Annotated in this window: 47 protein-coding genes and 2 riboswitches (1 of these 49 running past the window's edge); of the genes, 21 read left to right on the top strand and 26 right to left on the bottom strand. The window is 64.6% G+C overall.

Going from position 1 to position 57,671, the window contains the following annotated elements:
- Positions 1-112: the 3' portion of a GNAT family N-acetyltransferase gene (locus FYB76_RS17360; protein WP_154134425.1), read on the top strand. It extends 908 nt beyond the left edge of the window; only the last 112 of its 1,020 coding nucleotides appear in the window; its start codon lies off the left edge, out of view; it ends in the stop codon at positions 110-112.
- Between the two features lie 30 nt (positions 113-142).
- Here the strand turns inward: FYB76_RS17360 and FYB76_RS17355 are convergent, their stop codons facing one another.
- From FYB76_RS17355 to FYB76_RS17335, 5 genes are all read right to left on the bottom strand, one after another.
- Positions 143-550 (bottom strand): DUF2000 family protein, encoded by a 408-nt coding sequence (locus tag FYB76_RS17355; RefSeq protein WP_154134424.1) that lies wholly within the window; start codon positions 548-550, stop codon positions 143-145.
- A 48-nt stretch (positions 551-598) separates the two neighbouring features.
- Positions 599-1,474, bottom strand: a complete 876-nt coding sequence (locus tag FYB76_RS17350; protein ID WP_154134423.1) for an AraC family transcriptional regulator — start codon at positions 1,472-1,474, stop codon at positions 599-601.
- Between the two features lie 57 nt (positions 1,475-1,531).
- Positions 1,532-1,954, bottom strand: coding sequence for a response regulator transcription factor (locus tag FYB76_RS17345; protein ID WP_088756557.1), 423 nt, complete (start codon positions 1,952-1,954; stop codon positions 1,532-1,534).
- Between the two features lie 73 nt (positions 1,955-2,027).
- Positions 2,028-7,163 carry an ATP-binding sensor histidine kinase gene (locus FYB76_RS17340; protein ID WP_154134422.1) on the bottom strand — a complete coding sequence of 1,712 codons (5,136 nt, stop codon included), beginning with the start codon at positions 7,161-7,163 and terminating at the stop codon, positions 2,028-2,030.
- A 126-nt stretch (positions 7,164-7,289) separates the two neighbouring features.
- Positions 7,290-7,910 (bottom strand): response regulator transcription factor, encoded by a 621-nt coding sequence (locus FYB76_RS17335; protein WP_154134421.1) that lies wholly within the window; start codon positions 7,908-7,910, stop codon positions 7,290-7,292.
- Positions 7,911-8,274: 364 nt separating this feature from the next.
- On the opposite strand from FYB76_RS17335, the gene FYB76_RS17330 reads away from it, so the two are divergent.
- Both FYB76_RS17330 and FYB76_RS17325 read left to right on the top strand, forming a co-directional pair.
- Complete coding sequence (locus FYB76_RS17330; protein ID WP_229297010.1) at positions 8,275-8,946, top strand: YitT family protein; 672 nt, start codon at positions 8,275-8,277, stop codon at positions 8,944-8,946.
- Between the two features lie 109 nt (positions 8,947-9,055).
- Positions 9,056-10,303, top strand: coding sequence for a nitrate regulatory protein (locus tag FYB76_RS17325; RefSeq protein WP_088756561.1), 1,248 nt, complete (start codon positions 9,056-9,058; stop codon positions 10,301-10,303).
- Positions 10,304-10,327: 24 nt separating this feature from the next.
- Here the strand turns inward: FYB76_RS17325 and atzF are convergent, their stop codons facing one another.
- From atzF to FYB76_RS26675, 7 genes are all read right to left on the bottom strand, one after another.
- Positions 10,328-11,743, bottom strand: a complete 1,416-nt coding sequence (gene atzF, locus FYB76_RS17320) for an allophanate hydrolase (RefSeq protein WP_154134419.1) — start codon at positions 11,741-11,743, stop codon at positions 10,328-10,330.
- A complete protein-coding gene (uca, locus tag FYB76_RS17315; protein ID WP_154134418.1) occupies positions 11,740-15,363 on the bottom strand; it encodes an urea carboxylase in 3,624 nt (1,207 codons plus the stop codon). Before uca ends, atzF begins: the two co-directional genes overlap by 4 nt.
- Positions 15,364-15,461: 98 nt before the next feature.
- Positions 15,462-16,097, bottom strand: coding sequence for an urea amidolyase associated protein UAAP2 (locus FYB76_RS17310; protein ID WP_039783239.1), 636 nt, complete (start codon positions 16,095-16,097; stop codon positions 15,462-15,464).
- Between the two features lie 15 nt (positions 16,098-16,112).
- On the bottom strand, positions 16,113-16,844 hold the full coding sequence (locus tag FYB76_RS17305; RefSeq protein WP_154134417.1) for an urea amidolyase associated protein UAAP1: 732 nt from the start codon (positions 16,842-16,844) through the stop codon (positions 16,113-16,115).
- Between the two features lies 1 nt (position 16,845).
- Positions 16,846-17,622, bottom strand: coding sequence for an ABC transporter ATP-binding protein (locus FYB76_RS17300; protein WP_154134416.1), 777 nt, complete (start codon positions 17,620-17,622; stop codon positions 16,846-16,848).
- The gene (locus tag FYB76_RS17295) at positions 17,619-18,434 is read right to left on the bottom strand and encodes an ABC transporter permease (RefSeq protein WP_088756566.1); all 816 of its coding nucleotides are present in this window, start codon (positions 18,432-18,434) and stop codon (positions 17,619-17,621) included. The genes FYB76_RS17300 and FYB76_RS17295 overlap by 4 nt, the downstream gene beginning before the upstream one ends.
- A 148-nt stretch (positions 18,435-18,582) precedes the next feature.
- Positions 18,583-18,683: riboswitch (guanidine-I (ykkC/yxkD leader) on the bottom strand.
- 93 nt (positions 18,684-18,776) lie between these two features.
- The gene (locus tag FYB76_RS26675) at positions 18,777-18,932 is read right to left on the bottom strand and encodes a hypothetical protein (protein WP_167386316.1); all 156 of its coding nucleotides are present in this window, start codon (positions 18,930-18,932) and stop codon (positions 18,777-18,779) included.
- A gap of 441 nt (positions 18,933-19,373) precedes the next feature.
- A riboswitch (guanidine-I (ykkC/yxkD leader) is annotated at positions 19,374-19,473 on the top strand.
- Between the two features lie 67 nt (positions 19,474-19,540).
- Between FYB76_RS26675 and FYB76_RS17290 the strand changes: the two genes are divergently transcribed.
- The 5 genes from FYB76_RS17290 to FYB76_RS17270 all read left to right on the top strand — a co-directional run bounded on the left by FYB76_RS17290 (position 19,541) and on the right by FYB76_RS17270 (position 25,889).
- The gene (locus FYB76_RS17290; protein WP_220407221.1) at positions 19,541-20,617 is read left to right on the top strand and encodes a putative urea ABC transporter substrate-binding protein; all 1,077 of its coding nucleotides are present in this window, start codon (positions 19,541-19,543) and stop codon (positions 20,615-20,617) included.
- Between the two features lie 150 nt (positions 20,618-20,767).
- Positions 20,768-21,700, top strand: a complete 933-nt coding sequence (locus tag FYB76_RS17285; protein ID WP_154134415.1) for a TorF family putative porin — start codon at positions 20,768-20,770, stop codon at positions 21,698-21,700.
- A gap of 192 nt (positions 21,701-21,892) precedes the next feature.
- Positions 21,893-22,600: a gluconate 2-dehydrogenase subunit 3 family protein gene (locus tag FYB76_RS17280; protein ID WP_154134414.1), complete on the top strand. Its 708-nt coding sequence runs from the start codon at positions 21,893-21,895 to the stop codon at positions 22,598-22,600.
- A 44-nt stretch (positions 22,601-22,644) separates the two neighbouring features.
- On the top strand, positions 22,645-24,426 hold the full coding sequence (locus FYB76_RS17275) for a GMC family oxidoreductase (protein WP_154134413.1): 1,782 nt from the start codon (positions 22,645-22,647) through the stop codon (positions 24,424-24,426).
- An 11-nt stretch (positions 24,427-24,437) separates the two neighbouring features.
- Positions 24,438-25,889, top strand: a complete 1,452-nt coding sequence (locus FYB76_RS17270) for a cytochrome c (protein WP_154134412.1) — start codon at positions 24,438-24,440, stop codon at positions 25,887-25,889.
- Positions 25,890-25,902: 13 nt separating this feature from the next.
- Here FYB76_RS17270 and FYB76_RS17265 read toward each other — a convergent pair whose 3' ends face one another.
- Complete coding sequence (locus FYB76_RS17265; protein ID WP_229297009.1) at positions 25,903-27,978, bottom strand: TonB-dependent receptor; 2,076 nt, start codon at positions 27,976-27,978, stop codon at positions 25,903-25,905.
- Positions 27,979-28,166: 188 nt separating this feature from the next.
- Here FYB76_RS17265 and FYB76_RS17260 point away from each other — a divergent pair, with 188 nt between their 5' ends.
- The gene (locus FYB76_RS17260) at positions 28,167-29,084 is read left to right on the top strand and encodes a LysR family transcriptional regulator (RefSeq protein ID WP_154134411.1); all 918 of its coding nucleotides are present in this window, start codon (positions 28,167-28,169) and stop codon (positions 29,082-29,084) included.
- A gap of 3 nt (positions 29,085-29,087) precedes the next feature.
- Here the strand turns inward: FYB76_RS17260 and FYB76_RS17255 are convergent, their stop codons facing one another.
- Positions 29,088-29,624: an SRPBCC domain-containing protein gene (locus FYB76_RS17255; RefSeq protein ID WP_154134410.1), complete on the bottom strand. Its 537-nt coding sequence runs from the start codon at positions 29,622-29,624 to the stop codon at positions 29,088-29,090.
- A gap of 126 nt (positions 29,625-29,750) precedes the next feature.
- Complete coding sequence (locus tag FYB76_RS17250) at positions 29,751-30,308, bottom strand: flavodoxin family protein (RefSeq protein ID WP_154134409.1); 558 nt, start codon at positions 30,306-30,308, stop codon at positions 29,751-29,753.
- A gap of 151 nt (positions 30,309-30,459) precedes the next feature.
- Between FYB76_RS17250 and FYB76_RS17245 the strand changes: the two genes are divergently transcribed.
- Entirely contained in the window at positions 30,460-31,413 is a 954-nt protein-coding gene (locus FYB76_RS17245) for a LysR family transcriptional regulator (protein ID WP_088756574.1), read from the top strand.
- Between the two features lie 13 nt (positions 31,414-31,426).
- On the opposite strand, the gene FYB76_RS17240 is transcribed toward FYB76_RS17245, so the two are convergent.
- Together FYB76_RS17240 and FYB76_RS17235 are read right to left on the bottom strand one after the other, a co-directional pair.
- The gene (locus FYB76_RS17240) at positions 31,427-31,891 is read right to left on the bottom strand and encodes a cyclophilin-like fold protein (protein WP_154134408.1); all 465 of its coding nucleotides are present in this window, start codon (positions 31,889-31,891) and stop codon (positions 31,427-31,429) included.
- A gap of 115 nt (positions 31,892-32,006) precedes the next feature.
- Positions 32,007-32,918: a LysR family transcriptional regulator gene (locus tag FYB76_RS17235; RefSeq protein WP_154134407.1), complete on the bottom strand. Its 912-nt coding sequence runs from the start codon at positions 32,916-32,918 to the stop codon at positions 32,007-32,009.
- A gap of 258 nt (positions 32,919-33,176) precedes the next feature.
- Here FYB76_RS17235 and FYB76_RS17230 point away from each other — a divergent pair, with 258 nt between their 5' ends.
- Both FYB76_RS17230 and FYB76_RS17225 read left to right on the top strand, forming a co-directional pair.
- On the top strand, positions 33,177-34,406 hold the full coding sequence (locus FYB76_RS17230; protein WP_154134406.1) for an MFS transporter: 1,230 nt from the start codon (positions 33,177-33,179) through the stop codon (positions 34,404-34,406).
- Positions 34,403-34,816, top strand: coding sequence for a cupin domain-containing protein (locus FYB76_RS17225; protein ID WP_154134405.1), 414 nt, complete (start codon positions 34,403-34,405; stop codon positions 34,814-34,816). The genes FYB76_RS17230 and FYB76_RS17225 overlap by 4 nt, the downstream gene beginning before the upstream one ends.
- Before the next feature lie 100 nt (positions 34,817-34,916).
- On the opposite strand, the gene FYB76_RS17220 is transcribed toward FYB76_RS17225, so the two are convergent.
- Positions 34,917-35,966, bottom strand: coding sequence for an NAD(P)-dependent alcohol dehydrogenase (locus tag FYB76_RS17220; protein ID WP_154134404.1), 1,050 nt, complete (start codon positions 35,964-35,966; stop codon positions 34,917-34,919).
- Between the two features lie 370 nt (positions 35,967-36,336).
- On the opposite strand from FYB76_RS17220, the gene FYB76_RS17215 reads away from it, so the two are divergent.
- Entirely contained in the window at positions 36,337-37,350 is a 1,014-nt protein-coding gene (locus FYB76_RS17215; RefSeq protein WP_154134403.1) for an XdhC family protein, read from the top strand.
- Between the two features lie 104 nt (positions 37,351-37,454).
- On the opposite strand, the gene FYB76_RS17210 is transcribed toward FYB76_RS17215, so the two are convergent.
- The 7 genes from FYB76_RS17210 to FYB76_RS17180 form a co-directional block, all read right to left on the bottom strand.
- Positions 37,455-38,813 carry a cytochrome c gene (locus FYB76_RS17210; RefSeq protein WP_154134402.1) on the bottom strand — a complete coding sequence of 453 codons (1,359 nt, stop codon included), beginning with the start codon at positions 38,811-38,813 and terminating at the stop codon, positions 37,455-37,457.
- An 18-nt stretch (positions 38,814-38,831) separates the two neighbouring features.
- Complete coding sequence (locus FYB76_RS17205; protein ID WP_154134401.1) at positions 38,832-41,084, bottom strand: molybdopterin cofactor-binding domain-containing protein; 2,253 nt, start codon at positions 41,082-41,084, stop codon at positions 38,832-38,834.
- Positions 41,081-41,695, bottom strand: coding sequence for a (2Fe-2S)-binding protein (locus tag FYB76_RS17200; protein WP_088756581.1), 615 nt, complete (start codon positions 41,693-41,695; stop codon positions 41,081-41,083). Before FYB76_RS17200 ends, FYB76_RS17205 begins: the two co-directional genes overlap by 4 nt.
- A 245-nt stretch (positions 41,696-41,940) precedes the next feature.
- Positions 41,941-42,390: a DUF2442 domain-containing protein gene (locus FYB76_RS17195; RefSeq protein ID WP_154134400.1), complete on the bottom strand. Its 450-nt coding sequence runs from the start codon at positions 42,388-42,390 to the stop codon at positions 41,941-41,943.
- Positions 42,387-42,815: a DUF4160 domain-containing protein gene (locus FYB76_RS17190; RefSeq protein ID WP_154134399.1), complete on the bottom strand. Its 429-nt coding sequence runs from the start codon at positions 42,813-42,815 to the stop codon at positions 42,387-42,389. Before FYB76_RS17190 ends, FYB76_RS17195 begins: the two co-directional genes overlap by 4 nt.
- Positions 42,816-43,062: 247 nt before the next feature.
- Positions 43,063-44,127, bottom strand: coding sequence for an aldose epimerase family protein (locus FYB76_RS17185; protein WP_154134398.1), 1,065 nt, complete (start codon positions 44,125-44,127; stop codon positions 43,063-43,065).
- Positions 44,124-45,389 carry a DNA-binding transcriptional regulator gene (locus FYB76_RS17180; RefSeq protein WP_088756585.1) on the bottom strand — a complete coding sequence of 422 codons (1,266 nt, stop codon included), beginning with the start codon at positions 45,387-45,389 and terminating at the stop codon, positions 44,124-44,126. Before FYB76_RS17180 ends, FYB76_RS17185 begins: the two co-directional genes overlap by 4 nt.
- 324 nt (positions 45,390-45,713) lie before the next feature.
- On the opposite strand from FYB76_RS17180, the gene xylF reads away from it, so the two are divergent.
- The 7 genes from xylF to FYB76_RS17145 all read left to right on the top strand — a co-directional run bounded on the left by xylF (position 45,714) and on the right by FYB76_RS17145 (position 54,849).
- On the top strand, positions 45,714-46,730 hold the full coding sequence (gene xylF / locus FYB76_RS17175; RefSeq protein WP_006464779.1) for a D-xylose ABC transporter substrate-binding protein: 1,017 nt from the start codon (positions 45,714-45,716) through the stop codon (positions 46,728-46,730).
- A 108-nt stretch (positions 46,731-46,838) separates the two neighbouring features.
- Complete coding sequence (gene xylG, locus FYB76_RS17170) at positions 46,839-48,395, top strand: D-xylose ABC transporter ATP-binding protein (RefSeq protein ID WP_154134397.1); 1,557 nt, start codon at positions 46,839-46,841, stop codon at positions 48,393-48,395.
- An 82-nt stretch (positions 48,396-48,477) separates the two neighbouring features.
- Positions 48,478-49,611, top strand: coding sequence for a sugar ABC transporter permease (locus FYB76_RS17165; RefSeq protein ID WP_088756630.1), 1,134 nt, complete (start codon positions 48,478-48,480; stop codon positions 49,609-49,611).
- A gap of 76 nt (positions 49,612-49,687) precedes the next feature.
- Complete coding sequence (locus tag FYB76_RS17160; RefSeq protein ID WP_154134396.1) at positions 49,688-50,479, top strand: SDR family NAD(P)-dependent oxidoreductase; 792 nt, start codon at positions 49,688-49,690, stop codon at positions 50,477-50,479.
- Between the two features lie 33 nt (positions 50,480-50,512).
- Positions 50,513-52,297 carry an IlvD/Edd family dehydratase gene (locus FYB76_RS17155; protein WP_154134395.1) on the top strand — a complete coding sequence of 595 codons (1,785 nt, stop codon included), beginning with the start codon at positions 50,513-50,515 and terminating at the stop codon, positions 52,295-52,297.
- Between the two features lies 1 nt (position 52,298).
- Positions 52,299-53,225, top strand: coding sequence for an amidohydrolase (locus FYB76_RS17150; protein ID WP_154134394.1), 927 nt, complete (start codon positions 52,299-52,301; stop codon positions 53,223-53,225).
- A 118-nt stretch (positions 53,226-53,343) separates the two neighbouring features.
- On the top strand, positions 53,344-54,849 hold the full coding sequence (locus tag FYB76_RS17145) for a GGDEF domain-containing protein (RefSeq protein WP_154134393.1): 1,506 nt from the start codon (positions 53,344-53,346) through the stop codon (positions 54,847-54,849).
- On the opposite strand, the gene FYB76_RS17140 is transcribed toward FYB76_RS17145, so the two are convergent.
- Entirely contained in the window at positions 54,830-55,996 is a 1,167-nt protein-coding gene (locus FYB76_RS17140) for a serine hydrolase (protein ID WP_154134392.1), read from the bottom strand. The two genes, FYB76_RS17145 and FYB76_RS17140, sit on opposite strands and share 20 nt — an antisense overlap.
- Positions 55,997-56,248: 252 nt before the next feature.
- Between FYB76_RS17140 and FYB76_RS17135 the strand changes: the two genes are divergently transcribed.
- Positions 56,249-57,550, top strand: a complete 1,302-nt coding sequence (locus FYB76_RS17135) for a UDP-N-acetylglucosamine 1-carboxyvinyltransferase (protein ID WP_088756592.1) — start codon at positions 56,249-56,251, stop codon at positions 57,548-57,550.
- The last annotated feature ends 121 nt before the right edge of the window (positions 57,551-57,671 follow it).

Below are 57,671 nucleotides of genomic sequence, written 5' to 3'. Positions count from 1 at the left end.
CTATCGCGCCAGCTGGGGCTTCTACGACCATCTTTTCGATGACGGCCACGGGATGATGATGGATTACTACGGAGCGGGCCGACATGCCAAGGTGTGGAGCATGGCGCTCTGATGGCCTGATGGCCTCAGTGCTGCGGGCGTGTTAGGAGTGCAGCATCAATCCCTTGGTCGCCTTTTCCACACCCTTCCTCGGGCCGCGCAAGGCGATGCCTACCAGGTCCATGTTGTCCGCATCTTCTGCCAGGAAGACCTGTCGATTGGCTTCGTCGTGCCCGGTGGCAAACATGGGAAACACATAGGCGGCCATCGTCAGTTCGCGCGCCAGCCCGGTGCGATGGGCTGCCTGCAGTCCGGCGAGGTCGGCCTCGAAGATCAGGATGGGCTGGCCGCACAGGCTGGCATAACGCTGGCCGCTGGCGTCCACGTAGGGCGCGCCCAGCGACTCCGGCGCAGCGGCGGCGATGCCGGTGGCGAGGAAAGCGGTGACGTTCAGGCGCTGCCACATGGGCAGGTCATTGCGCACCAGGATGGCAATTTTGGTATCGAACATGCGGATTTCCTTGAGGACTCTTGATCCGCCTCATCTTAGGAAACCGCCTCAGCCCCCGGCTAGAACGTTTGTGCAGGCACGGCGATAGGCCGCCGGCGTGATGCGGTAGGCGCGCCGGAACCAGCGACCCAGGTGGCTCTGGTCGGCAAACCCGGTATCGGCCGCAGCCTGCGCCGGATCCGCACCACTGGCCAGCAGGCGGCGCGCGACGCGCAGGCGCAGTTGCACCAGGTAGGCATGGGGCGAACTGCCGAAGGCCGCACTGAACTGGCGCGTCAGGCGAAAACGATCCAGACCGGAACAAGCCACCAGGTCCTCCAGGCTGAGGTCCTCGGCCAGCTTCGCGTGCATCAGTTCGCGCGCCCGTTGGAGCGCGGGAGAAGCGGTGGCACTGCGCTGCCTGCCGGGTTCGCGGATCCTGCCCGCCAGCAAGACCAGCATGCGGTCCAGCGACTCGTCCCGCGCCAGCCGCCCTTCACGCTGGTGCAAGGCCAGGAAGGCGCGGTGGATGGCCTGGGCCAGGGGGGCGTCATCATGCAGGGTCTGGTCAAAGGCGGCAAAGCCCGACACGGCGGGCAACTGCAGGTGCTCGGCCATGGCGGCCAGCCAGGGCTGCGGGAGGTAGAGCATGGCGTAGGTGAAACCGCTCTCGTGGGGCGCATGGCCGTCATGGATGGCGCCCGGTTCGATGAGGATGGACTTGCCAGGCGTGCTCACATGCAAGGCGCGTCCACAGCGAAAGCGCTGCACGCCCTGCAAGGTGACGCCGACCAGCATCTCGTCGTGCGCATGCGGATCGTAGGCATGGCCGGAAAAGTGCGCGCTGATGCTCTCGATGCCACTCTCATCATCACGGCGCAGGTCGACCCATTCCCGCCGTGGGAGGGCAAACGAGCTGGCAGGGTCTGGGGACGGGTTCTCCATCCGGCGATTCTAGCCTCAGCACCCGCCTGTTGCTGGCTGGTACACGAATCGCCGACTTCAGCGCCCCCCCGCGCCGCGCGCTGCCAGTACCTTCTCCACCAGTTCGAGCAGGGCTTCGTCGCTGAAAGGCTTGTCCAGCAAGGCTTGCGCACCGAGGGCGATGGCACTGCTGCGCATGGCCTCGTCGGCATGCCCGGAAATGAAGATCACCGGGACACTCTTGCCGGACTCGGTCAGGGCTTCGTAGAGCTGGAAACCGGACATGCGTTTCATCTTGACATCACTGATGAGGCAGACGCAGGTGTCAACGAACTCCGACTCCAGGAATTCTTTCCCTCCGGAAAAACTGTGCGCGTCAAAGTCCATCGAATGCAGCAACGTGGTCACCGACCAGCGCACTGATTCATCATCATCGACGACACACAGCGGGCCGCGGCAATCGATGATCTTGACGTCGGCCCATTCAGATTTCACGTTCATGCCTCATGATAAAGCCCTCGCCCGCACTCGCCATTCACCTTAGGTATAACTTGCCGCACATGGCCCTGCTGGCCTATACCGGTGGGCGGGAACGCGCCAACGGCAGGGCCATCACGAACAGCGCCCCGCCGCCAGGACGATTTCCCGCAGCAAGACTTCCGCCATGCGCCTCGCTGATGCTGCGGCAGATCGCCAGGCCCATGCCCAGTCCGCTCTCCTTGGTGGTGTAGAAAGGTTCGAAGATCCTTTCCGCCTGCTCGCCGCCGAGCCCTGGGCCACTGTCGGCAATCTGCAGTTGCACCTGCTGCCCGGTCCCATGGGTGCTGATCTCCAGCTTGCGCGGATGGCCGGGCGGCTGTTCGCTCATGGCTTCGCTGGCATTCTTGAGCAAATTCAGGATCACCTGCTGCAATTGCACCTTGTCTCCCTCGACCGCCAGGCGCGGCTCCAATGCCAGCGTGATATCGATCTCGCGGGCGCTGATGTCCTCCGCCAGCAAACCGGCCACTTCCGAGACCAGCTCGGTCATGTCGATGGTGTCCAGCTCTGCCGGCGCTTGCCGCGCCAGGCCACGCAAGGCGCGGATGATCCCGGCCGCGCGCAGCCCCTCCTTGCGCACCCGCTGCAAGCCATCCTGCGCGCGCTCGATATCGGGTGTGGCGCGGTTGAGCCAACGCAGCGTGGCTTCGGCCGAGGTCACGATGGCACCCAATGGCTGGTTGATCTCATGGGCGATGGACGCTGCCAGGTTGGCCAGCACGGTCAGGTGCGCATTCTCGACCAGTTCGGTACGGGCCGCATGCAGGCTGCGTTCGGCTGCGCCACGGGCATCGCTCTCGGCAATGAGTTGCTCATAGAGCCGGGCCGATTCCAGGGCGACCGCCATCTGCGGCGCCATCAATTCCAGGCGCGTAAGGCGCGCGGCATGAAATACGCCGGGCGCCAGGTTGTTTTCGAGATAAAGCACCCCCAGCAGTTCGCCCCCGCGCAGCAGCGGCAGGCACAGCACCGAACGCAAGGCAGCCGCGTCCTCCCGCTGCAGGCGCATGGAAACCGCATCAGACTGGGCATCATGCAGGCTGACCGCCTGCCGGGTACGGATCACCCGGTTCAGCAAGGGTAAGGGAATCACGCCCTGGGTGGGCTCCACCAGGGCCACCGAAGTCTGGATGCGCTGCTCGACCAGTCGCGAGGAGGCCTCGATCATCGGCCCGGCCTGGGTCATGCGCACCAGCACGCCATATTGGGCAGCAGCATGTTGCAGGAACTCGCCCATCATGGTCTCCACCAGCTTTTCCCTGACGGATTCACGCGAGAGCGCCTGGGCCGCGCGCAACTCCAGCTGCCAGGCAGTGCCCGGCTGTGCTTGCGCCTGCGCGCCGGTATCGCCTTGCAGCCACGCCTCGTCGACTACCACCTCCTGAGCACGGATGGCAGCGGCCTTGCTGGCGGCGCCCCAGCGCTGGTAGGCGGCACGGGCCAGGCGTTCGTGCTGGACCGCGGCGACGTCCAGCGACTGGCGGCGACACAGCTCGGCCGCCAGTTCGTGCGCCAGCGCCTGCTCGTGCGGGAAACCTGCCGCATGGGCGGTGCGCGCAGACTGCTCGAAATGCATCAGCGCCTGCAGGGGCTGTCCCTCCAGGCGCGCCAGCTCTCCCTGCAGCAACAGGAGCTTGTTGTGGAAGGTATGGCGATTGGTGCCGGCCCACACCGCGAAACGCTCGCATTGCGTGCGCAGCAGCGTCATGACCGCCTGTTGCGCCTGGGCACCGGATGCGTGACTGCGCGCCACTGCCAGGGCGTGGAAGAGATGACAGTCCGCAATATTGATGTGCGCAGGAATGGCCCGGATAAAGGTGAGCGAACGTTCCAGCAGCGTATGCGCCAGCGCCCATTGCTGCCGGTAACCGGCCAGCATGCCGGCATACAGCCAGATCCAGAAACGCGTGGCCAGTGAGCCGGCACGCGCGGCGCGGTCTTCGCAGCGGGCCAGCCATGCCTGTGCATCTTGCGGCTCAGCCGGCGGCGGCCCCTTCATCAGTTGCACGGCAAATTCCTGCTGCGACAGGATCAGCAATTCGATATCGAGATAGCCGATGGAACGCGTCAGCGCCAGTCCCTGCTCGGCAGCTTCGTCCACCAGCGGCAAGGCTTCGCCCATGGCCAGCATGTCGGAAACGATGTGGTTGCAGGCATAGCAGGCCATGCCGATATCACCGCAGGAGATGCCGCGCTGCCGCGCCTGCTGGGCGTATTCCAGCGCCACTTCCAGCGGCTGGGTCCAGGCCGCGATCTGATCCAGAGCCACCAGGGTAGCGATGCGGCCGGATTCGTAACCATGCTGATCCACCAGGGCCAGGGCCGCCAGCCCGAAGGCATGACCGTCCTCGAACAGGCCGTAGTGGTGCGCGCTGAAGACGCCGAACCAGGCCAATCCATAGGGCGAATCGACGGTCACACCATGGCGCAAGCTCAGTTCCACCAGCTTGGCCAGGTGGGTGAAGCTGAGGTCATCGGCAAAGAACACCGAAGACATCAAGGTCGACAGCAAGGACATGGCTGCGCAGACCTCCTCATCCTGGCACAACGGCAAGTCAGCCAGCGAGGCAATCGGACGACCTCCCAATGCCTGCATGGCATCCTCAAAGGCCTGCCGGACCTGGTGACGGTCAGGATCGCGCTGGAGCACGATGCCGAGGATGCGCAATCCGGTCAGCGAAGCCTCGATGGCCTGTCCATAATCGGAGCGCAGGGTGTGCAGCACCGCCTCAAGCCGATACGCCGACGCGCGCGCAATCGGGGACACGGCGCGCGGCAACATCGCCTGGATGCGCTCGGCAGCCTGTGCCAGGGATACCTTGGCCACCAGCAGCTCGCATTCGATGAGCGCGGCCTCGTAGGCCAGCGCATGGTGATCCTGCCACCAGGTCTGGTCCATCAGTGCCTGTGCGGCGCGTACGTAGTCGGCCGCGCGCTCCACCGCTGAGGCCTGCTGGGCCAGGCGCGCCGCCAGCAACAGGATTCGGGCGAAGGCGGGCCTTTCGATGGCCAGCAGATCGTCCAAGGCGATCTTCTCGATCTGGTTGCCGATCTCGTAGGCATGTGCTTGCCCGTCATCATCCCAGCAAGCGAGCATGCTGCGCGCCACGCGCGCATGCGCTGCGGATTTTTCCTCGGGCGGGGTCAGCGCATAAGCTGCCTCCAGCACACGGTCATGCTGGAATACGCAGGCCGCACCGTGGCGTGCGATCATGCCGCTGCTGCAAAGCTGGTCGATGGCTGCCAGGAATACGGCAGCCTCCAGGCCGCAGGCGCGTTCCAGCAAGACCATCTCGCTGCGGATACCGATGCAGCCGAATTGCTGAAGTACCAGGCGCGCAGGACCGGGCAGGCGGCTGATGCGCTGGATCATCAGGTCCACCACATGCTCGGCATGGCCCGCCAGCAGGCCCTTCTCTTCCAACCATCGCCAGCCTTCGCCGCCACCGACCAGCTCCAGCGCGCCATCGTCGATCCAGCTTTGGAGCAACTGGCGGGCGAAATAAGGATTGCCGCCCGATTTTTCATGCAGCACCTGTACCAGGCTGCCCAGTTGCTCACCGGACTGCGTCAGGGCGTCGTTGACAATATCGCCGAAGGCGCTGGACGACAACGGTTCCACCGTCAGTTCGAGCAGGCGCAAGCGGCTATGGCGCCGGGCATGCAGGGCCTGCTGGCAGCGCTGCGAGAAACTTCCTTCATGATCGCGGTAGGCGCCGACCAGCAAGACGTTGGCAGGCGGATCGGCGAAGAACTCATCGAGGAAGGACAGCGTGGCCTCATCGGCCCAATGCAGATCATCCAGCAACACCACCACGGGCTGGCCGCTTCGGGCGAAGGCCTCGACGCTGCGTACCAGGGCGCGCTCGGTACGGATCCGGCCCTGTGGGGTGAGGATGCTCAAGGCCGGAGCAGACGAACCCAGCAGGTGGCGCGCCTGCGGCACCAGCCCGGTGACCAGGCCGGCATTGCCGCTGACCAGGCCCTGCCAGCGCGCCGCCAGGTCGTCCACTGCGGACTGCTGCTGGCCAAGTGCGTCGACCACCAGCATGTGCACGGCCTGCGCGATCACCGCATAGGGAATGGCGCTGCCGAGCTGATCGCATTTTCCGGCACCGACGGCGGCGCCGCACTCGTGCGCGCGCTTGAGCAGCCAGCGGGCCAGCGCCGATTTGCCGATGCCGCCGCGCCCGCCGATCATCACAACTTCCGTGCCCCCCGTCTCGCATACCCGGTCCAGTGCCTGCTGCAACTTGTCCAGCTCCGGTTCGCGGCCATGCAGGCGCTCTGACCGGAGGTGCGCGGCCAAGGTAGCGGCGGCGTCGAGCTCGAAGGGGGTGATGAAGCCGCTGCCCAGGTATTCGCGCTGGCAACGCAGCAAATCCGTCAGCAGGGCCGTCGCGGAGGAATAGCAGGCAGCAGCCGTCTTGGCCAGCAAACGTGCGACCAGTTGCTCCAGCGGTGCCGGAACATCGCTGCGCAGCGATGACAGCGGGCGCGGCTCGATGGCGCTGTGAACGTACTGCCAGTCGCTGACCTGCTCCTCCGGCCACGGCGCGGCAGCGGCCAGCAGGCGGAAAAACACCTGACCCAGGGCGTACAGGTCGTGATAGACACCGGCCTGGCCCTGCTGTGCGGGCTGATAAGGCAGGGCACGGGAAGACGCGATGAGCGATCCGTCTTCACCGCCCGCGCTGGCGCCGACCAATAGCATCTCGCCTGCCGCCGCATGATAGATGTGTTCCGTGCGCAGGTCCCCATGGAGCAATCCGGCCGCATGCCATTGCCCCAGCTTGCGGGCACAGGCAATGGCAATGACCAGGAAGTCCGCCAGCGGCAGGGGGGCAAGTCCGGCTTGCAGACAGGGATTCGTCTCCGAGGCCGGAAACAGCAGAATCAGCGCATCGCCCTCCCACACCGCTCGCGGGGCCTGGTCCGGGCAGGCCGATGCGATCCTGCGTCCGAACCGCATCTCGCGTTGCAGCCGTGCGTGCGCCTGGACATGCGACAGCGCAGCGCGACGGGCGATCCAGGAATCACCCCCGACGGGGTCCTTCAGCCATAGTGTGTCGATGCCTTCATCGCTGTCCAGCAGTTGCGCTGCGCAGGATGAGATCCGGCAGGTTTCCGGAGAGGTGACGAAAGGGGCGCTGCGGGCGGCATCGGGCATCGGCGTGATCGGGTCGGAAATCGGGTAGCGAAGCAGAGGTAACGGCGGCAATGACTTGCCCCGACATTCTAAGCAAGCCGCACCGGTTCCGGCACACGCGGCCGATGTTTATCTCGCAGAAGGTCGCTAGCGCTGCGGCAACTCGATGCCCAGCTGGGAGGCAATGCGCACCAGGTCGGCCAGGGTGCGGATGCCGAATTTGTCCATCACGCGCCGGCGATGCACCTTGATGGTGACCTCGCTGACATTGAGCACACCCGCAATGACCTTGTTCATGCGACCGGTGGCGACATGGGCGAACACTTCCTTTTCGCGCGGGGTCAATTTGTCGTAGAGGGCCTGCAGCGCAGCGCTGTCCTGCAGCTCGCTCATGCGTGCCGTCTCGCGGTGCATGGCCATCTCGACGGCGCGCATGAGCTGTTCTTCGGTAAAGGGCTTGGTCAGGAATTCCACCGCGCCTTCGCGCATGGCCTTGACGGTCAGCGGGATGGTGCCGTGGCCGGTGAGGAAAATGATGGAGTGCTCCTGGCCCAGGCGTTTGAGCTCCGCCTGCAGATCCAGCCCGTCGGCACCGGGCATCTGGATGTCGAGGATCAGGCAGCAGGGGCCTTCGGGCCGCCGTGCGCGCAGGAACTCATCGGCGCTGGCGTAAGCCGCTACGGTCCAATCGTAGGATTCAAGCAGGGACACGAGGGACGCACGCAGACCTTCATCGTCGTCCACGACGTGGATCATGGGGGTGGGCATCTTTGTATTGTTTCTGGAATGAGCCGAATGATGGCACACAGTACCAACAAGCGTCTCGGGCGGCTGTTATCTCTAAGGATAATAGGCGGCCCGCAGGTCTCGCGCTGATCCCGCGCCACCTTGACGGACCAGCCCCCTGCCGCCCAAGGCTCTGGCACATTTCCTGCTTGCCGAGAAGTGTTGCAGCAACGCCGCGCCGCTTCATCCGGCTATCGCCGCACTGCAACAAATCCTTTACCATGCGCCCCTGCGGCGGCTGCCGACGACACAAGTCAGCCGCACACCGATGGCCGATCCGGCTTACCCGCCGGCCTGGCCATTGACGTGACGCGTTCGTTATCCACGATTGATGATTGGTATTGCCATGACGACTTCCACTGCGGATTCCTCGCCTTCCACCCCCATTGCGTCCACCCCGGCCGCGCGTGCCCCGGCCGTGCCAGCGGTGCGCCACAGCTGGATCGACAATCTCCAGGGCCAGCTCTTCGGGGTGGTGATGATCGCCTTCGGCATGTCCATGCTGCATAGCCTGGGCCTGATCATCGGCCAGATCGCCGGCGTGGCCTTCCTGGTGACCTATGCCACCGGGATCAGCTTCGGCATGGCCTTCACGATCATCAACCTGCCCTTCTACCTGCTGGCCGCCCTGCGCATGGGTGCCGCCTTCACCTGGCGCACGCTGGCAGCCGTCACGGCGGTATCGGTACTGACCAACGTGGCCGGCAACTACATCAGCTACAGCCACCTCGATCCCGCCGTCGGCGCCGTACTGGCCGGGCTGTGCGTGGGCATCGGCCTGATCGGCCTGTTCCGCCACCAGGCCAGCTGCGGCGGCATGAGCATCCTGGCCACCTACGTGCAGGAACGCACCGGCTTCAAGGCCGGCTGGCTGCTCATGGGTTTCGACCTGGCGCTGTTTGCCACGGCGGCGCTGTTCCTGCCGATGGATCGCGTGTTCTATTCGCTGGTCGGTGCCATCACCATGAACCTGTTCGTGGCGTGGAATCACCGCTATGAGTGGTATATCGCGCGCTAGGGAAAACGCGCCGGACAGGGCGATTCCATTACAATCCGGGGCGTCCATGCATCGCACGAATCTTGCTCGCGATGCGGCCAGTCCCCCGTGATTCTCTGCCCTGCCCGCCATGAGCCAAGTCCTGAACTACCTGATCACCGCCCGCCGCTGCGAAGTGGAGGAACTGCAACGCCTGGCGCGCACCTGCCAGCTGGTGCTGACCGTCGGCAAGCTGATCCATTGCCTGCAGCAGGAACGCGGCATCTCCAACATCTACCTCGGCTCGCACGGTGAGCGCGATGCCCAGGTGTGGCAGGAGCGCGTGGCGGCCAGCCAGGCCGCACAAGGCGAATGCGAGACCTGGCTGGAATCGGTCGAACACGACAACGCCCTCTCCAACGGCGCCCGTCTCTATACCCGCATCGCCTTCGCCCTGCACGCGCTGGACGGACTGCCCAAGCTGCGTGCCGATGTAGCCGCACTGGCCTGCACGCCGGCGGCGAGCTACGAGCGTTTCAAGACGGTCGTGGGCGCCCTGCTGGCACTGGTGTTCGAAGCCGCCGACGTGGCGGTGGATCCGCAGATTTCGCGGCTGCTGGTGGCGTTGTTCAACCTGATGCAAGGCAAGGAATTTGCCGGCCGCGAACGGGCCGCCGGCGCCGCCGCGTTTGTCACGGGCAAGATCACGCGCGAGCAGGAACAGACCATCGAAACCCAGATCGAGATGCAGGAACAGGCCTTGCGCCGTTTCGAATCCTTCGCTGAAGGTTTCCGCAACGAATGGACGGCCATGCAGGCCACCCTGCCCCTGGCCGACCTGGAAAGGCTGCGCCGCAAGCTGCTGACCGCCCACGGGCGGCCGCTGGATCCCGAGCTGGCCGATATCTGGTACCAGTGCTGCTCGACCCGCATGGATGGCCTGCACCAGGTGGAGATCCACCTGGCGCAATACGTGCAGTCGCAGTGCCAGGACAAGATCGTCGAATTGCAGAAGGCCCTGGACGACCAGGCCCAGCTGTTCAGCCAGGAGGAGGCGCGCGACCCGCTGGCGGCCTTCTCCAGCCTGGATGGCGAGCCGCTGCCGGAGGACTCCTTGCGCGCGGGCGTCGGGCCGCACCTGACGCACTCCATCGTCGATATTTTGCGCAGCCAGTCCGAGCGCCTGCAGAACCTGACCCAGGAACTGGCCACCGTGCGCGAGAGCCTGGAAGAACGCAAGCTCATCGAACGCGCCAAGGGCGTGCTGATGATGAAGCAGGGCCTCAACGAAGAGGCCGCCTATCGCCTGCTGCGCAAGCATGCGATGAACCAGAACCGGCGCATCGCCGAAGTGGCGCAGGCGATCCTGTCGTTGACCGAAATCCTCCCGGACACCTGAGCCGGCGCCCCCTCCCCTGCTGGCTCAAGCAGCCAGCAGGCGGCTTTCGATGTGACGCTGCCCGGCCAGCGGCCGCCCGTGCGCGCGCTGCAAGGCATCGGCTACGCCCAGCAGCATCTGGTCGCTGAAGGCCGGACCGAATACCGTGATGCCCCAGGGCAGGCCGTTCTTCATGAAATTCATGGGCGTGGCCACGGCGGCGTAATCCAGCATGTTCATGAAGTTGGTGTACCAGCCCAGGTCCGAATTGCGTTGCACCGGCTGCTCGCGCAGTTCCTCCAGCGTCACCGGACGCGGGAAGGCGGGCGTCACCACGCAATCGACCGTGGCCAGGATGCGGTCGCATTCGGCCTTCAACTGCTGCAGGCGATACTGCGCGCGGAAGGTGTCGACGGCGCTGAACTGGGGTGCCTTGCGCAATACGTCACGAATCACCGGCAGGATCTCCTCAGGCCGTTCCTGCAGCAGCGCCTCGATGGTGCTGTAGCGCTCGGCCACCCACGGACCTTCATACAGCAGGCGCGCTGCCTCGAGGAAGGGGCCGAAATCGATGGAGACCGGCACGCCGCCGATGGCTTCCATCTGTCCCAGCGCTTCCACGAACAAAGCCGGGCTCTCGCTGCAGCCGAGGAATTCCAGCTGGCGCGGCACCCCTACGCGCAAGCCTTTGCGCGGTGGCTGGAAGGCCGCAGCATCGTTGTGTGGCAGGTTGGCACGGCTGTATTCATCGCGTTCATCGGGCTGCATGGCCTGCGTGCACAGGGCCAGCAGGTGGCTGGCCTCGGCCGCCGTGGCAGTGAAGAAAGTCACGCAATCCAGCGTGCGGCAGGCCGGCACCACGCCAGCGGTAGAGAGCAATCCCTTGCTTGCCTTCAAGCCGACCAGGTTGTTCAGGGCGGCTGGAACACGGCCACTGCCGGCGGTATCGGTCCCCAGTGCAAAACTGCTCAAACCCAGTGCCACCGCCAGCGACGAGCCCGACGACGAACCGCCCGAAGGATAATCCGGATGCACGCTGTTGCGGCAAGCGCCATAGGGCGATCGCGTACCGTTGAGGCCGGTGGCGAACTGGTCCAGATTGCATTTGCCCATGGGGATCGCACCCAGTGTGATCAGCTGCGCCACCAGCGTGGCGCTCTCGCGCGGCACATAGCTGAAGGCCGGACAGGCGGCCGTGGTCGGGATGCCGGCCAGGTCGATGTTGTCCTTGATCGAGAACGGCACCCCGTACAACGGCAGGCTGTGCGGGGATTGCCCTTCCAATGCCTGCAGGTAGGGCTCGATCTCCTCCTCACTCAAGAGGTGGATGTAGAGCCGGTATTGCGGATTGAGCGCCATGGCACTCTCACGCAGGCGGCCGATCACGGTACGCGGCGACAGGCGGCCATCGCGATAGGCCGTGGTGAGGGCATCGATACGCAGGTCGAAGGAATGGATCATGCGGCCTCCTCTTCCGTGTTTTCCATGACCAGCACGCATTGTCCTGCGCGTACCGGACTGCCCGGCTGCACCCGCACTTCGGCGACGATGCCCGCCTCAGGCGCGGTAATGTTGATTTCCATCTTCATCGACTCCAGGATCATCAGCAGCTCTCCCTGCGCCACACGCTGGCCGGGGCTGACCTTGACCTGCCACAGGTTGCCGGCAATCGGTGCATCCACCGCCAGCTGGCCCGCCTGCAGCGGCTGGTGCTCCTGCACGATGGCGCTGCTCTCCTCGCTCTCGTAATTGGCCTGGCCGCTGGCGATCCAGCGCTGGCGTTCGGCATCGAAGGCCGCCTGCTGGTGCTGGCGGAAGGCGGCAATGCCCTCGGCTTCGCGCTGCAGGAAATCCTGGTAGTCCGCCAGGTTCAGCTGTGTCTCCTCGATGCCGACCTCGAAGCGCCCCAGCGGAAAGTCGCGGCGGATGGTCTGCAATTCCTCGGCCGTGACCGGATAGAAACGAATCTGGTCGAAGAAGCGCAGCAGCCACGGCTTGCCCCGGAAGGCCGCCACCTCGCGATAGCGGTTCCACATCTGCAGCGTGCGGCCCACGAACTGGTAGCCGCCCGGCCCTTCCATACCGTAGATGCACAGGTAGGCGCCGCCGATGCCCACCGAATTCTCTGCAGTCCAGGTACGTGCCGGGTTGTACTTGGTGGTAACGAGGCGGTGACGCGGATCCAGCGGTGTGGCCACCGGTGCGCCCAGATAGACGTCACCCAGTCCCATGACCAGGTAGCTGGCATCGAAGACCGTCTCGCGCACCGCGCCGATATCCTTGAGATCGTTGATGCGGCGGATGAATTCCAGGTTGCTGGGACACCAGGGCGCATCCTTGCGCACCGTGGTCATGTATTTCTCGATGGCGAGCTGGCAGGCCGGATCGTCCCAGGACAAAGGCAGGTGCACGATACGCGACGAAACCGTCAGGTTTTGGCGGGCACAGACGGCGTCCCATAATCCGGTGATGGTCTCCAGCAGCCTTGGCAAGGGCAGCGCTTCCGGCTGGTAATGCACCTGCAGCGAACGGATGCCGGGGGTCAGGTCGATCACGCCGGGCAAGGCCTGTTCTTCCAGCGCCGCGATCAGGGCATGCACGCGGAAGCGCAGCACCAGGTCCAGTTGCGGGCTGCCCACTTCCAGCAGCAGGTTGGCATCGCCCGAGAGGCGCGCCACCAGGCGCTGTTCATCCTGGCCCAGGTCCAGCACGATGGGCGAGGCCAGCGGTGCTGGTGACCAGTCCACCGGCTGCGGTTGCAGGCGGGCGATACCGCCGTGTGCGGCCAGGGCGATGCGGCGTGCCGTGCTCACGTCCACCGGAACGAAGCGCACCTTGTCGCCCGCCTTGAGCTGGCCGATCTGCCAGAGATCGGCCTCGATCACCGTGACCGGACAGACGAAGCCGCCCAGGCTGGGGCCATCCGGCCCGAGGATCACCGGCATGTCGCCGGTGAAATCGACGGCCCCCACGGCATAGGGATTGTCATGGATGTTGGAAGGATGCAGCCCGGCTTCGCCGCCGCTGTCGCGCACCCATTCCGGTTTGGGACCGATCAGGCGCACGCCGGTACGGCTGGAATTGAAATGGACTTCCCAATCGGTGGCGAAGAAGGTCTCCATGTAGGCCGATGTGAAATACTCCGGCGCGCCATGCGGACCATAGATCACGCGGACCTGCCGCACCGTCTCCAGCGCAGGATACAGGTCAGTCGGCAAGACCTGGCCGGCCTCGGGCATCTCATCGCTGGCCAGCGGCAGCAGATGCAGGATGTCGCCGCTGGCCAGCGCGCGGCCCGCGTGGCCACCGAACTGGCCCAGCGTGAAGGTGCTGCGGCTACCGAGATAGGCCGGGACCTGCACGCCACCGCGCACGGCCAGGTAGCTGCGCGCACCGGCCCCGCTGATGGTGCCCAGCTTCAAGGTACTGCCCGCGGCAATGTGCAGTACGGTCGCCATGGGCTGGGCCACGCCATCGAGCAGCACCGGGATCACGGCACCGGTCACCACCACGCAGGCAGCGGTATTGAAGCGCAATACCGGACCCATCATCGTCACTTCCAGTCCGGCCGCATCCTCCGCATTGCCCAGCAGACGATTGCCCAATCGCAGGGCGCGCTCATCCATCGGGCCCGAGGGCGGCACACCGACCGCCCAGTAACCGATGCGGCCGGGATGGTCCTGCACCGTGGTCTGGGTGCCCGGGGAGAGGACCTCCACGGTATCGGCGCGATAGACCAGCTGTTCCAGGCAGCGCGTCCATGGCTGGCCGCTGGCGAACGGAACATCGTCGAGGATCTGGCGCAGGTAGTGCTGGTTGGTCTCCACGCCGTACAGCGCGGTCTCGCGCAGCGCCGTATTGAGCGCCACACGGGCTGCTTCGCGGGTGGGCTGCCAGCTGATGAGCTTGGCGATCATGGGATCGAAATACGGCGGGATCTCGCATCCGGCTTCGACCCAGGTATCGATGCGCAACGCCTGTCCATCGGCGGCCGGGAAATCGACGGCGGTCAGCAGGCCCGGGCAAGGCTGGAACTGGCGGCCCGGGTCTTCCGCATAGAGACGCGCCTGGATCGCATGGCCACGCGGCTGCAAACTGGCCACCAGTTGCGCCAGCGGCGGCAGGTCGCCGGCAGCCAGCTCGATCATCCAGCGCACCAGGTCCACGCCCCAGACCTGTTCGGTCACGCCATGTTCCACCTGCAGGCGCGTATTGACTTCAAGGAAGTAGAACTGCCCGGCCAGGCTGTCATAGACGAACTCCACCGTACCGGCACTGCGGTAATTCACCGCCTTGGCCAGCTTGATGGCCGCCGCGCACAGGGCGTCGGCCATGCCCTCGGGCAGGTTGGGAGCCGGAGTTTCCTCCAGCACCTTCTGGTTGCGTCGTTGCACGGAGCAGTCACGTACACCCAATGCGATCACCTCGCCCCTGCCATCCCCGAAGACCTGCACTTCCAGATGCCGGGCGCGTTCGATGTACTTTTCGATGAAGACGCCGGCATCACTGAAATTGTTCTGGCCCAGGCGCCGCACGGAATCGAAGGCATCGCCCAGCTCGGCATCGCTGCGGCAGACGCGCATGCCGATACCGCCGCCACCGGCCGTGCTCTTCAACATCACCGGATAGCCGACACGCGCCGCAGCAGCCAGTGCATCGCCGATGTTCTCCAGCAGGTCCGTACCTTCCAGCATCGGCACACCCTGTTCACGTGCCAGTGCGCGCGCGGTGTGCTTGAGTCCGAAGATGCGCAACTGCGCGGGCGTCGGGCCGACGAAGGCGATGCCGGCCGCTTCGCAGGCTTCGGCGAAGGCCGCATTTTCCGACAGGAATCCATAACCTGGATGGATGGCCCGGGCCCCGCTGTCGCGGGCGGCGGCCAGGATCTTGTCGACGGCCAGATAGGTCTGGGCGGCCGGCCCTTCTCCCAGCGAGATGGCGCGGTCGGCCTGCAAGACGTGCAGGCTGCCGAGGTCGGCTTCGGAATAGACGCACACGCCGGTCACGTCCAGCGTGCGCAAGGTGCGCAGGATGCGGCAGGCAATGGCGCCGCGATTGGCAATGAGCAGATGGTCAAACATGGAATGGGCCTGGAAATCCGGGTCGTCCCGTGATTCGAAAAACCGGCTCGCGGTCGTCCGCGAGGGGTGCAGGGCTGCGTAAATTCAAGCGGTGCGGATCAGTCCCACACCAGCACTTCGGCCGCCGTCGGGTTCCAGCCGTTGCAGGGATTGTTGAGCTGAGGGCAGTTGGAGATCAGCACGATGAGATCCTGCTCGGCGCGCAGCTCCACGTACTTGCCGGCGGCCGAGATGCCATCCTCGAAAGTGAGACCGCCCTCGGGGGTGACCGGCACGTTCATGAAGAAGTTGATGTTGGCACCGATGTCGCGCTTGTTGAGGCGGCCATCGTGAAGACAGGCACAGAGGAAGTTGTCGCGGCAGCTGTGCATGTAGCGTTTGTCCAGCGCATAGCGCACGGTATTGCTCTCCTGCGCGCAGGCCCCGCCCAGGGTGTCATGGCGGCCGCAGGTATCGGCCACGATGGTGGCCAGTGCCCGGCCCAGGTTGGAATACAGCACGCTGCCCGCACCCAGGTAGGCGCGGTTCTGGCGGCGCAGGGTGCGCTGGGGATCGTAGCGTTCGCGCGGATTGGTGGCGCTGTAGAACAGCGTATCGATGGCCTGGTTGCCTTCCAGGTCCAGCAGGCGCACGGTCTGTCCGGCGCCGAGGTTGAAGAGATAGGGTTCGCCGGCCGGGATCACGTGACGGAACACGGCTTGTTCGGGGGCGCGCTGGCTTTCGATGATGTGCATGTGGGTCTCCCTGGCTCAGAGATGGAAGCGTTCAGTGTTGTGGAAGGCGCGCTCATTCTCGGGGCGAGAATGGCGGCAGGCATGGGTGCTGTCGTCGCTGTGCGTCTGCAGCCACTCCAGCCGGACCGGACGCGGCGCGTAGTGCGGATGCGGGTCCATGGGATGCTGCAGGGCGGTCAGGATGATGAGCGTATCCATCGGTGCGGCCAGCTCGATGAAGTCACCGGCCTTGGAATTGCCGGGCACGAAGTGGAAAACGCCCTCGGCATCCACGTTCACGCGCGAGAACAGGTTCACCACCATCAGCAGGTCCTGCAGGTCGAGGTTCCACTTGCCCATTTCCACCAGCAGGTTGTCAGCGCCGTTGCGATGGAATCCGTTGCGCAATTCCTGGTAGCGGCCCTGGCCATATTTCTCGCGCACCTCCTCGGCATTGAGAACGCCACCGAAGCTGTCATGCCAGCCGCAGGTGTCTTCGGTGATGGCCGCCAGCACCCGACCCATGTCGGAGTACAGGCAGTGGCCGGCCTGCAGGCGCGCGGTGTGCTGGCCCTTGAGGGTGTCGGGCAGGTTCAGGCGTTCGCTGGTCTGCTGGGCGTTCAACATCATCATGCTGACGTTGGCGCCGCCTTCGATGTCGGTGATGCGCAGCGATTGCCCGCGCTTGAGGATGAAGGAGGTATGGCCGCCGCCGGGCAGCAATTCTTCGTAGAGTCTGGCTTGCAGGGCCAGGGGATCCTTGCTCATGTCAGCTTTCCTTTGCAGTGATGAGGGAGGCCAGCTTGCCGGCCTGTTCGCGGGCGCGGGCCTCGTTGAGGGCGATGTCGTAGGTGATGTGGGCGCCATAAGCCTGCGGGTATTGCGGATCGACGCGCACCTTGTCGAACACCAGCAGCCGTGTCCCCAGGGTGAAGCCCTCGGAGAGATCATGGGTGACCATGAAGACGGTCAGTCCGCTGTCCTTCCACAGGTCCAGCAGCAGCGCATGCATTTCCTTGCGGATGCCCGGATCGAGCGCACCGAAGGGTTCATCCAGCAGCAGCACGCGCGGGCGCACGATGAGCGCCTGGGCAATCGCCAGCCGCTGCTGCATGCCGCCCGACAGGCTGCTGGGATACAGGTCCAAGGCGTGACCCAGGCCCACGCGATGCAGCAGTTGTGCCGCCTCTTCGCGGGCGCGCCGCTTGGCACCGCCGAAGAGGCGACCCAGCAAGGGCGAGCGCGGCAGCTCCAGCCCGATGGCCACGTTGTCCAGCACGTTCAGGTGAGGGAACACGGAATAACGTTGGAACACCACGCCGCGCGTGGCATCGGGCTCGGCCGGGAAGGGCTGGCCCTGCAGCAGCAGCTGGCCCTTGCTGGGACGCTCCTGCCCGAGCAGCAGGCGCAGGAAAGTGGACTTGCCACAGCCGGAAGCACCGACCAGGGTGCAGAACTGGCCTTCTTCCACGCGCAGGTTGAGGCGCTCCAGGACCACGTTCTGGCCGTATTGCTGCCACACGTTGCGGATTTCGATGTAGCTCATGCGCGGCCTCCTTCAGCCCAGGGGAAGAAGCGGCGGTGCACGGCGCGCAGCAGCCAGTCCATCAGCCACGCCAGCAGCGTGATCCAGACCACGTAGGGCAGGATCACGTCCATGGCCAGGTAGCGGCGCACGAGGAAGATGCGATAGCCCAGGCCGGCGGTTGCCGAAATCGCTTCAGCGGAAATGAGGAACAGCCACGCGGCCCCCAGCGACAGGCGCAGCGAGACCAGCAGACGCGCCAGCATCTGCGGCAGGGCCACGCGCAGCACCAGGGTCCAGCTGTTGGCCCCCAGCGTCTGCGCCTTGATCAGCAGTTCGGCGGGGATGGCACGGCCGGTGTGTTCGAGGTCGCGCGCCAGCAAGGGCGTGACACCGATGACGATCAACATCACCTTGGATAATTCATCCAGCCCCATGACGATGAAGAGGATAGGCAGGATCGCCAGCGGCGGCACCATCGAGATCACGGTCAGCAGCGGCGAGAACCCTGCGCGCAGCACCGGGAAGATGCCGTTGGCGATCCCCAGCACGAGACCGGCCACGGCCGCGATGCCCAGGCCCAGCAGCACGCGCTGCAGGCTGGCCAGGGTATCGCTCCAGAACAGGTAGTCGCCGGTGCGCGGATCTTCCATGAAGGCCATGTGACGGACCGCATCGACCATCTGCGCCAGGCTGGGCAAGAGCTTGTCATTGGGGTTGTCGGCCAGGCGCGTGGCCGAGCCGAAGGCGTACAGCAGCGCCAGGATGAGGAAGGGCAGAAGCGTCAGCAGCCACTGCCCGGAGCGGCCGGGGTGGCGGTTCAGGAAACGCATGGCGCGCCTCCCTGTGGCAAGGACCGAGGCAGGGACGGACGCAGCACAAGGGCGGCGGAAGGGAACCTGGGGTGGCGGACAGCGATCACGGGAAACTCCGGTCGGGGTTGAACAAAAGCAGGAGCAGCGCGGCACCTGTGGTGCAACTCTCTCCCGGGCTTTTGTCCCGCCGTGTAACCTCGACCGAGGTCGCCGGCTCTCGGACCAGTCATCTGCCTGCGGCAGACCGGAACCCTAGCCAGCTATTTGAACGTCTTGTGCAGCCGTCGGATGATCAATGCATCGTCAGATCATCGGTGCGGGCTGCTCTGCATGCAGGTGAATTCAGCAAATTCCATACCATCAGCGCGCGCGGCGCAGCCAGCGCAGCGCATGCGTGAGCATTTCGATGAGCAGCAATGAAGTGCGCATGCGGCCACACAGCGGCAGGGCCTGTGCGGCCTCTCTGGAAAAGGCGAAGGGGAAAACGGCAGTGTCGTGAGATCGGGTCATGGGCATGATGTGCTCCTGCAAACATGGCCTGGCCGTCCAGGGATGGTTGCCGATGCCGCGCTTGCTGCATGCGCTTCATTTGCTTCGGCCCAAGTCGTCTTGGCTCGCCTGCTGCGAGAACGACAATCTTGCATGCAAGATCCAGACCAGCCCTGCAGGTTTGCCTGCACCTGGCGCAAACCCGCTCCTGCACTGGCTCACAGCCCATCACGCCGGACATCGCGGTTCGCCCGAGCGCAAGCATGGTGCAAGCGGGCACCGATTTGGCGCGCGCACGATGCGCCAGCATCGCTCACGTGTGACGCAGCGAATGGAGCGTTGGAACCGTTCGCTATTAATAGCGAAAACCGGCATCACGCATCATCGATATCGCGTCACGGCATTGGCATGAACCTTGCTGAAAAGCGAGCGGGAGCCGGCGAGTCCGGTCTTGAGTAGGCACAATTTGCAATGGACAGCTAGGGTTCCGGTTCGCTGTTGCGGATGTCTGGTCCGAGAGCAGTCGACCTCGCAAGGGGTTACACGGCGGGAGAAAAGCCCGGGAGATGACGCGTTCGCAACGACCGCGCCGCTCCCGGGCTTTTTTCCAATAAACCCTTCGAGGACCCTACGCCGTGTACAACATTTCCCGAATCCTTGGTGGCGCTGCCATCGCCCTGGCCGCCTTCACAGGCACGCTCTCGTCCGCCCACGCCGCCCCCCGCACAGACTTCAAGGTCTGTACTTCCATCTATGCCGGCTGGATGCCCTGGGGCGAAGCCCAGGCACAAGGCATCCTGGCCAAGTGGGGCAAGAAGTACGGCATCACCATCAGCGCCGTGCAGTTGAACGACTACGTGGAGTCGATCAACCAGTACACCGCCGGCAAGTTCGACGGCTGCACCATGACCAACATGGATGCGCTCACCATCCCCGCCGCCGGTGGCGTGGACTCCACCGCCCTGATCGTGGGCGACTATTCCAACGGCAACGATGGCATCGTGCTCAAGGGGAAGAACAAGAAGCTGGCCGACATCAAGGGCCAGTCGGTGCAGCTGGTGGAGTTCTCGGTCTCGCACTACCTGCTGGCGCGCGCGCTGGAGACGGCCGGCCTGCGCGAGCGTGACGTCAAGGTGGTCAACACCAGCGACGCCGACATCACCGCCGCCTTCGCGACGCCTGCCGTCACCAGCACGGTGACCTGGAACCCGATGCTGTCCTCGATTGCGGCCTCGCCCGACGTGTCGCTGGTCTATACCTCCAAGCAGCTGCCCGGCGAGATCATGGACCTGATGGTGGTCAACACCAAGACCCTGCAGGAAAACCCCGCCTTCGGCAAGGCACTCACCGGTGCCTGGTACGAAATGATGGCCATCATGACGGCCAAGGATGAGCGCGCCACCCGCGCGTTGACCGCCATGGGCAAGGCTTCCGGCACCGACCTGGCAGGCTTCCAGTCGCAGCTGGCAGCCACCGCCATGTTCTACCAGCCCAAGGCGGCGCTGGAATTTGCCACCAAGAAGGAGCTGCCGGCCATCATGGGCCGCATCGCCAAGTTCAGCTTTGACCACGGCATCCTCGGGCCCAACGTCAAGAGCGCGGATGGCATCGGCGTCGCCTTCGACGGCAACGTAGTGATCGGCGACAAGAAGAACGTCAAGCTGCGCTTCGACCCGACCTACATGAAGATGGCGGCCGACGGAAAACTTTAAGTTTTTCGCGCGCACAGGCGCGCAACGCCACCACAACAACAGCATCACCCACTGTCTTGCGCGGGTCCGGCAACGGACCCGCCGGGGCCTGCTCGTGCCTCGCTTTCACCTTGATCCACGCTGATTCCAGATCACCCAACGGAGAGAACCTTGACTACCTACGCCACTTCCCTGTCGCGCCTTTGCAACTTCGGCACCTGCGCTGCTGCCCTCACTACCCTGCTGGCCTGCGCCCCGGCGCTGGCCGATGATGCCGCGCCGGCTGCCGCCCCTGGCGGCCCGTGGACCATCACCAAACACATCGACCTGGCCTCGCGCTACGTGCTGCGCGGTGTCACCACCACCTACGGCAACGGCCAGCCGCTGGGCAATGCCGGTGCCGACGCGCCGGAATCGGACCAGGCTGCGCTGCAATGGGGCATCGATTTTGTCCACAGCAGCGGCTGGAGCTTTGGCTACTGGGCTTCGACCATCAATTATTCGTACAAGCAGCTGGGCAATTCCTACAGTGACCGCAGCATCACCGAATTCCAGAAGCCGCGCTCGGTAGAAAACGATCTCTACTTCGCCTACACCGGCAACATCAGCGGCGACCTCGGCTATACCCTGGGCATGACCGGCTACTACTACGCCAACGGCAGCCACGCCAACGCGCTGGAAACCAAGGCCGGGCTGACCTGGGGCGCACTGTCCTTCAATGCGCAGACCCTGCTCAACGATGTGGTCTGGGGCAACAAGGGCGACACCTACTGGACCCTGGTCTACACCAAGCCGCTGCCCTATGACATCACCTTCACCGGAACGCTGGGCGCTTACACCTACAGCCGCGAGGGCAAGTACCTCGGCACCCGCGACACCGCCACCGGTGCCGCCTGCGGCGCGGGCCAGGCTTTCGTGGTCAATGGCTGCTTCGCCGGCAACGGCCCCAGCAGCGGTGGCCTGCGCCACCTGACACTGGGCCTGTCAGCGCCCTTCCCCGACTCTTCCATCACCTGGTCGCTGCAGGCCATCCTCGGCGGCTACAACCGCTTTGACGTCAAGCAGGGCAACCAGCTGGTGGGCATGCTGAGCTGGGGCTTCTGAAGCCGCGCTGCCAACACGCAGGGCTTGATACCTCACGGGTATCAAGCCGCTGATGTGGGCGCGTCAGACATTTCCGACATCAAAAGCGCAGGATGACTGATCCCCGCGCGCGGTCGACAAGCGCATCATGGCTCAGCCGTGGGCAAGGCAAGACCTTGCTCACGCTCCGGATTTCCCTCAAGGAAACGCGCCATGAAAAAAATAAGCATCTCCGCCAATCGCCGCCGTTTCCTGCGCGGCGCCCTGACCGCCGCGCCCGCTGCCGCGCTGGTCGTGACCACTGGCAGCCTGTCGGCCAGTGCCCAGGGACAAGCCGGCAACGCCCCCTACAAACCCGTCTTCTTCAACCAGGATGAATTCGCGCTGTTGAGCGCACTGGCCGATACCCTCATCCCCGCCGATGAGACCGGCCCCGGTGCGCTGGAGGCGGGCGTTCCCGCCTTCATCGATGCGCAGATGAACACCCCCTACGGGCAGGGCCAGCTGTGGTACATGCAAGGTCCCTTCACCCCGGAGGCCCCGCCCGAGTTCGGCTACCAGCTGCCCTATCCGCCGCGCGAACTGTACAAGAAAGGCCTGGCCGAATTCGATGCGGCCATCCGCCAGCAGTACGGCCACGGCTACGTGGAACTGAACACCCAGCAACGCGAAAAGATGATGGGCGAGTTCGAGAAGGGCGAGCAGGGCAGCATCAAGATGGCCACCATCCCGCCTTCGGCGCTGTTCAACCTGTTGCTGCAGAACGTGCACGAAGGCTATTTCTGCGACCCCACCGATGGCGGCAACAAGGGCATGGGTTCGTGGAAGATGATCGGTTTCCCCGGTGCCCGCGCCGACTATTACGACTGGGTCGACCAGTACGGCCGTACCTATCCCCTGCCCCCGATCTCGCGCGGCTGACGGCTGCCCCCCTTCGCATCGTTTGATCCCGAAAGTCCAAGCATATGGCCAACAAGAACATGAAAGCAGTCGACGTCGTCATCGTCGGCTTCGGCTGGACCGGCGCCATCATGGCCAAGGAAATGACCGAGGCCGGACAAAGCGTGGTGGCGCTGGAACGCGGCGTCTATCGCGACACCTACCCGGACGGCGCCTATCCCAAGACCATCAATGAGCTGGAGTACCAGCAGCGCTTCAAGTTATTCCAGAATCTGAACAAATCCTCGTTCACCTTCCGCCGCAAGACTGGCGACAGCGCCATCCCCTATCGCCAGATCGCCATGTTCAAGCCGGGCGAAGGCGTGGGCGGTGCGGGCCTGCACTGGTCCGGCTGCCACTGGCGCATCCTGCCGGAAGAGTTGCGCATGCGCAGCCACTACGAGGAACGCTATGGCAAGGGTTTCATTCCCAAGGACATGACCCTGCAGGACTGGGGCGTGACCTACGAAGAACTGGAACCGTATTTCGATTTCGCCGAAAAGATGATGGGCACCTCCGGCACCGCTTATCGCGTCGGCGGCAAGGTGGTCGACGACAGCGGCAATCCCTTCGAGGCCAACCGCTCGGACAACTTCCCGCTGCCCGCACAGAAGGAGCAATACCAGGCCGCGCTGTTCCGCAAGGCCGCGCAGCAGGCCGGCTTTCACCCCTTCACCCTGCCCTCGGCCAATGCCTCGGCGCCCTATGTGAACCAGTACGGCTGCCAGATGGGGCCCTGCACCTTCTGCGGCTATTGCTCCGGCTATGCCTGCTACAACTATTCCAAGGCCTCGCCCAACGTCAACATCATGCCGGCCCTGCGCAAGAGTGCGCTGTTCGAATTGCGCAGCAGCTGCAATGTGCTGCGCATCGAACTCGACAGCACCCGCAAGAAAGCCACCGGCGTGACCTACGTGGATGCCAATGGCGATACCGTATTCCAGCCGGCCAACATCGTCATCGCCAGTACCTTCGCGTACAACAATGCGCGGCTGTTCCTGCTCTCGGGCATCGGCAAGCCCTATGACCCGGTGAGCAATACCGGCGCGGTCGGGCGCAACATCGCCTTCCAGATGATGTCGACCATCAATGCCTTCTTCGATCCGGGCAAGAACATCAACGGCTTCATCGGTGCCGGCGGCAATGGCGTGGCGGTGGATGATTTCAATGGCGACCACATGGACCACGGCCCGCTGGGCTTCGTCGGTGGTTCGCCGATCTGGTGCAATCCGGCCGGGGCCAAGCCGATCTCGGGCATCGCCGTGCCCAGCGGCACACCCAAGTGGGGCCGCGACTGGAAGCGTGCGGTCAAGGCCAGCTATCTCAACACCATGTCCTTCGACGTGCATGGTGCCAACATGGTTTATCGCGACGTGTACGTGGACCTCGATCCCAATTACAAGGATGCCTTCGGCCAGCCGCTGCTGCGCTTCACCTTCGACTGGAAGGACAACGACATCCGCATGAGCCGCTACGTCACCGAGCAGGCAGTCAAGATCGCGCAAGAACTGAAGGCGCGCGAGATCAAGGTCACCGTCAAGGACTTCGGGGCCGCGCCCGACCTGCGCAGCTACCAGACCACGCACTGGGCCGGTGGCGTGGCCATGGGTACGGATCCGTCCACCAGCGTGGTCAATCGCTACTTGCAGAGCTGGGATGTGCACAACGTCTTTGCGGTGGGCTCCGGTGTATTTGCCCAGGGCATCGGCTACAACCCGACCGGGGCGGCCGTGGCGCTGACCTACTGGTCGGCGCGCGCCATCCGTGAGCAATACCTGAAGGACCCGCGACCGCTGGTCAGCGCGTGAAGACGGGAGCGATGATGAAACGACTGATCCTGATCTCCGCCCTCGCCCTCGGTACTGCAGCACTGGCCGCCAGTGCCGCCTACAACCTGGCCCATGCCGATGAATCGCTGAGCGTTCCTGCGCCCCCCAAGCCGCCCGTGGGCGCGCGCCTGCTCAACCGGGAAACGACACCCCTGCGCCCGCTGGCCACACCGCCAGCCGATGCGGCACTGGCCGAGCGCGTCGCCAAAAAAGGCAGCCCGAGTGCCGATGACCAGCAATTGCTCAGGGGGGCTTACCTGGCCCGCGCCGGTGATTGCGTGGCCTGCCACACCAGCAAGGGTGGTGCGCCCTTCGCGGGCGGACTGGCGCTGGCCTCGCCGATCGGTGCGATCTACTCGACCAACATCACGCCGGACAAGGAACATGGCATCGGCGACTGGAGCTATGAAGACTTCGCGCGCCTCATGCGCACCGGCGTCACGAAGGCGGGTTATACGGTCTATCCGGCCATGCCCTATCCCTCGTATTCGCGCCTGACCGACGAGGACATGCAGGCGCTGTACGCATATTTCACCAAGGCCGTGCCGCCCTCGGCACAGGCCAATCGCGCCAATGACATCCCCTGGCCCTTGTCGATGCGCTGGCCGCTGGCGATCTGGCGCAAACTGTTCGCGCCAACGCCCGCGCCCTATGCGGCTGCGGCCGGGACGGATGCGCAACTGGCACGGGGCGCCTACCTGGTCGAAGGACTGGGGCATTGCGGCAGCTGCCACACGCCGCGCTCGACCACGATGCAGGAAAAATCGCTGCGGGATGACAGCAGCCGCCTGTATCTCTCCGGCGGCCAGGTGGTCGATGGCTGGAGCGTGCCGTCGCTGCGCAATGAACATGGCGGTGGCATCGCGGGCTGGAGCCAGGCCGACCTGGTGGAATTCCTGCGTACCGGCCGCAACCAGTACACCGCTTCCTTCGGTGCCATGAATGACGTGATCGAGCATTCCATGCAATACATGACGGAGGCCGATCTCAATGCGATGTCGCGTTACCTGTTGAGCCTGGCGCCACGCAATGGCGCCGAACCCTATCGCTATGACGAAGTCACGGCCACGGCGGCTTACGAAGGACGTCCGCAAACGCCGGGCGCAGCGCTCTATCTGGATCGCTGCGCGGCCTGCCATCGCAGCAACGGCACCGGCTACGGCAAGGCCTTCCCGGCGCTGGCCGGCAATCCGGTGCTGCAGACCAGCGATGCAACCTCGGCCATCCGCATCATCCTGCAAGGGGGACGCCAGCCCTCCACCGATTCGGCCACGGCGGGGCTGGTGATGGCACCGTATGCGCAGCTGCTCAACGACCAGCAGGTCGCTGAAGTGACCTCCTACATCCAGACCGCCTGGGGCAATCGCGGCGCGACCGTGAGCGCCGCCGATGTGGCCAAGATCCGCAAGACGGCCAAGCCGGTGGAGGAGCGGGCGCCCTGACGCGTCTTCCGGATCAATACTTCACATTGGCAGAGAGGTAAACCGCCCGCCCATCCCCCGGCGCATGCCGGGTCTGGTCATTGATCCAGACATATTCATAGTAGCGATTGGCGAGATTCTTGAGCTGCAGTTCCAGGCTCAGCTTGTCGTTGACCTGATAGGTCGCGCTGGCATTGAAGAGCGTGTAGCCACCGTACTTGCCGCCGGTATTGGCCGTGGTCAGGTAATAGCTGCCCTGGCCATTGACCGAGGCCGACAACTTCAGCTCCGCCGTGGCCTGGTAGTCGATGCCACCGGAATACACCTGGCGCGGCACGTGGTCGATTTCCTTGCCGAGGGTGTTGGGTGCGGTCGGGTCCGGCGTGATGATCTCCGAACGCTGGCGCGAATACGCCAGCCACAGCGTGGTGCGCTTGCTGGCCCGCAAGTTGATCTGCAGGTCGACACCATTGCGCTTGGTCCGCCCCACGTTTTCCGAGTCGCCCGTGGGATCGTTCAGGCGCCGCTTGACCTCATCCGAGGCACGCTGCTCCCACACCGCCACGCGGCCATCGAGCCAGTCCACCGGGATGAACTTGATGCCGCTTTCCCAGCCGTCATTGATGGAAGGACGCAAGTCGTTGTTGTTGGACTTGTAGGCCGCCGCCCCCGCGCCGACCTGGAAGGTACGGCCCCAGTTGGCGTACAGGCTGGCCTCGCGGATCGGGGCATAGACTACGCTGAGCTTGGGCTGGCGGATGTAGCCGTAATTCTGGATGCCATAACTCACCCCGCGCGAGGGGTCATTGAAACGCCCTCCCACATGGTCCACCCGGTAGCCGGGGATGATGCGCAGCGCATCCACCGGCTTGATCACGGCCTGCACATAGGCCCCCACGGTATCGAAGACGAAATGATGGTCGCGCGTCTGCGATACGCGCACCTTGTTGACCGTGTTGTAGCGCGGGCTCTGGTCCTCCTGGCGCTCCATGCTGAAGCCGCCTTCCAGCGCCAGGTCGCTCATGCCTTCGAATGCCTTCCAGCGCGGGCGATAGGTGGCATTGGTCAACAGCCCGTAGTGGGTCTCGTCGATGAGGCGCTCCTGCTGCGAGGTCGTGGAGGAATAACGCAGCCAGCGCTGGTCACGCACGCGATTCAGATAGAGCTTGGCAGCCACCGAGAGCTGGTCATCGATGTCGCCGTCGAAGTGCAGGCTGACCTGGTCCATCTGGCGGTTGCCGCCATCGGACTGCGCATAGGCATAGGACGACGTCGGGTTGCTGCGCGCATCCTGGGCCGTCAGGTAGCCCGGCTCCTGGGCATAGGCGTTGGCATGGCGGATGCTCAGGCCCGTGCGATAGCGGCCATCGTCGCTGGTGTAGAACCACTTGCCGGAGAAGGCGATGTTCTCGGCCTGGGCATGGTCGCGATAGCCATCCGATTTTTCGTAGCCGATGAAATAGTTCTGCGACCAGTTGCCGTTCTCCACCCCCTTGACCACCTGCACCTGGCGCGTGTTGAAGCTGCCATAGGTCAGGCGCGCCTCGTCGTAGTTGCCGCCCTGGCGGGTGACGATGTTGACGTTGCCGGCGATGTTGTGCAGGCCGTAGCGCGCATCGTTGGTGCCGCGCACGACCTCGATGCGGGCGATATCGAGCGGGAACAGCGTGCCCAGGAAGGGCATGCCGCCGGCATTGTCATTGCTGGGGATGCCATCGATGAGCAGCTTGACGGCATTGACCTCGCCCTCGCCGTTGAAGCCGCGGAAGGACAGCTTGCCCGACTCGTTGCCCTGGCGGAACTGGGTCAGCATCACGCCCGGCGACTGCGCGAACAGCTCCCAGTTGTATTGCGCCTGCTGTTGCTGGATGCGGTCGGCCCCGATCACGTCCACCGAGGTCAGCACGTTGTTGAGCTGCAGCGGGCCACTGCGGCGTGCGCTCACTTCCACGGTACCGAGCGTGAGCGAAGAATCTTCGGCAGCACTGGCCGATTGTGCCAGCGCCCAAGGCGCAGCGCCCAGGGCCAGCAGGCCCGACAGGGCGGTGAGTTTGAACACGGGTCGTGCGCGATGCAGCGGCCGGGGCCGGCGGGCAGGGTGAATCGTCATTGGTCTTGTATTGGTCTTGGTATAGGCAGTGCATGCGGCCTCCCCCGGCAGCTGCGCTGCCGTCCCCTGGATGCCGCATGGGAAATCAGGAGCGGCAAGGATAAGCTGGTATGACCACTTGTTGAATGTGGCAATTTGTCGCAGGGGCTTGCTACCATGCGATATCTCCTCCTGCTGATCCCGCGCGCATGAAAAAACCGGACCTCCGCACCCTCGACCTGAACCTGCTCAAGGCACTGGCCGCCCTGCTCGATGAACGCAACGTCACGCGTGCTGCGGCGCGGCTGGGGGTGAGCCAGCCGGCCATGAGCGGCATCCTCACGCGGCTGCGCGAGAGTTTCGATGATCCCCTGTTTGCCCGCAGCCAGCGTGGCATCGTGCCCACGCCCCGGGCGCTGGAACTGGCGCAACCGGTGCAGCGCGTGCTGCGGGATATCGATGGCCTGCTGCAGCCGCCGGTGTTCGATCCGGCCACGGCCCATCTGGATTTCACCATCGCCGCAACCGACTATGCCTTGCGCGCGGTCGCCCTGCCCTTCCTGACGGCGCTCAAGCAGCATGCCCCGTTCATCCGCGTGGCACTGGCGTCAATGGAAGATGCCCCGCTGCAGGAGCGGCTGGAGCGCGGCGAGATCGACCTGGCGCTGACCACGCCCCAGGATACCCCGCCGGGTCTGCATGCGCGGCGGCTGTTCGACGAACACTACGTCTGCGCGATGCGTGAGGATCATCCGGTGGTGCGGGGACGGCGGCTCTCGCTCAAGCAGTTCTGCGCGCTGGATCATGCGCTGGTGTCGTATGCGGGCGATCCCTTCCACGGCGTCACCGATGAAGCGCTGGCGCAGCGTGGCCTGCAGCGGCGGGTGAGCCTGTCAGTGAAGCGCTTCCTGGTGTTGCCGGAGATCTTGCGCAGCACCGACCTGGTGGCCGTGGTGCCGTCCCGGCTGGTGGCCGGGGTGGAGGGCCTGAAGCTGTTGCCGCCGCCGCTGGAGATCACCGGCTTCACCAAGACGGCGGCATGGCACGAGCGCACGCACCGCGATCCGGCGCAGCGCTGGCTGCGGCAACTGCTGTTTGCCACCGCCGGGTTGGTGCCGCTGCGCTGATCCTCAACGCAGCGCGGCAGCCTCTGCAGCGGCGCGTGCCAGGCCGGTGATCCATTCCTGGTGGGCATTGAGCATGGGATTGGGCAAGGTGGCTGCCAGCTCGCGCGCGGGCTGGCCGTTCTGGGTCTCCTGCGTGAGGATGCGCACACGGCCGCCTTCCAGGTCTTCGAACAGCCAGGCATGATGCACATCCAGACGCTGCGCGGCATCGCCCTCGACCCAGCCGTGCCAGGCGATGCGCGCAGCCTGGCCGGGTTGGGGCGGCAGGTATTCGGTCACTTCCGCTTCGACCGCAAAACCGAAGGTCGTAAAGCGAAAGCGCGCGCCCGCCGACAGCAGCGGGCCGCTGCCATCGTGGAAGCGAATCTCGCTGGCATTGCCGTAATAGCCGGGCCAGGCGCGCGTGTCGTTGAGCAGCGGCCACACCTGGGCCGCCGACAGACCGGCGATGATCACTTCATTGGAGACGTAGTTGTCGGTGGTACCGGGCAGATAGCCGGCCGGCCAGATGATGGCGGCCTGGGTGGTGATGGCAGACATGATTTTCCTTGGCGGATGGTTGGACAGGTCTGCATGATGCGGACCGTCCAGTTATTACGCCAATCCTGAAAACCGATGATCGATATCGGGAAAACTGATATCTGGATCAGGGCGCGGGCCCGCGGTTCAGGCGCGGCCGCGTGCGAATTGCGCAGCCACCTCGGCCACGCGCTTGCCCAGATAAGCGGCCGTGGCCAGGTCACTGGTACCGGGCGTGACCTCGGCGGGGGCGTCGTCCGATTGCGCCATGGCACCCAGCCAGCCGCCGATGCGATTGAGTTCGTCACCACTCTTGCCGGGGAACAGATCGATACCGGTCCAGAGCATGCCGTGCTGGGCGGCGAACAGTGCGATGGTCACCAGGGAATTGAGCTTGTCGCCATGCAGCGCGCCGGAATTGGTGAAGCCGGCTGCGACCTTGTTGCGCCAGACCTGCGGGATCCACGCCTGGCGGGTGGAGTCTTCCATGAACTGCTTGAAGCGCGCCGAGATGGTGCCGTTATAGGTTGGCGAGCCGAAGATGATGGCGTCGCTGGCGGCGATGGCAGCCCAGTCCACGCTGCCGGCCGAAAGCGGCACGAGGGTGGCGTGCGCCCCCGCGACTTCCTCCACGCCGCGTGCCACGGATTGGGCGAGTTTTTCGGTATGGCCGTAGCCGCTGTCGAAGACGATGCTGATGTTCATGTTTTCTCCTGTGGATAAATCAAACTGTTCGGGACCGGGGAATGACGTAACAGGCTCATTCTGCGCAAATGGATTACATGACGGTAGCGGTGCAATCCTTTAGGATTCATCAAGATGAACTTATCAATCCATTTTTCGGAGAGCAACGGCCATGGATACGTCGCAACGGGTACGCGCCATCATTTCCTTCGTGCAGGCAGCCGATAGCGGCAGCTTCGCCGGTGCCGGGCGGACACTGGGCATCTCCTCAGCTGCGGTGAGCCAGAATGTGGCCGGACTGGAGACTGCGCTGGGCGTGCGTCTGATGAACCGCACCACGCGCAGCCTGAACCTGACCGAGGAAGGCAGTGCCTTCCTGCGTCAGGCACGCATTGCGCTCGATGCGCTGGAACAGGCGACCGATGACGTGGTGGCGGCACGCGCGACACCCACCGGACGCGTGCGCATCTCCACCAGTGCGGCCTTCGGTCGCGAACAATTGCTGCCGCTGCTGCCCGGCCTGAGCCAGCGCTATCCGGCCTTGTCGGTGGAGGTGGATTTCGATGACCGCATCAGCGAGCTGGTGCAGGACGGCTATGACCTGGCGATCCGGGGCGGACGCATCGCCGATTCGTCGCTGGTCTCGCGCAGCATCTGCAAACTGAACCTGGCGCTGGTCGCCAGTCCCGCCTATCTCGAAGCCCGCGGCACGCCGCGCCGCCCGCAGGATCTGCACAAGCACAGCCTGATCACGCGCAAGTTCCTGGGCGGCAAGGTGTCACCGTGGAATTTCCAGGGCAGCGACGGCAGCATCATGACCTGGAATACCGAACACGCACTGCTGACCTTGTCCTCGCCCGAAGCGCTGGTCCAGGCGGCCCTGGCGGGCATGGGAATCGCCGAAGTCGGGGTGCATCACGCGTGGCGCTATCTGCAGCGCGGGCGATTGAAGGTGCTGCTCTTGCGCAGTCATCATCCGGGCAACTACGAGATGTGCCTGCAATATCCGCACCGGGCGCTGATCGCGCCGCGCGTGCGGGTGGCGGTGGATTACCTGCTGGAAGGCTTCGCCGCCAGCGAGGAACTGCACGTGCCGCTGGCCGCCTTGCGCAAGTACGCGGCCTGATTGCGGCAGCGATTCATTCCTGCTCGATCAGGGCCATATACGGTCCTGGCTGACGCAGGACCTCGATGTCACCGGTGATGTGGCCCAGCTTGACCAAACCCTTCGAGTAAGCGAAGTCCTTGTAGAACAGGGCGATATTGCCCCAGGGCGCATAGAAGGCGATGTCGCCGCTGCGCGGCGTATAGCCCTCGGGCTCGCCGCGCGTGGCCAGCTTGCGCGGCAGCTGGGCAATCTTCTCGGTCTGGTTGTAGTCGGACAGCTCCAGCGTCAGCGGCAACAGGGCGGCAAAGTCGCGGGCGGCCGGGCCGGGTTCGAGACGCGCGGTCAGGACGGTATCGGCGATGGTGATGCGCAGGGTCATGGGCAGGCTCTTGGCAGGGGGCCGGGTCTGGGCCGCTGCCGTCATCGGGCAGAGGCTCATCGCGCCGGCCATCAGCACGGCAATCACGGTCAGGCGCGGCAGGAAAAAGGAAGACATGGGCAGTCCGGAGGCAATCAATCTGGCCTGATTGTCGCTGCATCATCGGTCCGTGATTAGTCCCGCCGGCCTGAATGCGGTCATCAGTCCAGCTTATGAATCAGGCGCCCTGTCATCACCCCGGCTGACGTGGCCGGCTTTCGTAGCGCAGGGCATTGACCACCAGCGAAAACGCCGGCGAAGGCTGGCGACGGCTGGGATAGTAGAGGTGATAGCCCTCGAAGACCGGACACCAGTCCTCCAGCACCCGCACCAGCTGGCCGCTCTCCAGATGCGATTGCAGCTCGTCTTCCGGCAGCAGCACCACGCCCAGCCCGGCCAGGGCCGCATCGATCTGCGGCGGCACGGTGTTGAAGATGAGCGAACCGTCGACACGCACGTTGATCTTTTCGCCGTCCTTTTCAAAATCCCATACGTAAAGCCCGCCCGAGGACGGCATGCGCTGGTTGACGCAATCCTGGGCCATCAGGTCGTTCGGATGCAGCGGCACCGGATAGCGCGTGAAGTACTCGGGCGAGGCCGCCACCACCATGCGCAGCGGCGGGCCGATGGGCACGGCGATCATGTCGCGGTCGATGGTCTTGCCCCAGCGCACGCCGGCATCGAAGCGGTCGGCCACGATGTCGCGCAGGGCGTAGCTCATGTCGAATTCCAGCTTGATGTCGGGATATTGCTGCAACAGCGGGGCCAGCTTGGGCAGCAGCACGCGCTGGATCATGCCATCGCCACAGGTGATGCGCACGGTGCCACCGGGTTTTTCACGCAGCGCGGTGAGGGCATCGAGTTCGGCTTCGATCTCGTCGAAGCGGTTGCCGATGGACTGGATCAGGCGCTCGCCAGCGGGCGTGAGCGAGATGCTGCGGGTGGTACGGGTCAGCAGGCGGATCTGCAGGCGCTCTTCGAGGCCGCGGATGGCTTGCGACAGCGCGGATTGCGTCACGCCCAGCGTGGCGGCGGCACGCGTGAAACTGCCCTCGCGCGCCACGGTCACGAAACCCAGCAAGTCATTGAGATTGCGTTTGATCATGCAGCCACCCTTCCTGTGGTGAGCAATAAAGCCGGATCAGCCGGAGGCAGCGCCTGTGAAACCAGGTGCCGGTGCCGAAGGGGGACGGGATTCATTGATTAGTTTTTCTAATAGGGTAATTAAGGATTGATTACCTAGTCAATACGGCGCACGCGCGCGACACTGACTGCCTTCACATTCTCCACGGCAAGCGCTGCCAGCCCCGTGCACGCTGATCTTCGGCCTGCTGCGGCGGGCAGCGTCTTGCCCGACATCATCATGAGCAGTTCCTCTTGCCCCCCCTCTTCACTGCAGGCCGCCGACACGCCGGTGCAGGCACGCTGGAGCGGCGTCTTCGCGATGACGCTCACGGCCTTTGCGCTGGTCGCTTCCGAATTCATGCCGGTGAGCCTGTTGACGCCCATTGCGCAGGATCTTGGCGTGAGCGAAGGCCTGGCCGGGCAAGCGATCTCGGTCTCGGGTGCGTTCGCCGTACTCACCAGCCTGGGCATTGCGCGGCTGGCGGGGCAGCTGCCACGCAAGACGCTGCTGCTGTGGCTGACGGCACTGATGCTGGTGTCCGGCCCGGTCATCGCGCTGGCCCCCAACTATCCGGTCTACATGGCCGGGCGCGTGCTGATCGGCATCGCCATCGGCGGCTTCTGGTCGATGTCGGCCGCCGCCGCCATCCGCCTGGTGCCGCCGCATGAGGTGGGGCGCGCGCTGGCCGTCTTCAATGGCGGCAATGCCTTGGCCACCGTCGTGGCCGCCCCGCTGGGCAGTTACCTCGGCGCACTCATCGGCTGGCGCGGCGCCTTCCTGTGCCTGGCACCGGTGGCCTTGCTGGCGCTGCTGTGGCAGGCGGTGAGCCTGCCGGCCATGCGTCCGGCCGTGCGCCACACCGCGCCCACGCATCCGCTGGCCCTGCTGGCGACACCGCTGGTGGCACTGGGCATGGCGGGCGTGAGCCTGCTCTTCATGGGGCAGTTCACGCTGTTCACCTATCTGCGCCCCTTCCTCGAAAGCGAAACGCGGGTGCAGGTACAAACCCTGTCGCTGATCCTGCTAGCCATCGGCGTGGCCGGATTCATCGGCACCACGCTCATCGGGCGGCTGCTGCGCCGTTGGATCTACGGCACGCTGGTCTTCATCCCGCTGCTGATGGCCGTCATCGCCCTGGTGCTGGTGGCCTGCGGCCATCACGTCCTGCCGGTCAGCCTGCTGCTGGCGCTGTGGGGCCTGGTCGCCACGGCCGCACCGGTGGGCTGGTGGTCATGGGTGGCGCGCACCCTGCCGCAGGACGCCGAAGCCGGCGGCGGGCTGATGGTGGCGCTGGTGCAACTGGCCATCGGCCTTGGCTCCACGCTGGGCGGGCTGCTGTTTGACCACGGCGGCCATCACCTCACTTTCTTTGCCAGCGCGGGCGTGCTGCTGGCCGCGGCCTTGCTGGCAGCGCTCACGGCACGCCAGGATCGCGGGCCATCTTCCAACGAAAGGACAAACTCATGAAGATCATTCGCAACGGCAGCACCCCATCGGCCAAGGGACCGACCTCTTTCTTCACCGGCAACGTGCGCATCGACAGTTTCTTCCAGGGTGAAGAACCGGCGCGCGCGGGCGGTGCCATCGTCACCTTCGAACCCGGTGCGCGCACCGTGTGGCACACCCATCCGCTCGGCCAGACCCTGATCGTGACGCAAGGCGTAGGCTGGACCCAATGCGAAGGCGGCCCGCGCACCGAGATCCGCGCCGGCGACGTCGTCTGGTGCCCTTGCCAACGCCGTCACTGGCACGGTGCCACCGACACCACCGCCATGACGCACATGGCCATCACCGAACTGCTCGATGGCAAGAACGTGGAGTGGATGGAGCCGGTGACCGATGCGCAGTATCTCGGTGGTGAAGTCGTCAGGGACTGAGTCGTCCCTGCCACTTCGCTCAGTCATCAAAAATCGGGCGGACACCTTGTGGGTGCCCGCCCGATTTCGTTCACGACGACATCAGGTCAACCATGGGCCATCAGGCCGCCATGCTGGCATTATCGATCACGAAGCGATACTTGATGTCGCCCTTGAGCATGCGCTCATAGGCGGTGTTGATTTCCTCGGCGCGGATCAGCTCGATGTCGGCCACGATTTTGTGCTTGGCGCAGAAGTCCAGCATCTCCTGGGTTTCGGGGATGCCGCCGATCAACGAACCGGCCAATGAACGACGCTTCAGGATGAGGTTGAAGACATTCGGCGACGGGTGCGGCGTGGCCGGTGCGCCGACCAGGGTCATGGTGCCTTCACGCTTCAGCAGCGCGAGGAAGGCATCGAGGTCGTGCGGTGCCGCCACGGTGTTGAGGATGAAGTCGAAGCTCTTGGCATGCGCAGCCATCTCTTCGGCATTGCGCGAGACCACCACTTCATCGGCACCCAGGGCCTTGGCATCGGCGCGCTTGTAATCCGAGGTGGTGAAGGCCACCACGTGCGCGCCCATGGCGTGCGCGATCTTGATGCCCATGTGGCCAAGACCGCCGATGCCGACCACACCGACCTTCTTGCCGGGACCGGCTCCCCAGTGGCGCAGCGGCGAATAGGTCGTGATGCCGGCGCACAGCAGCGGGGCCACGGCAGCCAGGTCCGCTTCCGGATGGCGGATCGTCAGCACGTAGCGCTCATGCACCACGATCTGCTGCGAGTAGCCGCCCATGGTCCAGCCGGGCGCGTCATCGGTCTTGCCGTTGTAGGTACCGACCATGTTGTCGCAATAGTTTTCCAGCCCTTCTTCGCAGTCCGGGCAGGTCTGGCAGCTGTCGACGATACAGCCCACGCCGACCAGGTCACCGACCTTGAACTTGCTGACATGGTTGCCGACGGCCGCGACACGGCCCACGATCTCGTGACCGGGGACGCAGGGATATTGGGTGCCGGCCCATTCGGAACGCACCTGGTGCAGGTCGGAATGGCAGATGCCGCAATAGGCGATGTCGATCTGCACATCGTGCGGGCCGGTGGCGCGGCGGGTGATTTCCAGATGTTCGAGGGGCTTGTCGGCGGCATGTGCGCCATAAGCGTGGACTGGCATGGGGATCTCCTCAGTAACGGGCCAATAAGCTGGCGTTGAGAAAGAACAGGTCAGGGGTGGGCAACCTGTCTTGAAAATGGATGATTGTGGCGTCCGGCAAGCCGGGAAGACAGACCTATTTCGCGATGATTCTTGCCTGAAATTCCGGGACCATCGCGAAGACAAGCGAGTCATTCCCGCGACATCCGCCACCGCGCGCCCCGGCACAACGGCATGCGGACACACTGCGTGCGAGCTTGCAGATTCTGCCTCATCATTGGCTCCGGGATTAGGCGGACCGGGCTTAATTGGTCTATAAGCCCGGCTAATTAGTTCCGGCCCGGATGTCATGGCAGACTGGACCTCCGATTCAACGTAAACTGACGCCGCAATGAACGATACTTCCGACCTCAAGGTGTTGCGCGCCCTGCGCGACTGGCGGCGCGATGGCCGCAGCGCGCTGCTGGCCACCGTGGTCTCGACCTGGGGCTCTTCGCCGCGTCCGGTCGGCTCGCAACTGGCCATCCGGGATGATGGCCGCCTCATCGGCTCCGTCTCCGGCGGCTGCATCGAGGATGACCTGCTGTTCCAGTACCTGCGCCAGCGCCCCGCTGCATGGGGCCAAGCAGGATCACCGCAACAGGTGCGCTACGGCATCGATGCCGAGGAGGCGCATCGCTTCGGCCTGCCCTGCGGGGGCACGCTGGCGCTGCTGCTCGAATTCGATCCCGCACCGGGCATGCTGGAAGAACTGGTGAGTACACTGGAACGTGGCCAGCTGGTCTGTCGCCGCGTGGATTGCCACGATGGCAGCAGCCGCATCGAAGTCAGCGACTCGCCGGCCGAACTGGTGTTCGACGGCAACACCCTGCGCCATACCATGGGGCCGGATTACCGGATGCTGTTGATCGGCGCCGGCATGCTGGCCGAATACCTGGCGACGATGGCGCTCTTCAACGGCTTTGCAGTGACGATCTGCGATCCGCGTTCGGAATACCTGGGCAGCTGGTCGGTGGAGGGCGTGCGTATCGTCACCGAGATGCCCGATGATGCGGTGCTGGATTTTCGTCCCGATCAGCGCAGCTGCGTCATCGCCCTCACCCACGATCCCAAGCTGGATGACCTGGCGCTGCTGGAAGCGGTGGCCAGCCCGGCCTTCTATGTCGGTGCCATCGGTTCGCGCCGCAACAGCGCCGCGCGCAAGGACCGCATGATCACCCACTTCGGCCAGACCGAAGAAAGCCTGGCGCGGCTGCGCGGACCCATCGGGCTCTACATCGGCAGCAAGACCCCTTCCGAAATCGCGGTGAGCGTGATGGCCGAAGTGCTGGCCGTCAAGAATGGCGTGGCCTTGTCGCCGGTGCATTCGGTGGCGGCCATGAAAGCGGCCGGCACTGCCGTTTGAGTTACGCTCCTGCACACCGGCGTTCCCTCTCCCCTCCCGTCATGAAAAAAGGACCGCTGCCTGCAAAGGTCAGCGGTCCGAACGGGACTTCATGAAAAATCGAATCAGCGCATCTGCAGGATGATGGGATTGCTGCTGGCCGGATTGGTGCGCTCACGCAGGGTCTTGACGTCGTCGACCTTGACCGCGCCACCGTGATTGCCCCAGCTGCTGCGGATGAAGCTGAGTACATCGGCAATCTCGGCATCGGTCAACTGGCTGCGGAAGGGCGGCATGCGATACGAATCCGGTACGCCATCGGCCACCACGCGCACCGAACCATTCAAGGTCACGTTGATGGCCGATGCATCCTCCTTGGCCAGTGAGGAGACGGCGCCGGCCAGCGGTGGAATCCACGGCGCACGCCCGCGTCCATCGACCGCATGGCAGGCCGCGCACTTGGCCATGTAGGTACGCGCAGCGGGGCTGTCCAGGCGTTGTGCGGCCAGGGCGGTGGTGGTGCCGGTATCGTATTTCCACGGATCACCATCGCGCTTGGGATCACCCGGCAGCGACTTCAGGTAACGGGCGATGGCCTGCAAGTCCTGGTCGCTCAGGAACTGCGTGGAGTTGTTGAAGGCATCGGCCATGGAACCGAACACCACCGCATGCTGGTTGCGGCCCGTCTTGAGGAATTGCACGACCTCGGCTTCACTCCAGCGGCCGATACCGGTATTGACGTCGCCGCGCAGGCTGGGGGCATACCAGCCATCCAGCAGCGCGCCGGACAGGTACAACGGATGGCCACCGTCGAGCCCTTTCTCGTTCATCGCCACGCCGCGCGGCGTGTGGCAGCTGCCGCAGTGGCCGGCCCCCTGCACCAGGTAGGCACCGCGATTCCAGAGGGCATCCTGTTTCGGATCGGGCTGGTAGGGATGCGGGCTGGTGAGGGCCAGGTTCCAGAACGCCAGCGGCCAGCGCATGTTGAGCGGCCAGGGGATGTCGCTCTCCTGGTTGGCCTGCACCACCGGCTTCACGCCATGCATGAAGTAGGCATAGAGCGCGCTCACATCCTCATCCGACATCTTGGCGTAGGACGGATAGGGCATGGCCGGATAGAGCCGATGGCCATCGCGCGCCACGCCGTGGCGCAGCGCACGGTCGAATTCGGCCAGGCTGTAGTCACCGATGCCGCTGCCCCGGTCGGGCGTGATGTTGGTGGCGTAGATGGCACCCAGCGGGGTGGCCATTTCCAGGCCACCGGCGAAGGGCTTGCTCTTGGGGGTGCTGTGGCAGGCGACGCAATCGGCCTGGCGCGCCACATACTCGCCGCGCTGGATCAGCTCGGCGGAGGGGGGCGGCGGCGCAGCTGCGCTGTCGAAGGGCGAGGCCGGGGTACGCAGGGCGACCCAGGCTGCGGCGATCAGCAGCGCGGCGAGGATCAGCAGGAAGACACGCAGCTTGCCGTTTTTTTGATCAGTCATGGATACGTCAGTCTGCCATCAGGCCTTGAAGGTGTAATGCGACAGCGGCATGCTGCGAATGCGCTGGCCAGTCAGGTGCGAGACCGCATTGGCCACCGCCGGCGGCACGGCCGGCAGGGGCGGTTCGCCGATGCCGCCCATCTTGGCGCCGCTCTCGATGATCTTCACATGCACGCGCGCCATGCGCTGCGGCGGCAGGATGGGATAGAGATCGTAGTTGCGCGCCACGCGTGCGCCTTCCTTGTAGACCACCTCTTCCAGCAGGACTTGCGACAAGCCCAGCGTGATGGCCCCGTTGACCTGGGCCTCGACGATGGCCGGGTTGACGATGCGGCCCGGATCGATGGCTTCCCAGATGTCGTGCACGCGCACCTGGCCGTTCTCGATGGAGACTTCGGCAATGGCCGCGGTCTCGGTACCGAAGGCCTTGGCCATGGCCACACCGCGCGCGCGGCGGGTGCCGTCGGGGGCGGTGAAGGGGCCGCGCTTCCATCCGCCGGACAGCTCCACGGCCGCCTTGAGCAGAGTGGTCAGGCGCTCATTGCCCTGCAGCAGGCGCAGGCGCACATCGAGCGGATCCTGGCCGCCCTTGTCGGCGATCTCGTCGAGGAAGGCTTCGTAGAAAAAGTCATTCATCGAATTGCCGACCGAGCGCCAGTAGCCGACGATGGGCGGATTCTTCACAAAGCGCTGGCCGATGCGCTTGTGGGCGAACTGGTAGGACTTGCCGGCCAATCCTTCCAGCGCAGTGGGGTCGATCTTGTTGCGCTTGTTGGCAATCGATTCGGTCGGTCCTTCGGTGGCGCTGATGGCTTCGATGGCGATGGGGAAACCCTTGTCGTCGAGTCCGGCACGGAACTGCACCACGGCCATCGGGCGCATGGTGTCGCGGGCGAATTCTTCCTCGCGGCTCCAGATCACCTTGACCGGGCGGCCCACGGCCTTGGCCAGCTGGATCGCCTGCGGGAAGGGCATGGCCGTTTCGTACAGGAAGTGACGACCGAAGAAACCGCCCAGCAAGGGCGAATGGATGGTGATCTTCTCCGGCGCCAATCCGGTCTGCTTGGCGATGGCCGCCTGGAACATTTCCGGGGCCTGGTTGGGCAGCCACATCTCCAGCGTGCCATCGGCGTTGAAACGGGCCGTGGCCGAAGGCGGTTCCAGCTGGGCATGATTGAGGTACTGGCTGCGGTAGCTGGCCTGGACCACGGTCTTGGCACCGGCCAAAGCCTTGGCCACATCCCCTTCGGTCTCGGCTTCATCGACGGCAGCGGTGGACTTGGCCAGCTGCTCGGCAAACCCTTCGGTGGAAAAGTCGGCCGGCACATAGCGGCGATCCGGCGCCGGGCCGGGATCGCTCCAGTCCACCTGCAGCGCCTCCACCGCGCGCTTGGCATTCCACCAGCGCTCGGCCACCACGGCCACGGCACCCGGCAGGCGATGCACCGAATGCACCCCGGTCATCTTGCGTACCTCGGCTTCATTGCGGATGCTGCCGACCTCCAGCCCGAGGCGCGGGGCGTGTTGTACGGCGGCCTGCAGCATGTTCTCGACTTGCGTGTCGATGCCGTATTGGGCGCGGCCCGTGGATTTGTCCAGCACGTCCAGCCGGGCCAGCGGCTTGCCGATCCAGCGGAACTGCTTGTCGTCCTTGAGCTTGATGGTCTCCAGCGGCGGATTGGGCAGGTCCTGCGCCTTGGGCGCGAGTTCGCCATAGCTGATCGAGCGGCCGCTGGCCGCATGCACCACCCGGCCGGGCTCGGTGGTGAGGCTCTCCAGCGGCACCTGCCACTGGTTGGCGGCGGCCTGCAGCAGCAGGTGGCGCGCCAGTGCGCCCACCCGCCGCATGGTCGGATAGCTGGTGCGCACCGACATGCTGCCGCCGGTGATACGGATACCGATGTCCATCACCTTGTACTGGTCATTGGCGGGCGCGTTGTGGACCACGAAGCGCGCGGGGTCGGCATCGAGTTCCTCGCCGACGATCTGCGCCATGGCCGTGAAGATGCCCTGCCCGCCTTCGACGAAGGGGCTTTGCAGGTGGATGCTGTTGTCGGGACGGATTTCCAGGAAGGCCGGTACGCGCGTACCGGGCGCTGCCGGCGTGGCATTGGCCTGGGCCCGGGCATTGCCGGCCGGCAAGGTAAAGCCGACCACCAGCGCACCGGCGGCGGTGCCGGCCGAGGCCAGCAGGAAGCGGCGGCGCGAGACGTTGACTGGTGCACCGTCCGGCGGCAATTCGTGCAGGGGAAGATCGTGTGGCTGGTTCATGCTTGCTCCTTGCCGGCCCGGGCCTTCTGGGTCTTGCTCCACTGGATGGCAGCGACAGCCCCGACGCCGACCACGGCGGCAGCGGCCACGGCAGCCTTGTTGATGCCATCGGCAGCGGCCGGTGCGGCAGGCGTGGTGGCCGCAGCAGCGGCTGCCGGTGCGCCGGTACCGCCGGAAAGCTCATGCATGGCGGCCTTGATGGCGTTGTAGGTGCCGCAGCGGCAGAGGTTGACCATGGCGCCGACGATCTGTTCGTCGCTGGGCTGGGCCACCTGTTTGAGCAAGGCGGTCGCGGCCATCACCTGGCCGGACTGGCAATAGCCGCATTGCGGCACCTGGTGCCGGACCCAGGCGTCGACCACTTTCTGGCCGACCGGATCGGCGGTGACCGCCTCGATGGTGGTGACCTTGCGTCCGGCCATGGCGCCGACGGGCATGACGCAGGAGCGCAGCACCTCGCCATCGACCATCACGGAACAGGCCCCGCACTGGGCCAGGCCGCAGCCGTATTTGGTGCCGGTCATGCCGAGTTCATCGCGGATCACCCACAGCAGGGGGGTCTCGGCATCGGAGGTGATCTGGTAAGTCTTGTCGTTGATCTGGAGTTCCATGGTTCCTGCCATCGGGGTTGAGAACGCAAGCCAGCGCGCACGGGCGCTCTGGAGGGGAAGTGAAGGACGCAGCAAGGCGACACTAATCAGTCCCCGCATGATGGCGCATCACGCGGGGACTGATTAGCTGAGCCGGGCTTAATGGGGATATTAGACGAGCTAATGAATTCTCGTCTGGAGATGAAGGAAAAGGTCAAAATACGGAAGCGCACAGGTTGAGCGCAACGGCTGCCAGATCGTCCCGGCTAGCTGGCGTCGGTCAGCTTGCGTGGCCGTCCGCCTTTCCGACCATTTTCGCGTACTGCCAGAATCTTGGCCTCGCTGCTGCGGCTGCCGTTACGAGCAGCGGCGACAGTGGTGACCAACTTCATCAGAGAAGGGCTGGACGCAACCAGTCCTTCAATGGAGACATGCAGGTCCCGTTCCTCAAGACACAGGGCGCTGCCGGCGTAGCCGATCTCGATTCGCCGCAGTTCAGCCACGCTCAACGCAGCGAACTCCGGATAGCTGTCGATGGGAAGCAGGATGCCGGTTTTGTCGGCGAAACAGATGGCCAGAGATTCGAGACCGGGCATATACGTTACCTCGACGGCTTGCAAACTGGAACGCCGCCGCTTCTGGCCCAAGGCAATCGCCTGCTCCAGAACTTCGTCGGTGACAGGAGGATTGTCACGCTTCTTCGCTTTGATCGTCATAGTTCGATCTCCAAGGGACGTGCTTGTCCCGCAAGTTGCAATTCGGTCCGGTCCCGCAATGGCAAATAGCCTGCCCAGAGGATCGCGACCGCATTTCTTCGCCATTCGCTGGGCCTCACCACCTCTTCACTATCCCTGTCCCAGTGTTGATGCTCAAGGCAAACCGACTGTCGGCTCAGCCACCATCGCTGGCGGGCCAGCCGCAGATTCACCGGCTGCTCAATCACTTGTCTCAACTCTTCCAGCAGCGATGCCGCCGGAGCAATCCATAGTGGATTCACGTCCCACAAGGCAACGCCGTTGTGCCAGAAGCTGAAGCGAAACCGGGCATCCCAGCGCCCATTACCCACGTGCACGTGCGGCGGACAGTGCTCGTTGCGAGTAAAGACGGAAACGCGCAAGCCCTTGTGCGAACAGATTTTCATAAACCTAACCGTTAGGTTATTTGAACGAGAGCCCCACGGCAAGTCCCGCGTTTGCGCAAGACGACCCACCAGCGGACGCTGGGCGCAAATACAACAGATATGCAGATGGGGAGATGGAAACGGCGCTGTGCTCAACAGCGCCGTTTCCCGGGGAGGCTAAGGAGAGAAGGAAGAGATGTCAGCGGCAAGGGCGAAGGTAACGCCACTTTCTAAAAAATTTTCAATACGTTCTCAAGACGCAGTGCAATTAGTCCCTCACGCCCAGGCGATACACCGTGGTCTGCCGATACACCTGCCCCGGCCGCAGGATCACCGCTTCGCGCAGCGGCGTGTTGACCTGGTCCGGATAGGACTGCGCCTCCAGGCAGAAGCCATCATGGATGGCATACGGCTGCTCGCCCCGCCCCTGCACGCCGGAGAGGAAATTGCCGCTGTAGAACTGCAGCCCGGTCTCGGTGGTGGAAACGCGCAATTCGCGCCCCGACCCCGGCTCGTAGACGCTGGCCACTTCGCGCAAGGCCTGCGTCACGCGGCTCTCGCCCGGTGCCGGTTCGTGTTCGCTGCGCAGGCAATAGCAATGGTCGAACCCACCGGCCAGCTTCAGTTGCGGATCGGGCCAGTCCAGGCGCGGACCGATGGGGGCAGGCTGGCGGAAATCGAAGGCGCTGCCGGCCACATCGGCGCGGCCTTCCGGAATCAGCTTGGCATCGACCTGCAGGTAGCCATCGGCCTCGATGGCGATGATGTGGTCGCGGATGTCGCCGGTGCCGCCATTGAGGTTGAAATACGCATGCGAGGTCAGGTTGATGGGCGTGGCCGCATCGCTGGTGGCGGTGTAATCGATGCGCAACTGGCCCTCGTCATCCAGGCGATACAGCACCGACGCCATCACCGTGCCCGGAAACCCCGCCTGCCCTGCCGGCGAGACCAGCATCAGGCGCAAGCCTTCCGGATCCGGCTGCACCTGCCAGCGCTGGGCATGGAAACCCTCGCGGCCGCCATGCAGGTGGTTCTCGCCTTCATTGCAATCGACCTGGTGCGCCACGCCGTCGAGTTCGAAACGGCCGCCGGCGATGCGGTTGCCCCAGCGCCCGACGATGGCGCCGAAATACGCCGGGTTGTGCGCGTATTGCTCGACCCGCTGGTAGCCCAGCAGGACATCGGCCTGACGGCCATAGCGATCAGGTGCCCACCAGTTGACCATGGTGGCGCCGAGGTCGCTGATGGTCACGCGCATGCCGGTGTGGTTGCGCAAGGTGTAGAGACGGATACCGTCAGCGGAGGTGGTGTGGGAGAGGGTGAAGTGCGTCATTTTGTGGTGGTAAGAAGGGAGGGCCCCGTGGTTTTCTTCTTGGATCGGACAGCGGAGGCCGACGGTGCCGCCGAGCGCTCCAGTCCGGCGGCGAATTGTTCCTGGTATTCCTTGGGCGTGCAGCCCAGTTCGCGCTTGAAGACCGCGTGCAGGTATTGCACAGTGGTGAAGCCGCAGCTGACCGCAATCTCGGCGGCGTGGCTGCCGGCCTGCTCCAGCATGCGCTTGGCGGCTTCCAGCTTGAAGCGCAGGATTTCGTCATGGACGCTGCGGCCGAGCTCGCGGCGGAAATACCATTCCAACGACGAGCGTGAAATGCCCACGTAATCGGCCACCTGGTCGGTCTTGATGCCCTGGCAGGCGTATTGGCGGATGAAGTGCATCGCCTGCATCACATGCGGATGGTTGCGGACCTCATGGCGGCTGGAGGCCAGCACGTTGATGCCCACCGGCGGCACCATGATGCGCGTGTCCGGAAAGCGCGCCCCATGCAGCATCTGGTGCAGCAGGTGGGCCGCAGTGCGGCCCATCTCCACGCTGCCCTGGATCACCGAACTCAAGGGGATGCGCGTCAACACGCGCGCCAGCGGATCATTGTCGATGCCGATCAAGGCCACCTGCTCGGGCACCGCGATACCGGCGAACAGGCAGGCCTGCAGCAACTGCCGCGCCCGCGCATCGGTGACGGCGATGATGCCCACCGGCTTGGGCAGGCTGCGCACCCAGGCGATCTGCTGTTCCACGGCGGCATCCCACGATTGCGCACTGGTCCCCACGCCGCGATAGATGTGGCCGGTGATGCCATCGGCGCCGGTGAGGTCGGTGAAGATGCGCTCGCGCTCCTGCGCCCAGCGGTTGCAGGGCGACTCGGGCAGGCTGTACAGGGCGAAATGCTGCAGGCCGGCTTCGATCAGGTGGTCATAGGCCAGCTTGACCATCTTGTAGTTGTCGGTGGCCACATAGGGCCGGTTGGCCGGGTATTGCGAAGGGTCGGCATAGGAACCGCCGATGGCCACCACCGGCAGCTGCACGCCTTCCAGCGCAGCGGTCGTCACGGGATCGTCGAAGTCGGCAATGATGCCGTGCCCGGCCCAGCGCTCGATGCCCTGCGGGCGGCAGCGGAAATCCTCCTCCAGGTACAGGTCCCAGGAGGCGCGGGTACTGCTGATGTATTCGCCGATGCCGGAAATGATTTCCCGATCGAAGATCTTGTTGCCATTGAAGAGCAACGCAATCCGGTGCACCGTGGGGGTTTTAGCCACGCTGTGTCTCCTGTTTGCCGGCGTCGTCGGGCGCGCCGTTCTCGTGTTCGTCGAATTGTAGCGAGCCATCGTCGAAATGACGGATATGTGCTCCTGCAACAAAAAGAATCACTAAGCCGTTTGGTGAATTTCGTAATTGTAGAGGGGATTGGCCCGGGGCTAGTATCCCCCTCGCACCATCATGCGGCGTGGACCATTCCTGACAAGCTCGGCCCCACGCGCCATTGGAAGCGATTGCCCCAAAACGGGCCACCGGTTCCTCCGGGTCACGCCGCTTCAAAAATCATAATCAATTCAAATTCAATTCAAATCGGAGACTGGACTATGAAGGCAATGCTGAAGAAGACCGTATTGGCGCTGATGACCGTGACCACCCTGTCCATGGTGGCCGGCAGCGCCATGGCCGACGCCAAGAACCCCAAGATCGGTTTTTCCATCGATGACCTGCGCGTGGAGCGCTGGGCGCGCGACCGCGACTTCTTCACAGCCGCCGCCGAAAAGCTGGGCGCCAAGGTCTTTGTGCAATCGGCCGATGCCAGCGAGCAACGCCAGATCTCCCAGATCGAGAACCTGATCTCGCGCGGCGTGGACGTGATCGTGATCGTCCCCTTCAATGCCACGGTCCTGACCAACACCATCAAGGAAGCCAAGAAGGCCGGCATCAAGGTGCTGTCCTATGACCGCCTGATCCTCAACGCCGATGTCGACGCCTACATCTCCTTCGACAACGAGAAGGTCGGTGAAATGCAGGCCGAGGGCATCCTGAAGGTCAAGAACAAGGGCAACTTCTTCCTGCTGGGTGGCTCGCCTACCGACAACAACGCCAAGATGTTCCGCGAAGGCCAGATGAAGGCCCTCAAGCCCTACATCGACAAGGGCGACATCAAGATCGTCGGCCAGCAATGGGTCAAGGAATGGAACCCGACCGAAGCCCTGTCCATCGTCGAGAATGCGCTGACGGCCAACAACAACAAGATCGACGCCATCGTGGCCTCCAACGACGGCACCGCCGGTGGCGCGATCCAGGCCCTGGCCGCCCAGAAGCTGGCCGGCAAGGTGCCGGTCTCGGGCCAGGATGCCGACCTGGCTGCGGTCAAGCGTGTGGTGGCCGGTACCCAGACCATGACCGTCTACAAGCCCCTGAAGCAGATCGCCACCGAAGCGGCCAACCTGTCCGTGCAACTGGCCCGCAACGAGAAGCCGACCTACAACGCCCAGTATGACAACGGCTTCAAGAAGGTCGACAGCCTGCTGCTGAAGCCCATCCTGCTGACCAAGGAAAACGTCAAGGTGCTGGTCGATGACGGCTTCTACACCCAGGCCCAGATCGACGGCCGTTGATTCCTGAGTGACGAACGCCGGCTGCCGCAACGGTAGCCGGCGTCGCCCTCTGCGCCCCCGGCAAGTCCGCCGGGCGCAGGCTCCAGAGGCTTCTTGGAAAGAACAGGCATGTCCGAGTATCTGTTAGAAATGAAAGGCATCGTCAAAAGCTTTGGCGGTGTGCGTGCCCTGGACGGCATCGACATCAAGATCCGCCCCGGCGAATGCGTGGGCCTGTGCGGTGAAAACGGCGCGGGCAAATCGACGCTGATGAAGATTCTCTCCGGCGTTTATCCCCATGGCACCTGGGAGGGCGAGATCCTGTGGGACGGCAAGCCGCTGCAGGCCCATTCGGTGCGTGACACCGAAGCCGCCGGCATCGTCATCATCCACCAGGAACTGATGCTGGTACCGGAGCTGTCAGTGGCCGAGAACATCTTCATGGGCCACGAGATCACCCTGCCGGGTGGCCGCATGAACTACCCCGCCATGTATCGCCGCGCCGAAGAACTGATGCGCGAGCTGAACATGCCCGACATCAACGTGGCCCTGCCGGTCTCGCAATATGGCGGTGGCCACCAGCAGCTGGTGGAAATCGCCAAGGCGCTCAACAAGGATGCGCGCCTCTTGATCCTGGACGAACCCTCGTCGTCGCTGACCGCCTCCGAAATCGCGGTGCTGCTCAAGATCATCAAGGACTTGAAGGCGCGCGGCGTGGCCTGCGTCTACATCTCCCACAAGCTCGACGAAGTGGCCGAGATCTGCGACACCATCTCGGTGATACGCGATGGCAAGCACATCGCCACCACGCCCATGCAGGACATGGATGTGGACAAGATCATCACCCAGATGGTCGGCCGCGAAATCACCGCCATGTACCCGGAGCGCAACCACGCCATCGGCGAAGTGGTGCTCGAAGCCCGCCACATCACCTGCTACGACATCGACAATCCGCGCCGCAAGCGCGTCGATGACGTCTCCTTCTCGGTGCGCCGGGGCGAGATCCTGGGCATTGCCGGACTGGTAGGTGCAGGACGCACCGAACTGGTCTCGGCCATCTTCGGCGCCTATCGCGGACGGTACGAAGGGCAGGTGCTGCTCGAAGGCAAACCGGCCGATACCGGCTCGCCCTTGAAGTCCATCCGCCAGGGCCTGTGCATGGTGCCGGAAGACCGCAAGCACCATGGCATCGTGCCGGACCTGGATGTGGGCCAGAACATCACGCTGACCGTGCTGAACCGCTTCTCGCGCGGTACGCGCATCGACAGCAGCGCCGAACTGAAAACCATCCAGGGCGAGATCAGCCGCCTGCGCGTGAAGACTGCCACCCCCTTCCTGCCCATCACCGGACTCTCGGGCGGCAACCAGCAGAAGGCGGTGCTCTCCAAGATGCTGCTGGCGCAGCCCAAAGTATTAATTTTGGACGAACCCACGCGCGGCGTGGACGTGGGCGCCAAGGCCGAGATCTACCGGCTCATTTCGGAGCTGGCCAAGCTGGGCCTGGCCATCATCATGGTCTCCTCGGAGCTGGCCGAAGTGCTGGGCGTGTCGGATCGCGTGCTGGTCATCGGCGAAGGCAAACTGCGCGGCGACTTCGTCAACGACAACCTGAGCCAGGAAACCGTGCTGGCCGCAGCCATCAACCAGCCCGTCCCGCAAGCGTCCCCACGCGCGGTGGCGGTCTGACAAAACATCACAAGGTGAATTCGGTATGACTACAAGCAATCTGGGCAGCGCCACCGGCGGTGCGGTCGGTGGAGCGGGCGGCATGGCCAACCTGAAGCTGGTGTTTCGCCGCTACAAGATCATTGCCCTCCTGATCGCCATCGCCATCATCTGGGGCTTCTTCAGCTTCATGACCGACGGCGGTTTCCTCACGCCGCGCAACCTGTCGAACCTGCTGCGCCAGATGTCGGTGACCGGCATCCTGGCCTGCGGCATGGTGCTGGTCATCATCGCCGGTGAAATCGACCTGTCGGTGGGTTCGCTGCTGGGCCTCTTGGGCGGCATCGCTGCGCTCCTGGACGTGAGCCATCACCTGCCGCTGGCACTGAACCTGGTGCTGGCACTGGGCTTCGGCCTGGGGCTGGGCCTGTTGAACGGCTACCTGACGGCTTACCTGGGCATTCCCTCCTTCATCGTCGGCCTGGGCGGCATGCTGGCCTTCCGCGGCATCCTGCTGGGCATTACCGGCGGCCTCACCATTGCGCCGGTGTCGGACAACATGGTCTATCTCGGCCAGGGCTACCTGCCGCCGCAGATCGGCGTGGCGCTGGGCATCGCCTTGTTCGTGCTGGCCTTGGCGCTGACCTGGATGAGCCGCGTCAACCGCAGCCGCCACGGCCTGCCGCTGGCGGCCCTCTGGCGCGATGGCTTGAAGGTGCTGGTGATCGGCGCGGTGCTGCTGGCCTTCGTGCGCACGCTCAACAGCTATGACGGCATTCCCGTGCCGGTGCTGCTGTTGCTGGCGCTGCTGGGCCTGTTCAGCTATGTGAGCACGCAGACCGTGTTCGGCCGCCGCATCTATTCGGTGGGCAGCAACATGGAAGCTACCCGCCTGTCGGGCGTGAACGTGCAGGCCGTCAAGCTGTGGGTGTTCGGCATCATGGGCCTCATGTGCGCACTGGCCGGCCTGGTCAATACTGCCCGCCTGGCCGCAGGTTCGCCGTCGGCGGGCAACATGGGCGAACTGGATGCGATCGCGGCCTGCTTCATCGGCGGCACGTCCATGCGCGGCGGCTCCGGCACCATCTATGGTGCGCTGATCGGCGCACTGGTGATGGCCAGCCTCGACAACGGCATGTCCATGCTGGACGTGGGCACCTACTGGCAGATGATCGTCAAGGGCAGCATCCTGGTGCTGGCGGTGTGGGTCGACGTGAGTACCCGTTCGGGCCGCTGAGCGCAACACTGAAATAATTATTTATATCGTTTCCGGGCCGCACCTGCGGCCCATCCTTTCCTCTGGAGTACCAAGCATGACCGCAGCCACCACCCCCGCCTTCGAACACGCCCTCTATCGCAGCCTCGCCGGCAAGCGGGTCGTCATCACCGGCGGCGGCAGCGGCATCGGTGCGGCGCTGGTGGAAGCCTTCGTCGGACAAGGCGCGCAGGTGTGCTTCCTCGATATCGCCACCGAACCCTCGGAGGCACTGGTGGCCTCGCTCAAGGATGCCGCCGTGGCACCGCGCTTCTTCCCCTGCAACCTGATGAACCTGGACGCCCTGCGCGCCACCTTCACCGAGATCGACACCGTCATGGGCGGCGTCGACATCCTCATCAACAACGCCGCCAATGATGACCGCCACAAGAGCGAAGACGTCACCCCCGCCTACTGGGATGAACGCCTGGCAGTCAACCTGCGCCACCAGTTCTTCTGCGCCCAGGCCGTACTGCCGGGCATGCGTGAACGCAAGGGCGGCGTGATCCTCAATTTCGGTTCCATCTCCTGGCACCTGGGCCTGCCCGACCTGACGCTGTACATGACCGCCAAGGCCGGCATCGAAGGCTTGACCCACGGCATGGCGCGCGACTTCGGCCGCGATGGCGTGCGCGTCAATGCGATCATCCCGGGTGCCATCCGCACCCCGCGCCAGACATTGCTCTGGCACACCCCCGAAGAAGAGGCGAAAATCCTGGCTGCGCAATGCCTGCCGGTCCGTGTCGATCCGCATGATGTCGCGGCCCTGGCGCTGTTCCTGTCCTCCGACAGCGGCGCCAAGTGCACCGGCCGCGAATACTACGTCGATGCCGGCTGGCTGGGCGCGTAACTTATCCACACGCCTTTCGGCCCAGAGGAATCCATGAACAAGCCACACGCCACACCCCGACGCTTCCGCTCCCAGGATTGGTTCGACAATCCCGATCACATCGACATGACGGCGCTCTACCTGGAGCGCTTCATGAACTACGGCATCACCGCCGAAGAACTGCGCTCGGGCCGTCCCATCATCGGCATCGCCCAGAGCGGCAGCGACATCAGCCCCTGCAACCGCATCCACCTGGAGCTGGCCAAGCGGGTGCGCGATGGCATCCGCGATGCCGGCGGCATTCCCATGGAATTCCCGCTGCATCCGATCTTCGAGAACTGCCGCCGTCCCACCGCCGCCATCGACCGCAACCTGGCCTACCTGGGCCTGGTGGAAATCCTGCATGGCTACCCCATCGATGCCGTGGTGCTCACCACCGGCTGCGACAAGACCACGCCCTCGCAGATCATGGCAGCGGCCACCGTCGATATCCCGGCCATCGTGCTCTCCGGCGGCCCCATGCTGGACGGCTGGATGGATGGCGAACTGGTGGGTTCGGGCTCGGCCATCTGGAAGGGCCGCAAGCTGCTCTCGGCAGGCAGCATCGACAACGAGAAATTCCTGGAAATCGCCGCTGCATCGGCACCCTCCTCCGGCCACTGCAACACCATGGGCACCGCCTCCACCATGAACGCCATGGCCGAGGCGCTGGGCATGTCGCTGACCGGCTGCTCGGCCATTCCCGCGCCCTATCGCGAACGCGGCCAGATGGCCTACGAGACCGGCCGCCGCATCGTCGGCATGGCCTATGAAGACCTGCGTCCCTCGGCGATCCTCACGCGCGAGGCCTTCCTCGATGCCATCGTGGTCAATGCTGCCATCGGCGGCTCCACCAATGCCCAGCCGCACATCATGGCCATGGCGCGCCATGCGGGCGTGGAACTGCATTCGGAAGACTGGATGAAGTACGGTTACGACGTGCCGCTGCTGCTGAACATGCAGCCCGCCGGCAAGTACCTGGGTGAACGCTTCCACCGTGCGGGTGGCGTGCCGGCCATCATGTGGGAACTGCAGCAGGCCGGCAAGCTGCGCGCCGGGCGCATCACCGCCACCGGCAAGACCATGGCCGAGAACCTGCAAGGCCGTGCATCGAATGACCGGGAAATGATTTACCCATTTTCCGCCCCGCTGCGCGAACGCGCCGGTTTCCTGGTGTTGAAGGGCAACCTGTTCGACTTCGCCATCATGAAGACCAGCGTCATTTCGGAAACCTTCCGCGAACGTTACCTGAGCACGCCCGGCCAGGAAAACATCTTCGAATGCCGCGCCGTGGTCTTCGATGGTTCGGACGACTACCACGCCCGCATCAACGACCCGGCACTGCAGATCGACGAAAACACCCTGCTGGCCATTCGCGGTGCCGGTCCGGTAGGCTGGCCCGGTTCGGCCGAAGTGGTCAACATGCAACCGCCTGATGCGCTCATCAAGCGCGGCGTCTCGACCCTGCCCACGCTGGGCGATGGTCGCCAGTCCGGCACGTCCGACAGTCCCTCCATCCTCAACGCCTCGCCCGAGAGCGCAGTCGGTGGCGGTCTCGCGTACCTGCGCGATGGCGACCGCGTGCGCATCGACCTCAACACCGGCCAATGCAACATGCTCATCAGCGAGGAAGAGCTGGCGCGCCGCAAGGGTGAAGGCATCCCGCCGGTACCGCCCAGCCAGACGCCGTGGCAGGAAATCTATCGCAGCACGGTCGGCCAGCTGGAGACCGGTGCCTGCATGGAGCTGGCCCTGAAGTACCAGGGCGTGGCACAAACCCTGCCGCGACACAATCACTGACATGCTGACCCTGCATCGTGAATTGCGCATGCCACCGGCCCCGGTGAGAAGGATCAAGGGGCCGATGCGCATCGACGCGCACCAGCACTTCTGGCGCTATCGTTCCGAGGACTATCCCTGGATCGGTACCGGCATGGACCTGCTGGCGCAAGACCGCCTGCCCTACCAGTTCCAGCCCCTGCTGGACGCCCAGGGCCTGCATGCGTCGATCACGGTGCAAGCCCGTCCGGGCCACGAGGAAACGGCTTTCCTGCTGGAGATGGCGCGGCGCGATGCGCGCATCGCCGGCGTGATCGCCTGGGATGACATCGCCTCGCCGCACCTGGCCGAACGCATGGAGCAATGGGGCCGCCCCAAGATGCTGGGGCTGCGTCATCCCATGCAGGACGACGATGCCGCCGCGCAAGCGCTGGCCCAACCGCAATTCAACCAGGGCGTGCGCTGGCTGCAGGAGCGCGACTACGTGCTGGAGGTGCTCACCCATGAGCGCCACCTGCCGCAGTTGCGCCAGCTCTGCGCCTTGCACGACCAGCACTGGGTGGTCCTGAATCACCTCGGCAAACCGGCCCTGAAGGAATTCCGCAAGGGCCGCGCCGCCTATGAACGCTGGCGCCAGCAGCTGCACGAGCTGGCCGCCATGCCCCACGTGGCCTGCAAGATCTCGGGCCTGCTGACCGAGGCCGACTGGCTGCGCGGACTGTGCACGCGCGACTTCGATCACATCGTGCAGTGCCTGGATACGGCGCTGGAACTGTTCGGTCCGCAGCGTCTCATGTTCGGCTCCGACTGGCCGGTCTGCCTGCTGGCCGCCTCCTATGCAAGGGTGGTGGCGGTGGTGCGGGAATGGGCCACGCGCCGCCTTTCTCCGGCTGACCAGGACGCCCTGTGGGGTGAATCCTCGGCCCGGATTTATGGCCTGATGCCATAAGGTTTTCCCCGGCTGCCTTTTCATTGCCAAGCGGTTTTCACGGTGCGATATTGCGCCAGGGAACGCTTTGTCATGACAAGGTACGGGGAGACAAAAAATCAAACGCCTCAAACGCAACATGACCCTGCTGGTCGGCTCACTGACGCTGATGGCAGGGGTCATCACCAGTGTGGTGCTCTACCAGAGCTACAAGCAGGTAGAACGCATTTCGATCAATCACACCCTCAACGTGGCGCGTATCGCGCAGCGCTCGATCTCGCGCAACATGGAGCTGCTCTCGCTGGCGCTGGACAGCCTGGCGTGGCGCTATCGCCATACGCAACTGCATCGCATGCCGCCCCAGCAGCAGCTGGATTTCCTGCTCGGCGAAAAGATCGAGGCCGGCTACATCGTCGCCCAAGGCATCATCGATGCCGATGGCCAGCGCGTGGTCGGCTCGCCCGTGCTGGAGGAGATCATGCCGGGCAATTTTTCCGGACGCGATTTCTTCGACGTGCCGCGACAGGACACGCGCGACGCGCTCTACATCTCGCCCCCGCAGGCGGTGCGGCTGGAACGGCGGGCCCAGGTGATCGTGCTCTCCAAGCGCCTGGTGCATGTCGATGGCAGTTTCGGCGGGGTGGTCTTCATGGTGCTCTACCTGGATTATTTCCGGCAGCTGTTCGAGGCCATGTCGCTGGAAAAGAATGCGGTCATGTCGCTCTACTCGGTGGACGGGGTAGCCTACATGCGCCTGCCTTATGACGAGGCTTTCATCGGCTCCCGGGTGGAAAACGCCCCCCAACTCCAACACCTGCTGGCGGCCAGCGCACCGGCCGAAGGCAGCTATTTCACGCGTTCCCGGCAGGATGGCGTGCAGCGTCTCTACACCTACGTGCGCGTACCGCAGACGCGCTGGGTGGTCTTCATCGGCCACACCAAGGAGGCGCTGTTCCGTGAATGGATGCGCATGTTCTATGCGGTGGTGTTCCTGATGGCGCTCTTCAGCACGGCGGCCGCCTACCTCATCAGCCGCCTGCGCGAAGAATTCTTCCGCCGCAGCAAACTGGACCAGCAGCTGGAAGAGCAGGCCCGCACCGACAAGCTGACCAGCCTGCTCAATCGCCGCGCACTGGACGACGCCTTGCAGGAGGCCTGGCATAAATGCCAGCGCAACGAATCGGCGCGCTTTGCAGTGCTGTTTGCGGATGTGGACTTCTTCAAGCTCTACAACGATACCTACGGTCACAAGGCGGGCGACTATGCGCTGGTGGCGGTGTCCCGCTGCATCAAGGCTGCGGTCTCGCGGCACTGCGACCGGGCCGGACGTTATGGCGGGGAAGAGTTCGTGGTGCTGCTCGATGAAGCCGATGCCGAGGGCGCCGTGCATGTGGCCAAACTGATCATCGCAACACTGCAGGGGCAGAAGATCCCGCATGAACGCAGCCCCTTCGGCCGGCTCACCATCAGCATCGGCGTGGCATGCCTGGAACGTGGCATCCACCGCAGCATCGAGGAAGTGGTCAAGGCCGCCGACCAGGCGCTCTACCAGGCCAAGCGCGAAGGCCGCAACCGGGTGCGGCTGTCGCAAGCGCCGGCCGAAATGGCGCCGGCCGCGTGGCAGTTCAGTTCAGCGAGCAGTTGAGCCACTTGGCGATGCGCACCCCATCCAGGCGCGAGCCATCGGCCGTGCCGCTGCCCAGCATGGTGACGATCACCGGGCGGCGGTCATGCACCAGCAGGCGCAGCACCATGTTGTGGCCGGACTCGTTGATGAAACCGGTCTTCTGCACCGTGGCATTGACCTGGCCGTAGCGGATGAGGCGATTGGAATTGATGTATTGCAACTGTCCGCGACCGATGTTGATGATCTTCTGCTTGTCCAGCGAATCATTGCGGATGAGCTGGTAGCGGTTGGCAGCCTTGACCAGTTCGGCCAGCTCGCGCGGGGTCGAGACATTCTCGGGCGAGAGTCCGGTGCCGTTCTCGAAATGGGTATGGGGCATGCCCAGTGCCTGGGCGCGTGCATTCATGGCGGCGATGAAGGCCGGACGGCCACCCGGATAGTCGCGGCTCATGGCGGCGGCAGCGCGGTTCTCGGAAGACATCAGGGCGATGTGCAGCATGTCGGCACGCGACAGGCTGGCCCCTACGTTCAAGCGCGAGTGGGTGAATTTGAGGTTGTCCAGGTCGTCCTCGGTCACTTCCAGCCGATTGGCCATGGGCAGCGACTTCTGGTCCAGCCAGACGATGGCCGTCATCAGCTTGGTCACCGAGGCGATGGGCGCGACCGTATCGGCATTGCGCTCGAAGAGCGGCGTATTGGTTTCTTCATCGAGCACGTACACCCCGCGCGAGAAGATGTGGCGGCGCGAGGCCTCGGTGAAGCCGCAGCGCGGCAGCAGCTCGGGCTTGGTGTTGGTGGTGATGGCCGGGGCCGGGCTGGCCACGGCAGCGGTGGCAGCCGCAGCGCCTGTGGCCGCCACGGCAGCGGCCGCTGCGCGGCCACGCCGACGCCCGCGTACAGGGGCGCGCGCCTTGGCCGGCGCGGCGGCCTTCTTGCGTACGCTGCGATTGCGGCCCTTGGCGCCGCTGCTGGCGGCCCGGTGCTTGCCGGCCGTGGAGCCGGCGGCGTGGGCCTCGCTCACCTTGCCCGAGAGCGCCGTGAGCGCCAGCAGCAAGACGCTGCACATCAGGAGGCGGACCACCATGCCGGCGCGGCGCAGGCCAGGCAGGATCAGCAGGGAAAAGCGTAAATCATTACCGGAACGGAGCTGCTGCGTGCGAAACATCGTCGAAAACCTTGTCAGTGCGATCATCCAAGAGCGGCCATGATACGGAAACTTGGCTTTCAATGCAGCAAGCTTCACCTGTGCATGGCCACAAGAGAAGAAGATGACAAGACGACAAGTCCCGAAGAGGCCGCTGCAACGGGGCACAATTTGCTTCCCTGGCTGCAACCGGGCGGCGCATAATCTGTCCATTCCCGGCCGGGGCAGACTGTTTCCGGCGCACTCCGTCTGACTGAATCAACGATTTTCTTCATGTCCAATCTCATCGTACACGGTGGCCGCCCGCTGCGCGGCGACATCATCCCCTCCGCCAACAAGAATGCCGTCCTCCCCATCCTCTGTGCCACCCTGCTGACCGACCAGCCCTTGCGCTTGATCGGCATCCCCGAAATCACCGACGTCAAGAAGATCCTGGAGATCTTCCGCGTACTGGGCAGCGAGGTGAAGGTGGACTATGCCAGCGGCGTGCTGGAACTGCACCACCGCGACACCCATTTCGATCCCAAAGTGCACCACCTGCCGGAGGAGATGCGCTCCTCTATCATGCTGGTGCCGCCGCTGCTGGCCCGCTTCGGCGTGGCGCGGCTGGAGAACGACGTCAAGGGCTGCACGCTGGGCGTGCGCGAGATCGATCCCCACGTCGAAGTCTTCCAGCGCTTCGGTGCCCGGGTCGAGAGCAGCCCCGATTCGCTCATCATCCGCACCGCAGGCCGCATGCAGGCCAATGATCACTGGCTGGACTATGCCTCGGTCACGACCACCGAAAACTTCGTGCTGTGCGCCGCTGCCGCCGAGGGCGAGTCGGTGCTCACCAATGCCGCCTCCGAACCGCACGTGCAGGAATTCTGCCGCTTCATGGTGATGATGGGCGTGCAGATCGACGGCCTGGGCACCTCGCGCGTGACCGTGCGCGGCGGCCAGCAGCTGGGCGGCGGTGAATTCCGCTTCGACGAGGATTTCCACGAGATCGCCACCTTCCTCGCCATGGGCGCCATCACCGGCGGCCAGGTCCGCGTGCGCAACAGCGCGCCGCAACAGTTCCCGCTGATCGACCGCACCTTCGCCAAGTTCGGCGTGGAAGTGGTGCATGAAAACGGCTGGTCGCACACGCGCCAGAACGGGCCGCTGAAGGTGGTCAAACCCTTCACCAGCAACATCCTCACCAAGGTGGAAGCCGCGCCCTGGCCCTATCTGCCGGTGGACCTGCTGCCCATCTTCATCGCCCTAGGCGTCAAGGCCGAGGGCAACACCATGTTCTGGAACAAGATCTACGACGGTGCCATGGGCTGGAGCAGCGAATTGTCCAAGTTCGGTGCCCATGTGTTCCTGGGCGATCCGCATCGCCTGATCACCTTCGGCGGCCTGCCGCTGTCGCCGGCCTCGGTGGAAAGCCCCTACATCATCCGCGTGGCCATTGCGCTGTTCATGGTGGCCGCCAGTATCGAGGGACGCTCCGAGATCCGCAATGCCCTGCCGATCCGCCGCGCCCATCCCAAGTTCGTGGAAAACCTGCGCTCGCTGGGGGCCGTGGTGGACTGGGTCGAGGAAGATTGATCCTGCCATGCAAGGGAAGGAGCCCGTCGGGCTCTTTCCGCTTTCTCACGAAGCCGTTTCCATCCCGCGATTTCCTGTTCGCAGCGCCTGATTCCTCCCTCCCGCCCTCCGGTTTTCGCAC

It is taken from the genome of Herbaspirillum sp. CAH-3, assembly GCF_009668275.1.
GTDB lineage: Bacteria > Pseudomonadota > Gammaproteobacteria > Burkholderiales > Burkholderiaceae_D > Herbaspirillum > Herbaspirillum aquaticum.
This window is presented reverse-complemented; position numbering and strand designations above follow the sequence as displayed.

Coding starts and splice junctions, on each gene's coding strand:
- FYB76_RS17355 (WP_154134424.1), bottom strand. CDS start 550: ATGTTCGATACCAAAATTGCCATCCTGGTGCGCAATGACCTGCCCATG.
- FYB76_RS17350 (WP_154134423.1), bottom strand. CDS start 1,474: ATGGAGAACCCGTCCCCAGACCCTGCCAGCTCGTTTGCCCTCCCACGG.
- FYB76_RS17345 (WP_088756557.1), bottom strand. CDS start 1,954: ATGAACGTGAAATCTGAATGGGCCGACGTCAAGATCATCGATTGCCGC.
- FYB76_RS17340 (WP_154134422.1), bottom strand. CDS start 7,163: ATGCCCGATGCCGCCCGCAGCGCCCCTTTCGTCACCTCTCCGGAAACC.
- FYB76_RS17335 (WP_154134421.1), bottom strand. CDS start 7,910: ATGCCCACCCCCATGATCCACGTCGTGGACGACGATGAAGGTCTGCGT.
- FYB76_RS17330 (WP_229297010.1), top strand. CDS start 8,275: ATGACGACTTCCACTGCGGATTCCTCGCCTTCCACCCCCATTGCGTCC.
- FYB76_RS17325 (WP_088756561.1), top strand. CDS start 9,056: ATGAGCCAAGTCCTGAACTACCTGATCACCGCCCGCCGCTGCGAAGTG.
- atzF (WP_154134419.1), bottom strand. CDS start 11,743: ATGATCCATTCCTTCGACCTGCGTATCGATGCCCTCACCACGGCCTAT.
- uca (WP_154134418.1), bottom strand. CDS start 15,363: ATGTTTGACCATCTGCTCATTGCCAATCGCGGCGCCATTGCCTGCCGC.
- FYB76_RS17310 (WP_039783239.1), bottom strand. CDS start 16,097: ATGCACATCATCGAAAGCCAGCGCGCCCCCGAACAAGCCGTGTTCCGT.
- FYB76_RS17305 (WP_154134417.1), bottom strand. CDS start 16,844: ATGAGCAAGGATCCCCTGGCCCTGCAAGCCAGACTCTACGAAGAATTG.
- FYB76_RS17300 (WP_154134416.1), bottom strand. CDS start 17,622: ATGAGCTACATCGAAATCCGCAACGTGTGGCAGCAATACGGCCAGAAC.
- FYB76_RS17295 (WP_088756566.1), bottom strand. CDS start 18,434: ATGCGTTTCCTGAACCGCCACCCCGGCCGCTCCGGGCAGTGGCTGCTG.
- FYB76_RS26675 (WP_167386316.1), bottom strand. CDS start 18,932: ATGCCCATGACCCGATCTCACGACACTGCCGTTTTCCCCTTCGCCTTT.
- FYB76_RS17280 (WP_154134414.1), top strand. CDS start 21,893: ATGAAAAAAATAAGCATCTCCGCCAATCGCCGCCGTTTCCTGCGCGGC.
- FYB76_RS17275 (WP_154134413.1), top strand. CDS start 22,645: ATGGCCAACAAGAACATGAAAGCAGTCGACGTCGTCATCGTCGGCTTC.
- FYB76_RS17270 (WP_154134412.1), top strand. CDS start 24,438: ATGATGAAACGACTGATCCTGATCTCCGCCCTCGCCCTCGGTACTGCA.
- FYB76_RS17265 (WP_229297009.1), bottom strand. CDS start 27,978: ATGACGATTCACCCTGCCCGCCGGCCCCGGCCGCTGCATCGCGCACGA.
- FYB76_RS17260 (WP_154134411.1), top strand. CDS start 28,167: ATGAAAAAACCGGACCTCCGCACCCTCGACCTGAACCTGCTCAAGGCA.
- FYB76_RS17255 (WP_154134410.1), bottom strand. CDS start 29,624: ATGTCTGCCATCACCACCCAGGCCGCCATCATCTGGCCGGCCGGCTAT.
- FYB76_RS17250 (WP_154134409.1), bottom strand. CDS start 30,308: ATGAACATCAGCATCGTCTTCGACAGCGGCTACGGCCATACCGAAAAA.
- FYB76_RS17245 (WP_088756574.1), top strand. CDS start 30,460: ATGGATACGTCGCAACGGGTACGCGCCATCATTTCCTTCGTGCAGGCA.
- FYB76_RS17240 (WP_154134408.1), bottom strand. CDS start 31,891: ATGTCTTCCTTTTTCCTGCCGCGCCTGACCGTGATTGCCGTGCTGATG.
- FYB76_RS17235 (WP_154134407.1), bottom strand. CDS start 32,918: ATGATCAAACGCAATCTCAATGACTTGCTGGGTTTCGTGACCGTGGCG.
- FYB76_RS17230 (WP_154134406.1), top strand. CDS start 33,177: ATGAGCAGTTCCTCTTGCCCCCCCTCTTCACTGCAGGCCGCCGACACG.
- FYB76_RS17225 (WP_154134405.1), top strand. CDS start 34,403: ATGAAGATCATTCGCAACGGCAGCACCCCATCGGCCAAGGGACCGACC.
- FYB76_RS17220 (WP_154134404.1), bottom strand. CDS start 35,966: ATGCCAGTCCACGCTTATGGCGCACATGCCGCCGACAAGCCCCTCGAA.
- FYB76_RS17215 (WP_154134403.1), top strand. CDS start 36,337: ATGAACGATACTTCCGACCTCAAGGTGTTGCGCGCCCTGCGCGACTGG.
- FYB76_RS17210 (WP_154134402.1), bottom strand. CDS start 38,813: ATGACTGATCAAAAAAACGGCAAGCTGCGTGTCTTCCTGCTGATCCTC.
- FYB76_RS17205 (WP_154134401.1), bottom strand. CDS start 41,084: ATGAACCAGCCACACGATCTTCCCCTGCACGAATTGCCGCCGGACGGT.
- FYB76_RS17200 (WP_088756581.1), bottom strand. CDS start 41,695: ATGGAACTCCAGATCAACGACAAGACTTACCAGATCACCTCCGATGCC.
- FYB76_RS17195 (WP_154134400.1), bottom strand. CDS start 42,390: ATGACGATCAAAGCGAAGAAGCGTGACAATCCTCCTGTCACCGACGAA.
- FYB76_RS17190 (WP_154134399.1), bottom strand. CDS start 42,815: ATGAAAATCTGTTCGCACAAGGGCTTGCGCGTTTCCGTCTTTACTCGC.
- FYB76_RS17185 (WP_154134398.1), bottom strand. CDS start 44,127: ATGACGCACTTCACCCTCTCCCACACCACCTCCGCTGACGGTATCCGT.
- xylF (WP_006464779.1), top strand. CDS start 45,714: ATGAAGGCAATGCTGAAGAAGACCGTATTGGCGCTGATGACCGTGACC.
- xylG (WP_154134397.1), top strand. CDS start 46,839: ATGTCCGAGTATCTGTTAGAAATGAAAGGCATCGTCAAAAGCTTTGGC.
- FYB76_RS17165 (WP_088756630.1), top strand. CDS start 48,478: ATGGCCAACCTGAAGCTGGTGTTTCGCCGCTACAAGATCATTGCCCTC.
- FYB76_RS17160 (WP_154134396.1), top strand. CDS start 49,688: ATGACCGCAGCCACCACCCCCGCCTTCGAACACGCCCTCTATCGCAGC.
- FYB76_RS17155 (WP_154134395.1), top strand. CDS start 50,513: ATGAACAAGCCACACGCCACACCCCGACGCTTCCGCTCCCAGGATTGG.
- FYB76_RS17150 (WP_154134394.1), top strand. CDS start 52,299: ATGCTGACCCTGCATCGTGAATTGCGCATGCCACCGGCCCCGGTGAGA.
- FYB76_RS17145 (WP_154134393.1), top strand. CDS start 53,344: ATGACCCTGCTGGTCGGCTCACTGACGCTGATGGCAGGGGTCATCACC.
- FYB76_RS17140 (WP_154134392.1), bottom strand. CDS start 55,996: ATGTTTCGCACGCAGCAGCTCCGTTCCGGTAATGATTTACGCTTTTCC.
- FYB76_RS17135 (WP_088756592.1), top strand. CDS start 56,249: ATGTCCAATCTCATCGTACACGGTGGCCGCCCGCTGCGCGGCGACATC.